General features: G+C 59.7%; 47 protein-coding genes and 3 pseudogenes (1 of these 50 running past the window's edge). 18 read left to right on the forward strand and 32 right to left on the reverse strand.

The window, feature by feature from the left end; genetic code table 11:
- The 9 genes and pseudogenes from NCR98_RS31390 to NCR98_RS31430 all read left to right on the forward strand — a co-directional run.
- A pseudogene (locus NCR98_RS31390) lies at window positions 1–102 on the forward strand (type VI secretion system tube protein Hcp); the annotation flags it as partial.
- A 67-nt stretch (window positions 103–169) separates the two neighbouring features.
- Window positions 170–1744 carry a type VI secretion system Vgr family protein gene (locus tag NCR98_RS31395; RefSeq protein ID WP_250528316.1) on the forward strand — a complete coding sequence of 525 codons (1575 nt, stop codon included), beginning with the start codon at window positions 170–172 and terminating at the stop codon, window positions 1742–1744.
- A 19-nt stretch (window positions 1745–1763) separates the two neighbouring features.
- Entirely contained in the window at window positions 1764–2987 is a 1224-nt protein-coding gene (locus NCR98_RS31400; RefSeq protein WP_250528317.1) for a hypothetical protein, read from the forward strand.
- Window positions 2988–3000: 13 nt separating this feature from the next.
- Entirely contained in the window at window positions 3001–5691 is a 2691-nt protein-coding gene (locus NCR98_RS31405; protein ID WP_250528318.1) for a DUF2169 family type VI secretion system accessory protein, read from the forward strand.
- A gap of 9 nt (window positions 5692–5700) precedes the next feature.
- Window positions 5701–6807, forward strand: coding sequence for a pentapeptide repeat-containing protein (locus NCR98_RS31410; RefSeq protein ID WP_250528319.1), 1107 nt, complete (start codon window positions 5701–5703; stop codon window positions 6805–6807).
- Between the two features lie 32 nt (window positions 6808–6839).
- A complete protein-coding gene (locus tag NCR98_RS31415; RefSeq protein ID WP_250469825.1) occupies window positions 6840–7538 on the forward strand; it encodes a DUF3540 domain-containing protein in 699 nt (232 codons plus the stop codon).
- A 31-nt stretch (window positions 7539–7569) separates the two neighbouring features.
- A complete protein-coding gene (locus tag NCR98_RS31420; RefSeq protein ID WP_250469824.1) occupies window positions 7570–7962 on the forward strand; it encodes a DUF4150 domain-containing protein in 393 nt (130 codons plus the stop codon).
- A gap of 72 nt (window positions 7963–8034) precedes the next feature.
- Window positions 8035–8283: a hypothetical protein gene (locus tag NCR98_RS31425; RefSeq protein WP_250528320.1), complete on the forward strand. Its 249-nt coding sequence runs from the start codon at window positions 8035–8037 to the stop codon at window positions 8281–8283.
- Complete coding sequence (locus tag NCR98_RS31430; protein ID WP_250528505.1) at window positions 8280–9146, forward strand: serine hydrolase domain-containing protein; 867 nt, start codon at window positions 8280–8282, stop codon at window positions 9144–9146. Before NCR98_RS31425 ends, NCR98_RS31430 begins: the two co-directional genes overlap by 4 nt.
- Before the next feature lie 210 nt (window positions 9147–9356).
- Here the strand turns inward: NCR98_RS31430 and NCR98_RS33705 are convergent, their stop codons facing one another.
- The 4 genes from NCR98_RS33705 to NCR98_RS31450 all read right to left on the reverse strand — a co-directional run bounded on the left by NCR98_RS33705 (window position 9357) and on the right by NCR98_RS31450 (window position 14066).
- Window positions 9357–9689 carry a hypothetical protein gene (locus NCR98_RS33705; RefSeq protein WP_502799825.1) on the reverse strand — a complete coding sequence of 111 codons (333 nt, stop codon included), beginning with the start codon at window positions 9687–9689 and terminating at the stop codon, window positions 9357–9359.
- 850 nt (window positions 9690–10539) lie between these two features.
- Entirely contained in the window at window positions 10540–10815 is a 276-nt protein-coding gene (locus NCR98_RS31440) for a hypothetical protein (RefSeq protein WP_250528321.1), read from the reverse strand.
- Between the two features lie 286 nt (window positions 10816–11101).
- Entirely contained in the window at window positions 11102–11296 is a 195-nt protein-coding gene (locus tag NCR98_RS31445; protein WP_250528322.1) for a CsbD family protein, read from the reverse strand.
- A gap of 1207 nt (window positions 11297–12503) precedes the next feature.
- A complete protein-coding gene (locus NCR98_RS31450) occupies window positions 12504–14066 on the reverse strand; it encodes a methyl-accepting chemotaxis protein (RefSeq protein ID WP_250528323.1) in 1563 nt (520 codons plus the stop codon).
- A gap of 322 nt (window positions 14067–14388) precedes the next feature.
- On the opposite strand from NCR98_RS31450, the gene NCR98_RS33425 reads away from it, so the two are divergent.
- The 3 genes and pseudogenes from NCR98_RS33425 to NCR98_RS31470 all read left to right on the forward strand — a co-directional run.
- Complete coding sequence (locus tag NCR98_RS33425) at window positions 14389–15948, forward strand: methyl-accepting chemotaxis protein (protein WP_284504012.1); 1560 nt, start codon at window positions 14389–14391, stop codon at window positions 15946–15948.
- Between the two features lie 273 nt (window positions 15949–16221).
- Window positions 16222–18015, forward strand: coding sequence for a putative bifunctional diguanylate cyclase/phosphodiesterase (locus NCR98_RS31465; protein WP_250528324.1), 1794 nt, complete (start codon window positions 16222–16224; stop codon window positions 18013–18015).
- Between the two features lie 166 nt (window positions 18016–18181).
- Window positions 18182–18421 (forward strand): annotated as a pseudogene (locus tag NCR98_RS31470) (DDE-type integrase/transposase/recombinase); the annotation flags it as partial.
- Between the two features lie 514 nt (window positions 18422–18935).
- On the opposite strand, the gene NCR98_RS31475 reads toward NCR98_RS31470, so the two are convergent.
- The 4 genes from NCR98_RS31475 to NCR98_RS31495 form a co-directional block, all read right to left on the reverse strand.
- Window positions 18936–19895 carry a chemotaxis protein gene (locus NCR98_RS31475; protein WP_250528325.1) on the reverse strand — a complete coding sequence of 320 codons (960 nt, stop codon included), beginning with the start codon at window positions 19893–19895 and terminating at the stop codon, window positions 18936–18938.
- 1379 nt (window positions 19896–21274) lie between these two features.
- Window positions 21275–23749: a putative bifunctional diguanylate cyclase/phosphodiesterase gene (locus NCR98_RS31485; protein WP_250528326.1), complete on the reverse strand. Its 2475-nt coding sequence runs from the start codon at window positions 23747–23749 to the stop codon at window positions 21275–21277.
- Entirely contained in the window at window positions 23722–25626 is a 1905-nt protein-coding gene (locus tag NCR98_RS31490) for an EAL domain-containing protein (RefSeq protein ID WP_250528327.1), read from the reverse strand. The genes NCR98_RS31485 and NCR98_RS31490 overlap by 28 nt, the downstream gene beginning before the upstream one ends.
- Before the next feature lie 34 nt (window positions 25627–25660).
- Window positions 25661–27370 (reverse strand): methyl-accepting chemotaxis protein, encoded by a 1710-nt coding sequence (locus NCR98_RS31495; protein ID WP_250528328.1) that lies wholly within the window; start codon window positions 27368–27370, stop codon window positions 25661–25663.
- A gap of 212 nt (window positions 27371–27582) precedes the next feature.
- Here NCR98_RS31495 and NCR98_RS31500 point away from each other — a divergent pair, with 212 nt between their 5' ends.
- On the forward strand, window positions 27583–28779 hold the full coding sequence (locus NCR98_RS31500; protein WP_250528329.1) for a GAF domain-containing protein: 1197 nt from the start codon (window positions 27583–27585) through the stop codon (window positions 28777–28779).
- A 645-nt stretch (window positions 28780–29424) separates the two neighbouring features.
- Here the strand turns inward: NCR98_RS31500 and NCR98_RS31505 are convergent.
- The 5 genes and pseudogenes from NCR98_RS31505 to NCR98_RS31525 all read right to left on the reverse strand — a co-directional run bounded on the left by NCR98_RS31505 (window position 29425) and on the right by NCR98_RS31525 (window position 34100).
- Window positions 29425–31155: a CocE/NonD family hydrolase gene (locus NCR98_RS31505; RefSeq protein ID WP_250528330.1), complete on the reverse strand. Its 1731-nt coding sequence runs from the start codon at window positions 31153–31155 to the stop codon at window positions 29425–29427.
- 204 nt (window positions 31156–31359) lie between these two features.
- Window positions 31360–31754 (reverse strand): annotated as a pseudogene (locus tag NCR98_RS33575) (oxidoreductase dimerization domain-containing protein).
- Window positions 31726–32424, reverse strand: a complete 699-nt coding sequence (locus NCR98_RS31515) for an FAD-dependent oxidoreductase (protein ID WP_250528332.1) — start codon at window positions 32422–32424, stop codon at window positions 31726–31728. The pseudogene NCR98_RS33575 and the gene NCR98_RS31515 overlap by 29 nt, the downstream one beginning before the upstream one ends.
- Before the next feature lie 753 nt (window positions 32425–33177).
- Complete coding sequence (locus NCR98_RS31520) at window positions 33178–33645, reverse strand: RES family NAD+ phosphorylase (RefSeq protein ID WP_250528333.1); 468 nt, start codon at window positions 33643–33645, stop codon at window positions 33178–33180.
- Window positions 33642–34100, reverse strand: a complete 459-nt coding sequence (locus NCR98_RS31525; RefSeq protein ID WP_250528334.1) for an Xre family toxin-antitoxin system antitoxin — start codon at window positions 34098–34100, stop codon at window positions 33642–33644. The genes NCR98_RS31520 and NCR98_RS31525 overlap by 4 nt, the downstream gene beginning before the upstream one ends.
- Before the next feature lie 374 nt (window positions 34101–34474).
- Here NCR98_RS31525 and NCR98_RS31530 point away from each other — a divergent pair, with 374 nt between their 5' ends.
- A complete protein-coding gene (locus tag NCR98_RS31530) occupies window positions 34475–34780 on the forward strand; it encodes a hypothetical protein (protein ID WP_250528335.1) in 306 nt (101 codons plus the stop codon).
- 109 nt (window positions 34781–34889) lie between these two features.
- Here the strand turns inward: NCR98_RS31530 and NCR98_RS31535 are convergent, their stop codons facing one another.
- From NCR98_RS31535 to NCR98_RS31575, 9 genes are all read right to left on the reverse strand, one after another.
- The gene (locus NCR98_RS31535; RefSeq protein WP_250528336.1) at window positions 34890–35462 is read right to left on the reverse strand and encodes a hypothetical protein; all 573 of its coding nucleotides are present in this window, start codon (window positions 35460–35462) and stop codon (window positions 34890–34892) included.
- A gap of 238 nt (window positions 35463–35700) precedes the next feature.
- Entirely contained in the window at window positions 35701–35886 is a 186-nt protein-coding gene (locus tag NCR98_RS31540; protein WP_250479675.1) for a hypothetical protein, read from the reverse strand.
- Window positions 35887–35979: 93 nt separating this feature from the next.
- Window positions 35980–36366, reverse strand: a complete 387-nt coding sequence (locus NCR98_RS31545) for a hypothetical protein (protein WP_250528337.1) — start codon at window positions 36364–36366, stop codon at window positions 35980–35982.
- A 306-nt stretch (window positions 36367–36672) separates the two neighbouring features.
- Window positions 36673–38994, reverse strand: coding sequence for an SMC family ATPase (locus NCR98_RS31550; RefSeq protein WP_250528338.1), 2322 nt, complete (start codon window positions 38992–38994; stop codon window positions 36673–36675).
- A complete protein-coding gene (locus NCR98_RS31555) occupies window positions 38982–39620 on the reverse strand; it encodes a hypothetical protein (protein WP_250528339.1) in 639 nt (212 codons plus the stop codon). The genes NCR98_RS31550 and NCR98_RS31555 overlap by 13 nt, the downstream gene beginning before the upstream one ends.
- Before the next feature lie 140 nt (window positions 39621–39760).
- On the reverse strand, window positions 39761–41185 hold the full coding sequence (locus NCR98_RS31560; protein ID WP_250528340.1) for a metallophosphoesterase family protein: 1425 nt from the start codon (window positions 41183–41185) through the stop codon (window positions 39761–39763).
- 69 nt (window positions 41186–41254) lie between these two features.
- Window positions 41255–41749, reverse strand: coding sequence for a riboflavin biosynthesis intermediates N-glycosidase (ybiA, locus tag NCR98_RS31565; protein WP_250528341.1), 495 nt, complete (start codon window positions 41747–41749; stop codon window positions 41255–41257).
- 166 nt (window positions 41750–41915) lie between these two features.
- A complete protein-coding gene (locus NCR98_RS31570) occupies window positions 41916–43241 on the reverse strand; it encodes a recombination directionality factor (RefSeq protein WP_250528342.1) in 1326 nt (441 codons plus the stop codon).
- Window positions 43238–43507 carry a DUF7696 family protein gene (locus NCR98_RS31575; protein WP_086966733.1) on the reverse strand — a complete coding sequence of 90 codons (270 nt, stop codon included), beginning with the start codon at window positions 43505–43507 and terminating at the stop codon, window positions 43238–43240. Before NCR98_RS31575 ends, NCR98_RS31570 begins: the two co-directional genes overlap by 4 nt.
- Window positions 43508–44181: 674 nt before the next feature.
- Between NCR98_RS31575 and NCR98_RS31580 the strand changes: the two genes are divergently transcribed.
- The 4 genes from NCR98_RS31580 to NCR98_RS31595 all read left to right on the forward strand — a co-directional run bounded on the left by NCR98_RS31580 (window position 44182) and on the right by NCR98_RS31595 (window position 46428).
- Window positions 44182–44781 carry a DUF1845 domain-containing protein gene (locus tag NCR98_RS31580; RefSeq protein ID WP_250528343.1) on the forward strand — a complete coding sequence of 200 codons (600 nt, stop codon included), beginning with the start codon at window positions 44182–44184 and terminating at the stop codon, window positions 44779–44781.
- Window positions 44782–44864: 83 nt separating this feature from the next.
- The gene (locus NCR98_RS31585; protein WP_250528344.1) at window positions 44865–45695 is read left to right on the forward strand and encodes a hypothetical protein; all 831 of its coding nucleotides are present in this window, start codon (window positions 44865–44867) and stop codon (window positions 45693–45695) included.
- Window positions 45696–45707: 12 nt separating this feature from the next.
- Window positions 45708–46160 carry a bactofilin family protein gene (locus NCR98_RS31590; protein ID WP_250528345.1) on the forward strand — a complete coding sequence of 151 codons (453 nt, stop codon included), beginning with the start codon at window positions 45708–45710 and terminating at the stop codon, window positions 46158–46160.
- Window positions 46161–46218: 58 nt separating this feature from the next.
- Window positions 46219–46428, forward strand: coding sequence for a hypothetical protein (locus tag NCR98_RS31595; RefSeq protein WP_086966738.1), 210 nt, complete (start codon window positions 46219–46221; stop codon window positions 46426–46428).
- Between the two features lie 512 nt (window positions 46429–46940).
- Here NCR98_RS31595 and NCR98_RS31600 read toward each other — a convergent pair.
- From NCR98_RS31600 to NCR98_RS31645, 10 genes are all read right to left on the reverse strand, one after another.
- Window positions 46941–48665 (reverse strand): ATP-dependent helicase, encoded by a 1725-nt coding sequence (locus NCR98_RS31600; protein WP_250528346.1) that lies wholly within the window; start codon window positions 48663–48665, stop codon window positions 46941–46943.
- A 9-nt stretch (window positions 48666–48674) separates the two neighbouring features.
- Complete coding sequence (locus NCR98_RS31605) at window positions 48675–49511, reverse strand: ATPase (RefSeq protein ID WP_250528347.1); 837 nt, start codon at window positions 49509–49511, stop codon at window positions 48675–48677.
- Between the two features lie 279 nt (window positions 49512–49790).
- Window positions 49791–50405, reverse strand: coding sequence for an IncC plasmid conjugative DNA transfer DtrJ family protein (locus NCR98_RS31610; protein ID WP_086966741.1), 615 nt, complete (start codon window positions 50403–50405; stop codon window positions 49791–49793).
- Window positions 50398–50652 carry a hypothetical protein gene (locus NCR98_RS31615; protein WP_250528348.1) on the reverse strand — a complete coding sequence of 85 codons (255 nt, stop codon included), beginning with the start codon at window positions 50650–50652 and terminating at the stop codon, window positions 50398–50400. Before NCR98_RS31615 ends, NCR98_RS31610 begins: the two co-directional genes overlap by 8 nt.
- Entirely contained in the window at window positions 50609–51127 is a 519-nt protein-coding gene (locus NCR98_RS31620; RefSeq protein WP_053572914.1) for a hypothetical protein, read from the reverse strand. The genes NCR98_RS31615 and NCR98_RS31620 overlap by 44 nt, the downstream gene beginning before the upstream one ends.
- Before the next feature lie 10 nt (window positions 51128–51137).
- Window positions 51138–53009: a conjugative transfer system coupling protein TraD gene (gene traD / locus NCR98_RS31625; RefSeq protein ID WP_250528349.1), complete on the reverse strand. Its 1872-nt coding sequence runs from the start codon at window positions 53007–53009 to the stop codon at window positions 51138–51140.
- Window positions 53006–54367, reverse strand: a complete 1362-nt coding sequence (locus tag NCR98_RS31630) for a TraI domain-containing protein (RefSeq protein ID WP_250528350.1) — start codon at window positions 54365–54367, stop codon at window positions 53006–53008. The genes traD and NCR98_RS31630 overlap by 4 nt, the downstream gene beginning before the upstream one ends.
- Complete coding sequence (locus NCR98_RS31635; RefSeq protein WP_250528351.1) at window positions 54364–55383, reverse strand: type IV secretion system protein; 1020 nt, start codon at window positions 55381–55383, stop codon at window positions 54364–54366. The genes NCR98_RS31630 and NCR98_RS31635 overlap by 4 nt, the downstream gene beginning before the upstream one ends.
- Window positions 55383–56138, reverse strand: coding sequence for a TrbJ/VirB5 family protein (locus NCR98_RS31640; RefSeq protein WP_250528352.1), 756 nt, complete (start codon window positions 56136–56138; stop codon window positions 55383–55385). The genes NCR98_RS31635 and NCR98_RS31640 overlap by 1 nt, the downstream gene beginning before the upstream one ends.
- 35 nt (window positions 56139–56173) lie before the next feature.
- On the reverse strand, window positions 56174–57671 hold the 3' portion of the coding sequence (locus tag NCR98_RS31645; RefSeq protein WP_250528353.1) for a VirB4 family type IV secretion system protein. Its footprint extends 965 nt past the window's final position; only the last 1498 of its 2463 coding nucleotides appear in the window; its start codon lies off the right edge, out of view — the gene reads right to left on this strand; it ends in the stop codon at window positions 56174–56176.

The raw sequence follows: 57671 nt of genomic DNA on the forward strand, positions 1-57671 counted from the left end.
GGTCACATGGAAGATCTCGCGTTCACCTACGAAAAGATCACGTGGACCTACGAGCCGGACGGCATCGAAGCCGAAGATTCCTGGCTTGCTCCGAAGGCCTGACCTTGAAGCTTGTGCGCCGTGGATGTCCCACGGCACGCGTTCGTGAACCATCCCGCCAACTGCCGCCATGACTTCGCTTTCCGCACGACTCGCCAATAATCAGCGCTTCAGCTTCGTTTCCGACGCTTACGCTGCCGACACGTTCTCGGTGGTGCGCATGCACGGACGTGAAGCCATCTCGCAGTTGTTCCGCTTCGAAATGACGCTCGTTTCGGACGATGCCGCCATCGACCTCACGAAGATGTTGCAGAACAACGCGACCTTCGAGATAGGCGCGCCCGACGATCCTTCGCGCACGACGCCTTACTCCGGCATGCTCGCCGAGTTCGATCAGTTGCATCACGCGGGCGGCTATACGTTTTATCGGGCGGTGCTGATGCCGCGTGCATGGCGGCTCACGCTCACGCGCACTTGCGAGGTTTATCTGAACGAGCAGACCATCCCGCAGATTCTTGGCGGCGTGCTGCGCGACGCGCAGCTTACGGGCAGCGCCGTCGATCTCAAACTCACGGGCGATTACCGTCCGCGCAGCTATGTCTGTCAGTTCCAGGAGAGCCACTTCGAATTCATGTCGCGCTGGCTGGAGAAGGAAGGCATGTATTACTACTTCGCGCAGAGCGGCGAGGCGGACACGCTCACGATCGTCGATGACCGCGCCATGCACGCTGCCGATGCGCTGCCCGTGAACTATCGTCCCGCCGACGAACTCGATACCGGTGTCGCGCCGGATTCGGTGCAGAGCTTTATGTGCCGCACGAAGCCGCTGCCCGCGAAGGTGGTGCTGCAAGACTACAACTACCGCAAGGCATCGTTGCCGTTGGTGGTCGAGGCGGCCGTATCCGCGCAAGGCTTCGGCGAAGCGATGTTCTACGGCGACAACTTCCGCGACGCCGACGAAGGCGCGCGCTACGCCAATCTGCGCGCAGAGGAAATTCTTTGCGGCGGCGTGCGCTTTCATGGCCAGGGCACGGCCGTGGGAATGCGCAGCGGCTATTTCATGCAGTTGTCGCATCACTATCGCGACGACTTCAACGGCCGCTATCTCGTGACCGAGATCACGCACGAAGGCTCGCAGGCGGGCGCGCTGCTCGCGGGCATTAAGACGCCCTTCAGCGCGAGCAGTGAAGCGCGCGAAGAGATCATCTATCGCAATTCGTTTTCAGCGATCAGCGCCGATGTGCAGTATCGCGCCCCGCGCACGACGGTGCGGCCGCATATCGCGGGCACGCTGACCGGCACCGTCGATGCCGAAGGCAGCGGCGACTACGCCGAACTCGACGCATACGGCCAGTACACCGTGCAGTTGCCCTTCGATCGCACCGACAAGGCGGCGGCGAAAGGCTCGGCGCGCGTGCGCATGGCGACGCCCTATTCCGGCGATGGCCACGGCATGCACTTCCCGTTGTTGAAGGGCGCGGAAGTGCTGCTCGCGTTCATCGACGGCGATCCGGACCAGCCGGTGATCGTCGGGACGGTGCCGAATTCGGTGAATTCGAATGTGGTGAATCAGATCAACCCGGCGCAGAACCGTATCGCCACCAGCGGCGGCAATCAACTGCTGATGAACGACACGCAGGGCAGCCAGTCGATGTGGATGTATTCCCCCGACGGCAGCACGCACATGATTATCGGCAGTATCTGAGACTGACAGGTAGAAGAACATGAGCATCCTGACCTACACGCTCGGCAACAACAACAATCTCACCTTCGGCAGCGCCTCCAAGGTAACCGCTGGTCTGTCGAACAGCGTCACGATCGGCGCGACCAATTCCGTTTCGGTCGGCACCACCACGAGCCTTTTCGCGGGCGGCACGGTGTCCGCATCGGTAAGCGGCAACGTGAGCTGGAACTATTCCGGCGCGCTCAGCATGTCGGGCGGCAAGACCATCTCGCTCACCGAATCGAGCACCACGCAGGCGAAGGACTCGGTGCAGCTCACCGGAGGCTGCGACCCCGCCGCCACGCTCGCATGGGGCGCAGCCGAAGCCGCGCTCACCAACGTCAAGCTCGCGCTCGGCGGACTACTCGCCACCAACGTGGCGATCGGCGCGACCTCGGCGGGCCTTGCCGCCCCGACGGGCGGGGCGGCCGCAACCACGCCGCAGGACTTTGACAACAACAAGATGATGCTGGACTCCGCGCTGGCCACGTCGACCATCGCGTTCGGCGCGAACGTCGGCTTCGGCGTGCTCATCGGCGTGTTGATGAAGCGCGTGGCCGATGCGCTCGACAAGGTCAAGCAGATCAGCACGCTCAAGCTCGACGCCAACGGCTGCAATCTGTCCAGTTCGTTCTCGGACCTGCCTTTGCCCGCCATCAACAAGGCCTCGCTCTCCATGCCGACGGGCTATGCGAGCCTCGGCCGCACCAAGGGTTCGGCACTCAGCGCAGGACTCTCCGCCGTATATCTGCAGGATAGTTCGACCGCGCTGACGTTTCAGTCCGGCGTGGCGAGTCCGGGCATGCTGACGGCGAGTTCGTCCGCCACCGTGAAGGTGGACAAGAACAGCGTCACGCTCGGGACCACCGGCATTCCCGCGGTCATTCAGGACGGCAGCGCGCCGACCCTCGATACGAGCGGGCCATCGTTCGTCATCTCCAACGGCGCGCAGGCGAGCATCGTCGGATCGCTCGGCACGTCCAGTCCCACCGATAGCTTCAAGCTGTCGGAGGCCTCGTTCCTCGTCAGCGTAGGCGCGGCCCCGGCCAAGAGTTCGCTGTCGCTCGCCGCCACCGGCACGGGTTTGTCGTACCAGGGGCCAGCGGGCACGCAAGGTCTCGTCGCGGACGATCGCGGCGTCTACATCACCGGTCCCGCGACGACGCAGTTCTCCGCCAGCGAAACCGGCATCGCCATTGCCGGCCCGCTCATCAAGCTCGGCTGAACCGGAACCCGCCATGAAAATCGTCAAACCGGACAACCTCGCGGTGTTGCATCGAACCCTGCGTTTCGAGCGGCGCGATCTGCTTGCGATTGGACTGCTTGCGATGTTCCCGCTGGATCGGCGCGGCGTCGCTCATCTCGATAGCGAAAGCGCGTTGTGGCAGTCGAGCGCCCTCGCACTGGGCAACGACGCCTTGCTCGATGCAGGCTTTCCCAAGCCGCGCGGCGAATGGCTCGCATATGGTGCGGCTTTCGCGCCCGGCCCACAGCCCGCGACGCTTCTGGCGACTACGGTGCAGATTGGCGGCGCGCAAAAGGAGTTGTATGTCTCGGGTGACCGCTACTTCGAAGCATTGGGCATCTCGAAGCCCGAGCCATTTCTGCGCATGCCGATGGACGCATCGCGCGCTTACGGCGGTCCCGCTTTTGCGGCCAATCCGCTGGGACGCGGCGCGGCGCCAGTGACGTTGCCCTCGGGTGCGACGCGCCAGCCCTTGCCAAACGTGGAAGCACCGGGCCGGCTGATCGCGCAGTCCGGCGATGTCCGCGATCCCGCCGGATACTGGGCGAAAACCGCAAGCGCGCCACGGCGGGCGGCGTTTCTCGGCGCATTCGACGATCAATGGCTCGCCGCCACGTTTCCGCATCTTCCGGCAGGCACGCAGACCGACTACTTCTGCACCGCGCCCGCCGACCAGCGTATCGACGGCTTCTGGATCGGCGACGAGCGCATCGCCGTGCGAAACATGCATCCTTCCGAAGCGCTTCTGGAGGGTCAGTTGCCGGGGCTGCGCGCGCGCTGCTTCGTCAACCGGCTTTCGGCGGACGGCGCGCATTTCGAGGAATGCGCGGCGCGTGCGGAAACCGTGTGGCTCTTTCCGGAGAGTCAGCGGGGCGTGATTCTGTATCGCGCGGTGGCCGCCATCGCCGATGAAGACGCCGACGATGTCACGCACGTAGTGGCCGCATGGGAAGCGATGAGCGATGCGCCCGCGCCGCTCGCCACCTACCACGCGTGGATGCTGGCGGAAAGCGCGCCACAGGACGTTGCCGCGCCACAAGCCGATACCGCGCAGCAAGCGCCGTCGCCCGCGCCCGCAGAAACGCCTGCGAGCGGGCTGGTTGCCGCGCCGGCCGCCGTGCCTGCCGAGATCCCCGGCCTCGCCGAACTTGAAAAGCTCGGTGCGGAACTCGAAGCACAGTCTCAGGCGCTGATGAAACAGCATGGTTTGAGCGCGAAGGATATCGAACCGTACTTGCCGCCCGAACCGGTCGCGGCGCAAGCGAAGTCATCGACGGGAGGTTTTGACAGTCTCATGAAGGAAGTCGAAACCATGACGAGCGATGTCATGAAGCAGCACGGACTGACGGCGCAAGAAGTGGAGCAAGCCGTCGCCGCCGCGCGCAAGACTCCGGAGCCGAGCGTGACCACCGATATCCGCGCACTCGGCGACGAAGTACGTGCAGCGCATGCGCAAATGCAGGCGAAGCTGGCGCAAAGCGGCAAGAGCTTCGAGCAGCTTGCGGCGCAGTCGAACGACGCGCAAACCGCCGCCGCCATCCGCGATGCGGCGAGCCTCGACATCGATGCCTTCGTCACCAGCCTCGATGCGCTCACGGCCGTTTTGCCCTCAGCCGCCACGACGGCGCCGCAAGCGCCTCAAATGCCACAGACGCCGCCGGACGCGCCCGCCATCGCAGCGCGTCTCACGCGTGAAGACGTGCTCGCGCGTGTGGCCGCCGGTGAATCGCTGGCAGGGCTCGATCTGAGCGAGCTCGATCTCTCGAACGCGCCGCTCGAACGCGCCGATTTTCGCGGCGCGCTGCTCGACGGCGCGCGTCTCTACGGCAGCCGTCTGGCGGGCGCGGACTTCAGCAAAGCAACGCTCGCCGAAGCCGATTTCAGCGATGCCGATTTGCGTGGCGCATCGCTCGCCGGTGCGAGTGCGCGCGGCGCGCTCTTCAAGGCGGCGCGTCTCGATGACGCCTCACTCGAAGCCGGCGATTTCTCGGCAGCCGATTTCAGCGCGGCATCGCTTGCAGGTTCGAACTGCGGCCATGCCCAATTCAACGCGGCCAACATGACGGGCTTGCGCGCCGTGGCCTGCGGCGCGCCCAAAGCGACGTTCGAAGGCTGCACGCTGTCCGGCGCCGATTTCACCGATGCCAGCCTCGCCCACGCAAGCCTCGATGGCGCGGCGCTCGACGGCGCATCGTTCGTCAATATCGACGGCGAAGGATTGCGTCTCTATGCGGTCCGCGCGGCGGGCGCGCGCTTCGACCAGGCGAATCTCGCTGGCTCGCGCTCCGGCCTCGCCGCCGATCTGAGCGGCGCAAGTCTGGCGCGAGCGAATCTGGCGGCGGCATCGTGGATCGGCATCGACATGAGCCGCGCGATCTTCGACGGCAGTTTCATGGAGCGCGCCAACTTCAGCGGCGCGAAGGCAGCGGGCGCGCGCTTTGTCGGCGTGCAGGCGAAGTCGGCGCAATTCGCCAAGGCCGATCTCACGCATGCCGATTTGAGCCGCGCGAACCTCATGAACGCGACGCTGCGGCGCGCGCAACTCGAAGGCGCTCAGTGCGTGCGCAGCAATCTCTACGGCGCGCAGTGCTATGGCTCGAACATCGGCCGGGCGAATCTGGAAGGCGCGAACATCGACCGCACGCTGCTCGCGATTCCGGGCCGCGCGGAAGCGGAGCATTGAGAGACGATCATGTCGGATTCCTTTAACTTTGATCCGTACGGCCGCTCGGTTAGCCCGGATGGCTCCGATCAATCCGCTCTCGACGCCGCCAGCCTCACGCCTGGCGCGCGCCTCGCCGATCTGGACCTCGCGGGTAGTGATCTGCGCGGCCGCGATCTGCAAGACGTCATCTTCGAGCGTATCGATCTGCGCGGCGTCGATCTGTCGGGTGCGAATCTCGCGCGCGCCACAGTACGCGGCTGCGATCTGTCGATGGCGAAACTCGACGGCGTCATCCTCGACGGCTCGCAGTGGTCCGGCAGCACGCTTGCCGGCGGGAGCATCTTAGAGGCGCGCGGCCATACCGCGACCTTCATGCAGACGGTGCTCACTGGCGCCAACCTGCAAGGCGCGCAGTTCGAACAAAGCGTGTTCGACCGCTGCGATCTCTCTGCGGCAAGCTTCGCGAGCGCGCGCCTTTTTCGTTGCGATGCCACCGGCTGCGTCTTCGATGCATGCGACTTCAGCCGCGCCGATCTCACGCGCTTCACCGCGCTTGCGGGCAAGCTCGCGCAGGCCGTCTTCGCCGACACCAGCTTGCGGCAGGCGTTTTTCACCAACGCCGATCTCACCGGGCAACGCTTTCCTGGCTGCGATCTCACGCTTTGCCAGTTTGCCGGCGCGCAACTCGTCAAGGCCGACTTCGGGCGTAGCCGTCTCACGCAGACGCGCTTCGACAAAGCCGTGCTCGGCGGCGCGAGCTTCGCGAGCGCGCACGGCGAACAAGTGCGCTTTTCCGGCGCACAGATGGATGGCGCGGACCTCACGGGCGCGCAATTCGTGATCGCCGATTTCAGCGCGGCGCGCATGACCGGCGCACGTTGCGACGGCACGCGCTTCGTGCAGGCCAACCTGAGCGGCGCGAGCCTGCAACGCGCGACGTTGACGGGCGCGCTATTCATCGATTGCGATTGCTCGCACGTCGATCTCAGCGAAGCCGATTGCGCACGCGCCGACTTCGGCAATGCCGATTTCCACGCACTGATCGACGAGCGCACTCACTGGGGCAACGCGGCGCGCGAACGCACGCGGCCGACCGACTTGCTACGCCTGCGCGCCGAAACATGGCAAGGCTGAATACTCATTCGATCGATACACGGACGAACATCATGGACCACGCATCCCTTTCATCGAACACTGTGCAAGCGAACGCGGGCCTCTGCACCGCCATCGTCACTGGCCGCGCTGACAAGTGGCTGTTTCTCGATGGCTTTATCGAACGCGCGTTACGTGCCGAGAGCTGCCTGCTCGAACCCGAAACCGGCGATCTCGTGCTCGTCTGCCCCGCGCTTCCCGCACTCGCTGCGCTGCCGGATGCGGCGGGCAAGGCCGCATCCATGTGCGTGCCGTATGTGCTTGCCGTGCTGACGCGCGCGCCATCGGCCATGGCCACGGCCACGCTGACCTTGCCCGGCGGCGCACGCTTGAATACCGCCGATGGCGAACTGCGCGTGCATGCGGCGCGAATCGCGCTGGATGGTAGCGAATGCGTGAGCGCACGGACGCGCGCACTCAGCTTCGAAAGCGTCACAACCGAACTCGTCACGCAGCAGGCCACGACACGCATCGGCGTGCTGGATGCGGGCATCGGCCGCATGACGATGGCGGCGAAGTCGCTGGTATCGACGATTGGAAGGCTCTTGCAGCGCTCCCAGGAAAGCACGCGCTGGGTCGAAGGCACCGATGAACTGCGCACGGGCAGTGCGCGCTGGCGCGTAGAAGGCCACGCCCACTTCCACACGCGCCATACGACGATGCAGTCCGACGAGATGACGCGCATCGACGGCTCGAAGATCGAGCTGGGCTGAACCGAACACTGGAACACGCGGAGAAAACATCATGTTTGCAGTGACCATAGGCGGCGGGCAGTTGATGGCCGAACCCGATGTCTGTCAGACGCCGACACCGGCTGGCCCGGTGCCCACGCCATACCCAAATATAGCGATGCCCACGATGGGCACCCCGCCTGCCGAGACCGTATTGATAGGCGGCTCGCCCGCGCTCAACTTGAGCGCCGAGATCCCGATGACCAATGGCGATCAGGGCGGCGTGGCGGGCGGCGTCAGTTCCGGAATGATTATGGGACCGGCGAAGTTCACCCAGGGAAGCGAGAAAGTGATGATCGCCGGCAGTCCTGCCGTGCGCCTCACCACGCCCACCTCGCAGAACCAGAACAACGCGATGGGGGCCGTGCTTGCGCCGAGTCAGACCGTCGTGATGATTATGAGTTGAGAGGGCGTCGGCTTCTTATCGTTCTCTTTTATCGACCGCATCGGCATTGTTTTAGCCAACCATAACAAGATCATGTTCAAACGCACTTTCGCCTTGCTTCTCACCGCCTGCGCCACGCTTCCCGCAACCGCGCAACAACCCGCCGACGATAGCGCCGCGATCCGTCAAGTCGTCGATACCTACCCGCAGCCGCTGCTTACTTCGCATCAGGCGGCGGGCGCGATAGTCGGCGTGTCGCTGCGCGGCAAGCGCTACTACTACGCATACGGCACGGCCATGACGACGGCTCGCCGTTTACTGCCGATACCATCGTCGAGATAGGCTCGTGCACGAAGGTCTTCACGACGACCTTGTTCGCGCTCGCCGCCGCTCGGCATCAGATCGAGCCGGATGCGCCGATGCAGCGCTACATGCCCAACGGCGTCACCCTGCAACCCGCCGCGCAGAACGTCACGCCGCTGCAACTCGCCGACTTCAGCTCGGGCATGCCCGACAATCCGCCCGACGCGCCGCGTGATCTGCGTTATCGCGGCATCGACCATTACACGTCGGCGGATTTCTTTCGCTGGGTGTCGTCGTGGTCACCGGACGGACCGCTGCCACGCCCTTATGAATACTCGAATGCGGGCATCGGCGTGCTCGGTGCGATGCTTGCGAATGCGACGGGGCGTGCGTGGAACGAACAGCTATCGGCGGACATTCTGCAGCCGCTCGGGATGACGAGTTCGTTCGTGGGCCCGGTCGATGTACCGGGACGCACGGCCGAGGGCCATTTGCGCAACGGCCAGCGCGCGCCGCAATGGCCGCTCTACGCGTGGTACGCGGCGGGCGCGATGCGCTCCACCGCCGCCGACATGCTGCGCTTCGGTGAAGCGAATCTCGGGCATAGCGAGATCGACGGGCATCCCGTCTCCGCCGAGTTGATCGCCGCCATGCGCGATGCACAGAAGCCGCGATATACCTTGCCCAATGGCGTGGCGCAGCAAGGCATGGCGTGGGTGACGAACAATGGCAACGGATCGCCGGGATTGCATCCGGAGATTTGGAAAAACGGCGGGACGGCCGGGTTCAGTTCAGTGATCGTCGTGAACCCGTTCAAGGACGCGGCGATTTTTATCGCGGTCAATCAGAACGATACGCCGCCCGCGCCGGTGGCTGTGGCGATTGGGCGGCATTTGCGGTGAGGGGTCGAGGGGACCTACCCCCTCACTCCGCCACCCCCAACCGCTCACACGTCGGCAACCCGCCCTTCGGCACCTGTGTACACCTCAACCGATACCCGCCATTCGCCAGGGCATGGTCCGACGCCAGCACGATCTGCCCCATCACCTTCGACGTAGCCTTAGTGGCCTCCGACGGACGCTGCCTGATGACGAGATCAGCCAGTTCCGGATTCACCCGCGCCGCTTCCGCACCGATGATCCGCCGCACATTCGACACGCTCGACCGATACCAGCCGAAGAACGGGCGATAAGCCGGTCCCGCATGTGGCTGTCGATATTCATGTAAGGATCGAGGCTGGTCAGCGCGGCCTGCACATCGTCGTTCTTCGGGATATACGCGAGGTCGCCGCCAAGGCGCGAACCCGGCTCGCCGATTTGCGCCGGATCGTAACGCCAGCCTTCCGGACCATTGCGCAGTTCGGACCACTTCTTGCCCGTCCACGTCACGACATGCGACAAGCCAATGGTCGTGTTCGCCGTCAGGGTCGTACCTTCGTTTGCCATTGGAGCATTCTCGGATGACTCGGAGTGGCGGAAAGTCAAATTCATCGTCGCTCATGGTCTGCGTCCGCAATGTGGGTTGCGGACGCAATCGTCGCTCTTAACGCCCCTCGAAGAAAGGTGTGCTCGTATTAGCGGTTAAAACAATTGGATCGAGGACTACTACAATCGAGAACGCCTGCACACCTCTATCGATTTTGCACTCCAGTCGAGTACGAGGCTAGGTTGATCGCTGCATGATTTGCTTTACGTGGAAACGAGGCAGGGTCATTGCCGACGGTGTTCTTTAAGTTATACATTTTGAAAGCGTAAGAGGCATTCGTTCTTAGACGGCATTCATTTTTGCCGAACATGGACGGTTCGAGGTAGCAATCCCTCGTGCAGTCAAAACGCCGAAAGCGGTGCCAAAAAGAGCCCGCCACCGAGGGCGGGCGAAACCACTGAGAGACAGCAGCCGAGGCGCTGCATCCTCCTATCAACGGCACCAACATTACAAACTTGAGCAGCTCGTTTTACAGTTTCAACGGATCGGCTTCAACCTGAACGAGACGCCACGTTCAGACAGCGAAAGCGCCGACGATTGGCCAACCCGTCGCTGACAATGTCCATTGACCAGCTCTGGTTCGGTCCCGTTGGCACCGGCAGCGGTTTGCGCTACCGCCGAAGTCAATGCACTCGCATACTCGCGGACTAATGTGTCAAAATCGAGCAGAGCTTCATGCGCTCGACAATGCACAGCGCCAACTATAGGGCGGTGGACCACGCTAATAAGCTGAAATGTTATGGTAGAACATCCAGGCGAGAGTAGTTTAGCCGACTGACAAGACATGCTGTCGGAGCAGAAGAGAACCCGCTATTTTGCTAATATTTTTGCCGCCTCCTCCAGTACCTTTGCGGCTCTAGGCGACGAGTGAGCAACGTAATTAGCCCTCATCTTAAGCTGCGCGATTAGCTTTGGACGGTTGTAGGTTTGGCCTCCACTTTTCCACGGGTCTAAGTGCTTTATAGCGTTTTCAGCAAGAATGGCGATTAGCTCGGAGACATCTTCGCCATTCTCGCCTTTTGCGGCGAGCCGTTGAAACTCAGCGATGTAAAACTTCAATGCGCTGTCTTCGCGTTCGCTCGTCATTACTTCTCCAATAATGCAACAGCACAGGCTGACTTTCCAGACGAGAGCGCAATCGCGATGCCTACGCAACTGTTCGGCCGGCAGCTCTACATGTGATGCGACGGCTATGCTATGAACTGAAAAAGCTTCGCGAATGAACTTAAGCTATCCTAAAGATTTTTTCTAGACAAGGACGAACAATCCACGTGGAGATTGCTACTCACGCACTCAGTGATTGTTGAGCGCCGCGATGAATGACGCCCGCGAGATGGAGGCGGGCGTACATCCGTCCTACGTCAGACATCCATTACGGCGTCGACCTATCGTTGGCCGCGTCCTTAAGATCTTCTTTGGCGTCGCCTACATCTTTGCGCACTTCGCCTGCTGCTTGCTGTGCGTCGCCTTTCGCTTCCTGGGCTGGATCATTCGTCATTTTTCCAATGCCCTCATTGATTTTGCCCTTCACCTTCTCCCCCACTCCCTTGACTTGGTCTTCATTCATGGCATCGCTCCTTTTCGCCGGCAACATGCGGGCATCCATTCTTAGCAAGGAAAGTGCCTCCCACTTTTCACTTTCGAGTCTCAACGAGGATTTCCGCGATGTCGTTACCGTCTAAAGTAAGCACATGATACTTCTCCCAGAAGCGGTCCGCCATTCTCCATGACGCGTCCGGCTAAAATCATGCAGTCGACTTTAAAGGCGCTAGCTGCAAAATTCTGGATAGAAGTTAATTAAATTTATATCTGAATCGATAAGTTGAATTGGATGGCGGGCCCGTTCAATGCCGAATATATCAAAAGGCGCCTACGACATGAACGTTACAATTACAGCACATGAATCGGTCAGTGCGGGTGATCCGGAATGCCACGGATTCCGGTTGTCCGCGGACGCGCGTGTTTTGGGCTCAAGTTTGGGAGTTCCACAGGATTGGCGCCATAATGCACGCGATTGTTGCAAACCTTGCCGCCGTGTACGACGACTGTTGAACTTCATTAATTTTTCTAACAAGGTGCGCTATTCTGCTGACGGGTGGATTTGACAAAACCGCTGATTGGACTGCCAAACTCGGACTCATCGGGTGAACCAACCTCAATACACCCGCGTAACATTTCACTGGGTAATGCTCGCTAATTCAGCTAATACCCTTTAGTGGTCCATTAATCTTACTAACGTAAGCTAAAGAGCAATTCGGTTTATCTTGCCCAAGAGCGGTGAGAACCAGCCGCAAAGAGATCCTGTCGCCAGCGCGGTCCAGCCGCGCGAGCGGAGTTCCAAGGCAAAAAATGACCGCTTGAGTATCCGTGCTGAGATCATCGACGAGGTGTTCACAACCTACCTTCCTAACCAAAGCGGATGGGCTAGTTGCTGCGGGACGGAACACGCTCGCCCGGCAGCGTACTGGTACACCTTGAGGCCGACATGTCGCCCCTTGCGAGGTACACCGAACAACACTCGAGCAGTTTTCAGCAGCAATCGCGCGACTATCACGAGACATGGATCGGTTGCTTATCCTGGTGAGCGAATCGGGAAGAACCTCCAAATCGCGCGACCTCCGTGTACTAGCAGAATTAGTGCACCCAGTAGCAGAATAAAGCACTTCAATACGTGTATTCGCGATGTAGGCGCAACTTCGCAGTCAGCGACGCCCTTCGTAACAGCATAGATATCGCCCTTGGCCGGCAGCGCATGTTTTCTGGTATGACGTTCCTTAGTGAAAGAACGATACGGCATCCGTAAGTTTTCGACCCTGCCCATCCAACGACTGCGCAGCAGCGGCTGCTTCTTCGACGAGGGCTGCATTCTGTTGCGTCACGAAATCCATCTGCGTAATGGCAAGATTGACTTGCTCGATACCTTTACTCTGTTCGGACGAAGCACTGGCGATGTCCCCCATGATGTCGGTGACGCGTCTCACGGCGTGCGTGAGTTCGGTCATGGTCACGCCGGCGTCGTTCGCATGGTCTGCGCCATCAGCGATTTGTGCGACAGACGTCGTAATGAGATCCTTGATCTCTTTCGCGGCGGTCGAAGAACGCTGTGCGAGCGTTCTTACCTCACCTGCTACGACTGCAAAGCCGCGGCCTTGCTCACCTGCGCGAGCCGCTTCGACGGCCGCGTTGAGGGCCAAAATGTTGGTTTGAAACGCAATGCCCTCGATGATGCTAGTGATAGCAGAGATTTGCGACGAGCTCGAGCTGATGGCACTCATCGTTTGAACCACTTGGTCAACGGCTTGATTGCCCTTATGCGCTATGTCTGATGCGTGTGCGGCAAGCGAACTGGCCTGCTGCGCATTTTCAGCGTTTTGCTTCACCGTCGTGGTCAGTTCATCCATGCTGGACGCGGTTTGCTGAAGCGCCGATGCTTGCTGTTCAGTGCGGGAGGACAAGTCGATGTTACCCGTGGCGATTTCACTCGAACCGGAGGCGATGTTGTCCGCCGCTGACCTGACCTCACCAATCATTTTGACGAGGCTACCCTGCATGGTATGCATGGAAGACAGCACGCTGCCATCGACTGTTTTATGAGCGCCGTCGATCGCGTGTAAGTTGCCCTTCGCAACCCGTTGCGCGATAGTAGCAAGCACGCCAGGCTCGGCGCCCAGCGCGCGCAGAATACTGAGGGTGATGATCGCACCCGCAAATATTGCGATCGACAAAGTCGCAATGGAGAGTACTACCAGCAGATTACGCTGATGCTCGAATCGAATCTGCGCCTCGTTGACCATCTCTACCGCGCGCGCATGGGTTGCGTCGGTGTAGGCGTTGGTAGCGCGTTTCAAATCTGCCAAGAGCGGACGACATTTGTTGTTGATGGCAGCAATGGCGGCCTCACGTTGACCGTCCATGGCAAGTCGGACAATCTCAAGAGCGACGGGCCGGTAGAGCCCCTCGATGCGAGGAATTTCAGTGGCGAGCTCATGAGCTTGCGCAGGCATGTCTGTAGCGCCAGCAACCATCCGATTGAATTCGGCGAGACGAACCTCGATTGTCTGCTCTGCCTTCAGGACAGCCTGGTGCTCAAGCTCAATGTCCGCAGGTGTCGTGACAAGCGCTAGATTGCGTACTGCCTCTGCGCGGTCATCGACTGCGGCGCGGATGGCCGTGGCCATTTCCGCACGAGCATTGATGCCGTTGATAAATCCCTCGAATCGCGCGTTCGCATCGTTAAGCGAGCTTAGGGCCATACCAGCGATCACAAGAACGATCAGACTCAGAGTTCCGAATGACGCGGCCAGCTTTGCCTTGACCGTCCAAGTTTCTTTTTTCATTTTTTTCCAAAATGCATGAGTGGAGAACAAGGGTCATTCGGCACAAAAGCACCCTGCACTATCTGCTGGCTTAACGGCGATAAACGAAGTTTCTTGAGAGAGGCGTCGCCATCCTGTGACGGCGTCTTTTTATTATTGGAAATGGGACATGCTGTCGGAAAGAAATACTGCCAAGAAAACACTCAACTAACGCAAACTTCGCGTTTTCAGTATCAGCTTCAGAAAGTATCGGTCGTTAAGCATATTCGGGTACAGCCGCGGGCCGTATTGCGAGAAAGTGGCAAATAACCACCTAGATTAAGTATTTTCCCTGAGAGAAAAGATGCTCCACAATCTAAGCGTCAAAAGTAAGCTGGCATACGCGTTCTCGGTTCTGGCTGTCATGGTGGTCTGTATTTCGATCAACTCCATTTACGCGCTCAATCAGTCACGACAAGCATTCGAGTCTTATTTGGAAGGTGTTAATGCGCGCGCAAACGTTGCCGCACAACTACGCGCGGCGGTCGACCGACGCGCCATCGCCGCGCGCAATATTGTGTTAGTCACCACCGCGTCTGATCTTGCACTGGAGAAGACGGATGTCGTCGCGGCCCATTCCGACGTTCAGGCACATCTGACGGAACTCAAGCGGCTGGTTGCGAGACCCGATGCATCGGATCAGGCCCGCGCACTCGTTGGCCGTATTGATGAGATTGAGCAGGCTTATGCCCTTGTCGCTACTGCGATCTTGGAGCTTGAGAATGCAGGTCGTCGGGACGCGGCGATTGCGAAAATGAACGCAGAGTGCCGCCCCTTGCTTGCCAAGCTGACCCATGCCACAGACGAGTATGCGGCGCTCACGCGACAAAAAGAAGCTGATATCGCAGCCGATTATGATCAGCAGTACGTCCTGACCCGCAATATCCAGCTCGGCGTTTGTCTCGCCGCCATTCTGCTGGCGATCGGTGCAGCAGCGGCCATCACCCGCTCGATTGTCGAGCCTCTTAAGCGCGCGGTTCAGACGGCCAACGCGGTCGCGCAAGGCGACTTACGAACGACCTTGCATGTTTCAGGTCGCGACGAGACGGCGTCGCTGTTGCGGGCGCTCCAACAGATGAATGATCGATTGACCGCAACAATCGGCCAAGTACGAGAAAGCAGCACCGCTGTCGAATGCGCTGCAAGGGAGATTGCCACCGGCAACACTGACCTCAGCCAACGCACCGAGGAGCAGGCTGCATCGCTGGAAGAAACCGCTGCCAGCATGGAACAACTAAATTCGGCCGTTAAAAGCAACTCCGAAAGCGCCTCACATGCGGCATCGCTCGCGGGCAACGCTTTCGACATCGCTCGACGAGGGAACGCAGTGGTTGGCCGCGTGGTTGAAACGATGAACGGCATCAGCGACAGCTCGACCGAGATCGCCAACATCACCGCAATCATTGAGGGCATCGCATTCCAGACGAATATCCTGGCGTTGAATGCGGCAGTAGAAGCGGCGCGTGCCGGCGAACAAGGGCGCGGCTTTGCGGTCGTCGCCAGCGAGGTTCGAACACTCGCTCAACGCTCGTCAAGCGCCGCCAAGGACATCAAGACCTTGATCGAGAACTCGGTCCAAAAAGTTCAGGACGGAGCGCTCCTTGCAAGCGATGCGGGGCGGACGATGGCTGAGGTGACCGCTGCTGTGACCAAAGTGACTGACATCATGCAGGAAATTGCTGCGGCGTCAGGCGAACAAAGTCGCGGCATCGAACAAGTGAATCAGGCCATCGCGCAAATGGATCAGGTCACCCAGCAAAACGCCGCTCTGGTTGAGGAGGCGGCGGCCGCCGCTCAGGCGCTTCATGATCAAGGGATACACCTTACCGGCGCGGTTGCTTTCTTTTCCATCAGCGAGGCCTAAACGGTTTCGGCGCGCCGACTTGCACGTAGACCTCTTCGGTTGGCTTTTGCCACTCGTCCGAAGAAGACAGGCTGACGCACGGTTTAACCCTCAAGTTCCATCCCGGCCTGCCGTCATCTTTTAAGGATGTTCAATTTTCGGCCATGACAACACGTCCGGGCCATCTAACCAAACTAAGGAGCATCCGAGGGAGCACCGGCGCTATCACCGATCGAAAGTAAGGCAATTCCGATGTCGGGCGAGAGGGCGATACTCCGTTGGCGTGAATAAGCAATGATCGCACCGCCCTACCCTCTCGATGAAGATGCTCGACTAAGAACACTACATTCCGCGTGTGTGCTAGATACACCGCCCGATTCGTTTTTTGACGACATAACTCGCCTTGCCTCCGACATTTTCGACGTGCCGATCTCGCTGGTGACTTTGGTGGACGCGGACCGCCAGTGGTTCAAATCGCGTGTCGGCATGCCAGTGGCCGAGACATCAAGGGAGACATCATTTTGTGCCCATGCGATCTTGTCCCGGGAACCGATGGTGGTGCTCGACACCCATCATGACGATCGTTTTCATGACAATCCGCTAGTAGCCGGCGCGCCGTTCATTCGGTTCTACGCGGGTGCGCCGCTCACAACAAACAACGGCCACGCTGTTGGAACGTTGTGCATCATTGGTACACGGCCCCGGGCGTCTTTCAGTGTTCGGGAGAGGTCCCACCTTTCAGCGTTGGCCAACTTAATCGCGCAGCGCATAGACGCATTGCGCTCGACGGCTTGCCGAGACAAGGTGACCGGACTTCCAAATCTGACACGATTCTTAGATGATCTAGCACTTTTCGATGAGCAGTGCGAAGCCGATGTAGAGACAACTACGCGGGCAGTGCTCATTGATGTATGCACGCTGGACTATATCAACCGCATGGTCATTGCTATCGGGCTGGAGTCCATTAATGCCGTGGCGGTCGATACCACAAAAAGGCTCACGGCCGCGCTCGGCCCAGGCATGACGCTCTATCGAATCGGCTATGCGCGATATGGTCTCGTTACGAAGGCGTCCTGCAAAGAGATTGAAAAACTTCTTGACCGCGTCACCCGCGCGTTCGAACGACCTTTGACCGTTGCTGCGGATCTGCCCATCGATGTCACGCCTTCGATTGGGGTCGTTCGACTTGTTGAAGCCGCTAACCCCTCCGACTTGATCGCTGCGTTGATTTTCGCTGTAGAGCGTGCGCGTGATGAGCAAAAGCAAGCGGTGTACTACGACTCGGAAATGGGCCGTCATCGCAACCGTGCGTTTCTCCTGATTAACTCGTTTAAGGATGCGCTTTCGAAAAATCAGCTGCGCCTCGTCTATCAGCCCCGCATGCGGTTGAGCGATGGAGTCTGCCTGGGCGCAGAAGCATTGGTTCGTTGGCGGCATCCCCAACTTGGCGACATTTCTCCGGGCGAATTTATTTCACTCGTCGAGAACACAGCGCTCGTCAACACACTGACTGATTGGGTGCTCGCAACTGCCGTAAGACAGCTTGCGATGTGGCAATCGAGCCATCCAACAATTCGATTATCGCTCAATGCTGTGGGATCGGACCTGACGCGTGACGGATTCGTTCCGTTGGTCGAATCCACGCTTAAAAGCTTTCGGGTGAACCCTCATCTATTGGAGATCGAAGTAACGGAAGGCTCGCTCATGCGACATTCCGATCGCAGCGCCTTGGCGGTAAGTCAGCTTCGAGAGCTCGGCGTGACGCTTGCGATCGACGATTTCGGGTCCGGATTCAGCAACCTTGCGCAACTCAGCCATCTCGACGTGGCTACCGTGAAGATAGACCAGGCGCTTGTCAGAGCGGTCTCCGATAGCCCACGTGACGCGACCATTGTTCGCACGGTGATCCGTCTCGTTCATGAGTTAGGCTTCACGGCTGTCGCCGAAGGGGTAGAAACCGCCGAAATACTTGGAAAGGTCCGAGAGTGGGGATGCGACGAAGTTCAAGGGTACTTTACTGGTCGGCCAATGGAGGCGGACATGTTTTCGGTGTGGCTTGAGATCGAACAAACTGCCTTTCACCTGTAACATCTTTTGACGTCTGACTCAAACTAAACTTATCCAGCGTGTCGGCGCGACCTTCAGGTTGTCGCGTACGTGGTGGCCGAGAAACGGCTTGTCGCAATAAGCGTCACGTCGGCTATCATGTGACCCCAGCACTACGAACGATTGGACGCTTGATGACGGCTCGGAATCCGGCCTTGGTACGAGACCGATCAAGATTCGCCAGAAGAAGTATCTGAACAATGTTATCGAGCAAGATCATCGGGCAGTCAAGCGACGCACGCGGCCTATGCTTGGCTTCAAGAAGTTCCGTTGTGCCTGGATACTGCTGAGCGGCATTGAGCTCATGCACATGATCGCCAAAGGTCAAATGCAAGCACGGGGCGTCGGATGCTCTCATGCCCAGCAGTTTTACTCACTGGCAACATAAGCAATCCTACTGATACTGTAGTCAATTCGCGATCTCGCTCTGTCCGCGACAAAGCCGTCCACGGTCGTGCACAGGGCGTTGCAAAGGTAACGAGGATGCTTAAGCGAGTGCTCAGATGCATTGCATAGTTTAAGGCTGCATACTTCGCCGGAGAGCGCTGATTCGCCACCTCCGAACAGGTCTATCAGTTTGGATCATCGAGGTGAATAGTTGAATTGCGACGGTTCGCTGCAACCAGTCAGCCGAGCAACGAATGCAGTTCGTACCGCATTAGATCGTGAGCCGACGGCGCAAGCGTTTTGTACGCTGCTTTGAGGTCAACGAATTCTTTGCCCTCTTCAGCATTCGCGAACGCATGCAGCTGCCCGATCGAAACGACGGACAAGAGAATCACTTAATCAACTTGATCAACGACCGACAACATGAATTTTCGGCCGTCGGCCACCTTGCCATTTGCCGCCTGCATCTTTAGCGATCGAGAGTGTTGGCGTCGAAGCGATGTCGAGCGAGTGGTTCACGCGGCTGTCCGTAACATTGCCTGACGCATTACGTCAGCAAGTTCGGCCGCAACAAACTTTGATACATAAGCGTTTGCACCTACCTTTCGCACGTGCTGTTCATTCGCGGATCCCGACAATGAAGAGTGAATGACCACGGGGATCATCTGCAACGCAGCGGCGGCTTTAATTTTGCGGGTAAGCGTGAAGCCGTCCATTTCCGGCATTTCAAGGTCGGTAAGCACTAATGCAATGTCATCCGTGACCTTCCTACCCTCCTTCGCCGCTATTGCGCCTGCCTTCTCCAGCAGTTCCCACGCTTCTTGGCCCGTCTTGGCCATAATCAACGGTACCCCCATTGACTTCAGGCTCTCTTCGATAAGGGCGCGTGCAACGCCGGAGTCGTCTGCGGCAAGTACTCGTGCGCCCGGCGGCAGCGTCAAGCGTCCAGTGTTCTGCTCATTGATCTCCGGTTCGCTTGCAGGCAGCGCGTCGCGAAGAATTTGCTCGACATCGAGGACCTGCGCAAGCCGACCGCCCGCGTGGGCATCCAGGCGCGCGATGCTCGTCACTGCTTTACCGCTGGAGTGACCCTCTGCCGAAAGCACTCGATTCCACTCGAGGCGCACGATATCGTCAACCTCTTCGACGGCGAAGCCCTGCGTCGTGCGAGCGAACTCCGTCACCAAGAGAATACGGCTTCCCTCGCGTGGGGTACATCCCGTGACGCGTGCGAGGTCGATGACCGGGATGATTTCGCCGCGTACGTCCGCCACGCCGAGAATTTTGTTGGACGAGCCCGCCAGTTCCGTGAGCGTCGGCATTGTCACGATCTCCCGAACCTTAAAAACGTTGATGCCATAGAGCTCGCGAGCGCCGGTACCAGGCGTTGCGCCGAGTCGAAAAAGCAGCAACTCGAACATGTTGCTGCCCGCTAAACGGACTCTTTGTTCAATATCATGCTGATCATTGTTCATCTGTTTCCACCATCGACGGTTACCATACATGGCTAACGGCTTCGTCACGATGTTTCTGTAGAAAGCAGTAGTCGCGTTGTCGGTTTGGACAGGTTGAGAGGTAATGTTTACGGTCTGGTGCTCGTCTACAACCGCTACTGTGATCTCCTGGCCTTGCGCCGCGCGCGCGGACCTGGAATAGCTGCGCAAGTCGACGCATGATGCAGCGAGCATGGATTTACACCGAGCATCACGCAACGGGCCGATGACGTGCAATCTGTCCTGGCATCGGTCGCGGCAGGAGTCGGCGTTGCATTCGTTTCTTCGGAGCTCAACATCTGCTCCGTAATGCCGCCGTCCAGCCGCCTCAAAACCGGTTACGTCTCAGTTTGCCAGTTCGTGCGGACTGCGCTGTAAGTCATTTAATCTTTTCTCGATTGTCAACGCTTGTTCCTTGGCGGCAACCTTGATGCCCCGTGGCCGGCCGCTTCTCGCCGCTTGCCGACGTTCGTACCCAAACATCGATCGAGCGCTTCTCTGTGCACGCCCTTTCGTAACCTTTCTGAGCCGCCGCTTCGCGCCGAGGGGATTGTTCGCACAGCTCTCCTGCGCGAGCAGCTTGACTAGTCTGCAGTAGCTGTTGACGTCCAATTCTGCTACTCATGTTCGTTGATAACGCTAATGGGAAAAAAGAAGTCCGGAGGGTACGCACGGTCGTCTGGTGGCTTCGAACCTTATGTGCGGTTGCGCGGCTCGCCGGGAACCGTAGATTGAGCTCCTGCACTGACTGCTGCCTGTGCAACACCTGCCATGGCGGCTGTGAACGGGCGCCGATTGGCTAAAGAGCAACTGATTGCTGAGCGGCGCAGTTAATAGCGCGGTTGAACTTCGTCCAGTGGATTCGTCAATCGACTGTCGCAAGCATCATCTACCATGCTCAACCCTCGCTCGAAAGCCGAGCGATATACCCGATCGATACCCGGTTCGGTAACGAGAGAGAGCGTGGGCAAGTGTTACCCGTCAGCGCTGATTATCCGAAGAAGCACAGGGCAGCGGTTGCCGTCAGCAGCTGGTTGTTCAGTGATGAGTAGTCGATGAAGCCGGTAGCGGATTTCCATTATCGTTCTCGGTTGCAGAAGTAATGCGGCATGGCATCAAACTAGCACGCCGCACGACCGGCCGTCGCGAACAATCCGCTCTACGCATCAAGCTAGAGGCGGAGTGGACAGACCGTCGCGCCGGGTCGACCGGATGATACGTGCAGCGCAGACTTCCGGATGCCACTCCCCGCGAAGTAGTGGAATCTCACGACGCGTCGTCCGCGTGGTACCGTCCTCACAAAGTGTTTCTCCATGTTTCGCGACTATTTACATATAGCTTGCAGGGACTGCTGCATAGGTCTACCAATTCAAAACAGACCTTAGGTCGCTATGATGCAGCACTATGCTCTTTTCAGCGATCTTTCTGCCCGTCGATGGATTCGGCGGTGCCTGATTATTCCAGGCAATCAAAAACGCGGCGAACGCCTCCGCCCGCATTGGCCGACTGATGTAATAGCCTTGAATACTCGTACAACCTTCTGAGACCGCAAAGGCATACTGTTCAGCGGTTTCGACACCTTCCACAGTCACCAGCAAACCAAGACACGTGCTCATCGTAATGATGGCTCGAGCGATCGCGACGCTCTCCGCATCGGACGGAATGCCGCGTACGAACGATCGGTCGATCTTCAATCGATCGAAAGGAAATCTGCGCAAATAGCTGAGGGACGAGTAACCGGTTCCGAAGTCATCCATTGAAACGCGAACACCCATGCTGCGCAGGCGGTTGAGCGTTTCGAGCGTCGCGCCCGTATCGGCAAGCAGCACGCCTTCCGTCACCTCCACTTCGAGTCGCTGCGGAAGAAGATGTGCATCCTCGATAGCCGATGCCACGATCGACGCAATCGACTTGTCGTGAAATTGCGCAGGCGACAGATTGACCGCCAAGCCAATCTCAGGCGGCCAGGTTGCAGCCTCGGCACACGCAGTCTTTAACACAAAAGTCCCGAGCGGCACGATCAGCCCCGTCTCCTCCGCAAGACTAATAAAGGTGGCGGGGGCGATAAGTCCAAGCGATGGATGCCGCCAGCGCACCAAGGCTTCGGCTGACGTAATACGGCCTGATGCCGCATCGACGAGCGGTTGATAATGAACTTCGAGTTGACCACTCGACAATGCTATGCGAAGACCCGCTTCAAGGCTCTGCCGTTCTTGAAGCCGCTCATGCAGGATCTTCTCAAAACGCCGAACCGTCCCCTTGCCTTCGCTCTTCGCGAGATACATTGCGAGATCGGCATTGCGCAGCAGCGACGAGGGGTCGCCGCCGTCTTCGGGGAACAACGCAAGCCCGACGCTTGCACCGATATGAATTGTTCTACCATCGATATCAAACGGCCGCGCACCAAGTTGCTCGACGACCTTGCTCGCAATATCAAACGCGGATACATCGCTGACGTCGCCGGTAAGCATCACGACGAATTCATCGCCCCCGAGCCGCGCGACGATACCTCTGTCTTTGACGAGCGTCGAAAGTCGAATGGAGACGTCTTGCAGCACGGCGTCCCCTACCGCATGACCGAGGGTATCGTTCACTATCTTGAAGCTATCTAGGTCGATGAGCAGTATTGCGAGGCCCTGGTCGGTGCGTCGTTCGGTGCACGTATGCCGCTCCAGCAACTCGGTGAACTTTGTGCGGTTGGGCAAGCCCGTCAGCGGATCGGCAAACGCGAGTCGGCGCATCTTTTCTTCGGTGCGCAGCCTTTCGCGCTGATCGCGCACTGCGATGACCGTCTGTACACTGTGCCCAAGTGGAACCGTGGAGCGCAGCACGCGCACTGGAACGATGATCCCGTCTATGCCAATGAGATTCGCTTCGCGCTCTTCATTCTCTAAAAGCGTGGTGAGTTCGAGCGCCGGCAGAAGCCGGCTGACTTCGCTTCCCGTCAGATCGTCCTGCTTCAAACCTGACAGGCGCTCTATGCTCCGGTTTGCCGCGATGATTATGTTGTTCTGCGTAATTAACAGCCCTTCAAGCGCAACATCCGCGAGATCACGCAACCTCTTCCTGTCTTGACGGATTCTGGCTGTAGCTGCAAGATCGAAGCGCCAGCCCAGAAAAGCAAGCGCGATCAACGCCAAAGAAATCCCTGCAACGATTGGTGTGATCGTCTGCGGCGCAACGGCATCCGACGGAAACTCGATGCTGGGGTCTTGTTGCAAGGTCATCGCCGCCATGCCGCAAAAGTGCAATATGGCGATGCCCAAAAGCATCAACGGCGCGGCACATGTTTGCCATGTCCTATTGCGGCTTGCGATCGCCATCATCGAGAACCCGAAGATCGGCAGGCTCACAATGATCGATGGAATGACCAGAGTAAGATCCCATCTGATCGTTCCTTGCACCAGATACGCGCTTTGTCCTACATAATGCAACGCCGCGACGCCCACGCCAATAATGACTCCTGCTGCGAATTGCCTTGGACCGCGACGGCTGCTGAGAGACACGACTACGCCCCCGCCGATACCTACGACCGCGCATGTCAGCGAGATCGCCGTGAGAACAGGTTCGAACGCCACCCGCATATTAGGCTGATAGGCAAGCAAGACGATAAAGTGCGTCGCCCACGCTGTGCAGCCGCTCGACAGCACGCTCGTCGAACCCCACCGGATGCGCACCGCGCCGCTCGATCGCGCGGCGTGACGTGCAATCGCGATCGACGCATAAATGCCGACGGCGCACACGAGGGCGGCGAGAAGCATCGTGTGGCGATCGTGCGCATCGACGATGCAGTCGAGGATTTGTGCGACTAGGGAGTGTCGCAAATGGTTATGCATCCATTATCCTTATTACTGGTATCGTGAGGCAGAAGGCGCTGTCGCAACCGTGCGTCCATCGCATCGGCCGTCAGGGGTTTGTCAAACAGGAACCCCTGTCCGATCACACAACCACTCTCCGTTAGAAAGTCGCGCTGTTCGACGGTCTCGACCCCTTCTGCAACGATCTGAAACCCAAGTGCGTCCGCCAGTGTGATCACCGCCTTGATGATCGCCTCGCCGCGCGGCGCCACACCGATTGCCTGAACAAACTTCTGATCGATCTTGATTCGGTCGATGTCGAAGCGCTGCAACGAAGCGAGACTCGAATACCCCGTCCCGAAGTCGTCGATCGCGATCGATACCCCGACTTCGTTTAGCCTTTCGAGCGTCTGCTCGACTGTATCGATATCGCGTATCAACGCGCCTTCAGTCAGTTCGAGTTCCAGCCATTGTGGCGGGAACCTGTGCAAGGTCAGTGAGCGCTGAACTCGTTCTAGAAAGCGCGGCTCTTCGAGCTGAACAGGAGAGACATTCACGCCGATGCGCATGGGCGGCAATCCCGCATCGAGCCATCTTCGTCCCTGTTCAAGCGCTTCGGCCAGCACCCATTCGCCGATCGCATGAATCTGCCCGTCGGACTCAGCGATAGGGATGAAAGTCGTCGGGGAAATGCTGCCGAGCAACGGATCGTTCCACCGTATCAAAGCCTCTGCGCCGATGATATGCCCCGAACCCATATCGACTTGCGGTTGATACAGCAACTCGAACGCGTTGATCGATCGGGCCGCCTGCAGGCGTGCGGTGAGATTGAGGCGTCGGGCAGCGGCAAGATGCAACTGCTCGTTAAATTGTACGATGCGATTGCGCCCGCCCGCCTTTGCGGCGTACATGGCGACATCAGCGCGACTCAGCAGCGCCTGAGGATCATTGCCGTGATCCGGGAACGTGCTGATGCCGATGCTCGCACGCACTTGTATCACCTGCCCCGCGAGGGTGACCGGCTGATTGATCACCTCGATGACCTTGCCCGCCAGACCCCTGACGGCTTCCACAGGCGAGCGGATGGACACGATAACGAACTCGTCGCCGCCATACCGGGCGATGTCTTCGGTGGCATCGTCCGTTGCGTCCCGCAGTCTCGACGCAACAATCGTCAAAAGCTGATCGCCGACGCGATGCCCGAGCGAGTCGTTGACGATTTTGAAATCGTCGAGATCGATAAAGAGCACGTTGAGCAATTGACGCTTGCCGCGTTGGGAATCGAGCAGAAGACCCAGTTGGGAACTTAACGTGCCCCGGTTCAGCAAACCGGTCAGGGGATCATGCTCGCTCAGGCTTCTCAATGCTTTCGATCGCTCCGCGAGCTTCAATGCGGTGCGATAACTCGCCAACCCGAGCGCCAAGGGATACACCACGAGCATGGGCAAACAGGCCAACAACGTCGGTGCATCGGGAATCCACTCTGGCTCCATCCGCCCGCCAAAAGCGGCTGCTCCGATCAACGTCCCCAAGGCGCACGACAGGAACCCCTTGGCCAACTGGCGCCAACCCCCTGCTGCTACATTGTTCATCATGAACATGAGCAGGACAAGGGTGCTGGGAAGCCACGTGAAACTCATTGCTGCAACGGACGTTCCGCTCACGAAATCGTCCACATACATGTTGATTCTTTCCGCATTTGCCGGCGTGCGCGACCGGCGCGCCAACAGGTATGCGATGTGTGGCCAGACGACGCAATACACCGCAATATAGGCCTTCACCGCATACGGCGAATGCTCGCGCCAAAGGATCATCTGGACGAAAACCAGCCCAAGGGTGAGTCCTACAGTCCGCAACACATAAGCGCGTCTTGCAAAGCCGCGCCCACGTGCATAATCCGATCTACGAGCATTCATGTGCGACGTCCGTCAGGAGACGAATTTCTGTCGATTAAAAGGTCTGCCATTCGCCCGACGCAGGTCCCGTCACACGAGCCGGTGTTGCGGTAGCGCGAGGCGCGGCGTTCGCGCGTTCCGTACGTTGCGTTCGTTTTGGCTCCAGCTTTCGATTTGTCTCGACTCGAATGCCCACGTCCCTTTGCGGACTGCCACTCAGACGGAACACGGAAACCAGATCGCGAAGCGCACCGGATTGTTGCGCCATCGACTGCGCCGCGGCGCTCGCCTGTTCGACCAGCGCGGCATTCTGTTGCGTCACTTCATCCATCTGCGATACAGCGACATTTACCTGCTCGATGCCCGTATGCTGTTCGGATGACGCGGCCGAAATCTCGCCCATCAGATCGGCGACGCGCTTCACCGACTGCACGACTTCGCTCATCGTCCGTCCCGCTTCTTCGACAAGTTCCGCTCCCACGCTGACCTTGGCGACCGATTCGCCAATCAGGTCCTTAATCTCCTTCGCGGCCGCAGCGCTTCGCTGCGCGAGCGTGCGCACTTCGCCGGCGACGACGGCAAAGCCGCGCCCTTCCTCACCCGCTCGCGCCGCTTCCACGGCAGCATTCAGCGCAAGAATATTGGTCTGAAACGCGATTCCCTCAATTACCGCGATGATCTGCGCCACCCTCGCGGAGCTCGTGCTGATGTCCTTCATCGTATCGACGACACGGCTCACGACCGCACCGCCGCGCGCCGCTACCTCGGACGCGTTCGCTGCAAGTGTGTTGCCTTGCTGCGCGTTTTCCGTGTTCTGCTTCACGGTCGATGTTAGTTGCTCCATACTCGCAGCCGTTTGCTGAAGCGATGCCGCTTGCTCTTCCGTGCGCTGACTCAAATCGGTGTTGCCCGACGCGATCTCGGCGGAAGCCGTCGCAATGTTCTCGCTCCCGTTCCGGACACGGCCGACGATATCGACGAGCCGCTCGTTCATGTTGCGCAGTGCCTGAAGCAGTTGACCCGTTTCATCCTTGCTGTCATCGACGATATGCGACGTCAAATCACCTTGAGCGACCGTCTCGGCGACTTCGAGCGAACGGCGGATTGGCACCAAGATCGAACGCGTGATCGAGAACCCGATCGCGATGCTGAGCGCAATGGCAAACGAGGCAAGGACTGAAGTGACGATCAGCGTGCGGTGATAGTCGGCTGCAGCCGTTTCGGCCGATTCGCGCGCCCCCTTGGTATTGAGCGCGATATCACGATCGATCAATGTCGATACCGCCACAAACAAAGGTGCCGATTCATTCGCGGCAGCTTCACGCGCGGCAGTGAAGTGGTCATCGCCGGCATCGTTCAACGCATTGATCTTGTTGTCCGCGACGAGGTATGCAGCCCAAGCCGTGTTGAAGTCGTCGAAGAGTTGCTTCTCTTCTGCGTTGGAGATCAAGGGCTGATAGGCCGTCATCGCGCGATCGAGCGTCGCCAGACCTTCACGACGCTTCTGCACTTGCGCTGCCTTTTCCTGTGCATTGGTCGCCAGCAGCGCGCCCATCGAGCCGCGTCTTACCGCATTCGTTCCGGAGCGGATATCCCCAAGCGTGAGCACGCTCGGCAGCCAGTCGTTTGCGAGTTCCGCCGTTCCCTTGTAGACCTGCGAGACCTGAAAAAGGGCCAGTCCACTAATCAAGCAAAGCGCCAACAGCGTCAATCCGAAGCCGATGCCCAGCTTCGCCCCAATTCTTATATTTCGTAAAGCTCTCATGTCGTGGTCCGTTTCGTCGTTGTCGTTGTCGCGTTGAAGACTCGGCCCATGCCGGACGATCCTAATACGCGCCATGACTCCCCTTACGGCAGCACTCCGGCGAACTTAAGTTTTTTCCAAATTTTTAACGTTTGCCGGTAAAGTCACCGCTGGAAGCGTACGGTCGATCACTCACGTCGGCTTAAACTACCTCCTAAACTACGCATGCGAACATGCAAACGGTCGACGCGCATGGCACCGAGCGATGTTTCATTTTTGCCAGAATTTCCCTTCGAGCATACGGTTGCATGTTTGCAGAGCTTTCGTTATCTTCGGCGGCAAGAGCTTTGAGTAACGTCATAGACATGGAAAGCGATCCGATCCTAACTACGCGCGAGGCAGCCGAAATACTCGGCGTATCGATTCGCACGGTTCAAACCTGGGTGGAAGAAGGTGCGATCGACTCGTGGAAAACGCCGGGCGGGCACCGCCGCGTCCGGCGAAGCGCCGTATTCGCGCTTCGCGAGCGGCGGCTGGTCTCGCCGGTTCAAACCGCCTATACCGTCCTGATCATCGCCAGCGAAGGCGCAGGCAGGCGATGCAGCGAAAGCTTGGCCAGCGTGCCCGCCGTTCAGGTCAGCGTAGCCAATGACGCGCTGCTGGGTTTGATCGAGGCGGGGCATCAAATGCCGGCATCGGTCGTGATGGAGATCGATCGGCTCGATTGGGAGCGGATCGCCTTGCTCAAGCGGCTCCTTGCATCGCCGAGACTTGCGCATTCGAACATCGTCGTACTGTCCGATTTAAATGCGGAAGAGTTGCGCTTCGATCTCGGCGATACGCGCATGCGTCTCGTGAGCAAGCGCGCTGCACCGGAAGAATTGCGCGCTGCAATCGCGCCGTATCTAGAAGCCGTCGCCGATGTTGCGGCCGCACAGGAGTTGGCGCGCTTGCAGGCGGTTGCCCGCACAAATCTGGTCAACAGTCCGCAGCAGGAAGAATTCGACGAGATCGTTGCGTTGGCGGCAAACGTCGCGAAAACGCCGATTGCATTGATTACGTTGCTCACCGCCAAGGAACAATGGTTCAAGGCCCGCTACGGCTTGGCGACTCAGGAGACACCCAGAGACTACGCGTTTTGTAATTACACCATCGCGCAACCGGACGGATTGATTGTTGAGGATGCGGCCGAAGATGTACGGTTCCGCGCCAATCCACTTGTCACCGGCGATATGGGCATAAGGTTTTACGCCGGAGCGTCGATCATCGACTATGAGGGGTACGCGCTTGGCGCGCTGTGCGTAATTGATCGCGCGCCACGGGCATTTAAAGCACTGCAAATGGCGATGCTGCGCACACTTGCTGCGCTTGTATCGGACAAGATCAATCTGCAGACACGCAATCGGCAGCTTAGAAAAGCGAAGGGCTGAGCTGTGCGGCGTAGGGCTACGCATCGAATTCTCGGTCGTCGCGCTCGAAAGTTGCCCCTGCCGCTGCGGGTAAGTAAATCGATTCGTCAGCTTCTACAAAATGGTAATTAGCGATTTTCCGTTAGTTATCCGCACGAAGCGCGTCGTTCAGCGTCTCACCGCGCGAGCCAGCCGGGTTGTCTGAGCATGGGTGAAACGGTCGTTACTACATCCGTGCTGCCACTCGACAGCGGCGAGGCTTCGCCGATCATCGCCGAAGCGGTTCAGGCGGTCGTAGGCATCTTTTCACATAGCCGCGGACACTCGCTGTCAAGATAGCTTTGGGCGCGGTAAATCAATTGCCCTCTGCTCGCCGCGGGTAACTGCAGTCGTGGTCGAGGGTATCAGTGAAAACTTTTAGTTGAGTCTATCCGACGAATGTCCAGCTTGGAAACCTGGCGTGCCAACTTGCCTTGGGCCTAATGCCGGCTGCCCAGTCCATCATGAGGGACAATCACCGCCCTCCACCACCGCACTCCTTTCTCGCGACGTCACCCGGCAACAGTTCCCGCGTTTCCCAATGGGTGAAAGCGACCCTCAACGGCCCTTCGGGTTGCGGCAGCAACATGCGCGGCGAACGGACGGACTGATCGTTATCCAGGAGATTCAACCGCGCAAACGAGCGGCATCGCACTTCGCCGTCGTCGCGCTGACGAGCCTCGTTCCGATCAGCAGTCGAGCGTCGAATGCCCCGCCCGCGTGAAGGACGCATACCGCCTTCGGGCTGGGTTCGTAGAAAGAAGGAAACTGGCCACGAAGCGGATCGCGCGGAAAATGCCATTTGCCTCGTATGTCGAGGCGAAGCACATCGCCTTTCAGAAAGCGCGTCGCATGCGGCTGCAACGCGACCTCGACTGGAATGATCTCGCCTGCACGCAGCGGCTCGGCGAAACGATGCGTATGAACCGGTTGTACAGAGGTGGAAAGCCGTTCATCGAGTTCACGATGCGCGGCGCGTTGCCATCCTTTGGAGACCATGTCGCCTGAAAAGCCGAATGAGCCTTCGAACTGGATCTGCACGCCATTGCGAAACTTGCGCACGCCCGCAAAAACGAAAACGTCGTCGGCGCCCAGCACTTCAAGATGCAAACGCAGCGCCATAGGTCCGATCACGTCGATATCGTCTGGCACTGTCCAGACGAACTGCGCTGCCCCTCGTCGCGTGTCGAACGATACGGATGTCGCCTGAGCCCGCGGCGCTTCTTCGATCAGCGTTCCGCAGCCGGGATCGAGTGAAAGCGTACGCCACTGGAGATCGCCGGGCGGCCAGTTATGCTCACCGACAACGGCGACCGGTTCCGGCCCGTTATCGTGGATCGCCAGACGAACTGCGGGCTCGCTGTCCCACCCGTTGTCGATGCCCTTGAGCGTGTGATCGAAGAAACGCAGCCGCGCCGCGGAAGCCTCCTTGCCATAGAAAGCGCACCACTTGCCGTCACGATGCGTGTAGAGCGATTTGAGAGCCGAGCCGCCGCGCCGGAAAACCTCGAACGAGCCTTGCGTGTGCAGCGAGTGGTCCGAGAAGCTGCCGCATACCAGGATCGGAACCTCGATGCGCTCAAGGTCAGGAACCGTGGATTCGTACCATTCGTCCCGTTCTGGACGATTGACGATCTCTTCCCGAAATCGGGTGCTAGTCGCGACTCCGCCCCGTTTGAGCCCCTTGTCCCAGACGATCGTGAAGCCGTCCTCGCGAATGCCGCCGGGACGTGCAAAGTCGCGATACAGATCGCTAAACCCCTCCCACGGACAAATGGCCGCAAGATGCGGCGGGCGCAGCGCTGCCACTTTGTATTCGCTGATCGCGAGGTAAGACACGCCGTTGAGCGCCACGCGCCCGGAACACCACGCTTGCGTGCCGGCCCACTCAATCACGTCGTAATAGTCGCGGGCTTCCTGATCGGAGAACAGTTCGCCGATACCTTCGGCGGTGCCTCCGCCGCGCAGGTCGACGTTCACCACCGCGTATCCTTGCGGCACCCAGAAGCCGGGATCTGGCGCTTCCCAGCTCGTCCACTCGGAGATCGCAATAGAATGGGGCTGCGGAAAGAGTCGATATTGCAGGTCGACGGCCCGGCCGCTTCGACTATGCGCGGCAATCATGTCCTTGCCGTACGGATGAGCCGACATGATCACCGGCGCAGGATCGCCGCTCGACGGGCGAAACACATTGACGCGCAGCGTCGTTCCGTCACGAACCTTTACCGGAACATCCCAATCCGCGTGAATACCGCTGGGTATCGCGTATAAGTGAACCTGAGGGCGAAAAGCGTTCCTTATCCGACGAAACGCCAAGGTCAGCGGTCCAATACTCTGTCGTGCCGTATGCGCAGTCATCTTGCTCGCCGTTGCTTTGGTGTTAGAGCATTGTAATAGTCGAAAACGATCGAAAATCGAGAACTAACGCCGAACATGAATGGCGGCCTCGTACTGCCCGCACGAAATGCCGCGCTTGTCGCTGCCATGCTCGCAGTCCACCGGCAAGCGCTGCGGCACGAGCAGTGGCTCACCGCTCAGAGTCCGCCTACGCGGCCACAAGCCTCACTTCACCACACGCTCGGGAAGCTTCTCCAGCAGCGGCCCCAGACCCTCCGCCACGGTCAGATGGGAAATCACGGGATCCCGGAGTTGCGGATACGGGATGCCTGCGACCATCGCCGTTTGCATCGCCGCCAGTACTTCGCCCGCTTCCGAGCCGATCATCGTGAAGCCGAGTAGGCGGTCATCATCCGCGCCGACGAGCACCTTCATGAAATCCTGCGTTTCGTCGGCGCTTCCGTGCGCAAGACGTTGCGCATCGGTGGCATTACAACCCGCACGGCGATCCCCGCGCGCAGTGCATCCGTTTCGTTGAGGCCAACGCGCGCGAGTGGCGGATCGGTGAACAACGTGTACGCAATCAGCCGATCACCCGTGCTGCGATGTCCGCCCGCCATGTTGTTGCGCACGATGCGGAAATCGTCGACGGAGACATGCCTGAACTGCGGGCTCCCTGCGACCTCGCCGATTGCCCAGACATTGTCCGCCGATGTCGGCAGGCGATCTTTCACGGGATAATACCGCGCTCGTCGAGTTGCACGCCGTCCCGTTCAAAACCGATATCGGCCGTGTTGGAGAACGTCCCGCGGCAACCGGAATGTCGCTGCCCGCAACGATCTGCTCGCCCGAAGGTGTCCGCACGACGACGCGCATCTGCGTTCCCGAGCGACCTTCGACGCGGATCGTCTGCGCGTCGAGTACGACGTCGATATCTACCGCCCGAAGGATGCGCAGCATCTCGTCGCCGACGTCCGCGTCCTCGCGCGCCATCAATCGCGCACCGCGCTCGACGGTAGTCACGCGGCTCCCGAAACGCCGGTACGCCCGCGCCATCTCCACGCCGATATAGCCGCCGCCGAGCACGATCAGATGCTCCGGCGCGCGGTCGAGATCCAGCGCGCCGATGTGCGTCATCGGCTGGGAGGCCCGCAAACCCGGCACGGCCGGAATCGCGGCATGCGTGCCGACGTTCACCACCACCTGTTTGCCCGCGAGCGTGCTCGTGCCGCGGCGTTGAGTCGAACTTCGACGGTCTTCGGCCCGACAAGCGCCCGACGCCCATGGCATGACCGCTTCGTTCCGGCGTATTTGCCTAGGCGGGTTGTAGTCCGCACATCGACGTTGACGGGCGGCGTGCAGGGCGAGGCGCTGAATCATTTGAATGGTCTCGTCGCGCTGATGCGAGCGGAGTCGATCGCTGACGGAATATCTCGAGACCGCCCGCGCAACCGGCGAATGTCAGCCGCCGCCAGGGAAGCTACCTTGGCCGTTGTAGGCAGATAATGCATTTTCCGATAGAAGCTGCCTTGCGGGGCCGCGCATCGTCGCCACCAGACACCTCTTTGATCGGTTCATATACGACTGATCTCTGGACAGAGCCGACGCCTGGATGTCCCAGCAAGGAAGCGAGCGAATGACTCTTCGTGGCCGGTAACAGCGTTCGATGTCCGCACAGACGATGAGCCCGGGTCTAGGCGCAGCAATACGACGGCACGCGCGCGCTCGGGTAGCTGATACTGATCACTTCCTATCGCTTCGGGGGGACGCTTCGCCGTCACGTCGACATTTCCAGCAAAGCCGGCCTGCAAGATCCGGTACGCCCACTCTAATTGCTCTTCGTGACTCTTGGGCGGAAAGATGGTCGGCCCGTAGATCATGGCGAGCGCGTTTGCTGCCGCGCCCAACGCTTTGATCGCGGCGAACCGTGACGCCTCTGGGTGGTTTCGCCCGATGGTCAACTAAGAGCGGCCCTAGCTTCTCGACAGGACGGGCATAGGCTAGGCGTCGCGGTTGTCCATGGCGTCATGTTTCACAGTGCGTTCAGCAAAACAGTCGCGGATCGAGCCCGAACGCCTCTTGACGAATGACCTTGAGTTCGCGGTAGTCGCTGTGAAGTGGATTGAGGATGAGGTTCCAGTCAGCCGGACACACTACAGATGGCACTTTCATCGCGACCGACGTTCCTTGCATAAGCCAATGGCGGCCGACGTCTACGGTCGATGCAGGTATTGGCAACGCGGTCCAGTTTGCAGGCAGACCTGGTTCATAGCCCTCGTCAACCAGCTGATCGGGGATTTCTAGTTCCACGAGAAAGAGGTTTCCCGCAGGAGGAATGCCCGACGCATGCACACGGACCTCAAGGACCGCCGTTGCCGCATTTAGACTCGTGTACAGGGCGGGCATTCCGACCGGATTCCAGCGTCCGCCAGCTATTGCAGCGCCATTGCCGCTCAGATCGTCAGCGCGATATTTTCCGGGCTTCTCCTTGGCCAAACGAAAAAGCCTCATACGCCGACGCCGAACTCAATCCGCTGGAGGATTCTCTGCACTTCATCGTACCCGGCCTGCGTGTCTAGCATGGAGATGGGACTTTCGCCGCCCAATTCCGCGTGGGGAGTCTGCATCCATTTTGCAGCAAGCTCGCCGCTTTCAAATACGTCAGCGGCGTGTGCGTGGATCAGGATGACCCTCGACACGCGATCAGACTCTCCGCTACTCAGGCGGTCGCCAGCGGCAAGCTTCCGCGTCACAGTGCTCGACGGAATACGCAGGCTTGCAAGCAACGATTGGACGCTAGTGTTCAAGACCTCGGAAGCGACAAGACCGATGATGTTCGGCTCCAAGCCCAGCCGGATCTCGCGGCTTTGCGCTATGGGGTCGAGTTGAGTAAAGGCGGCCAGTCGCGAAGCGCGTGCGCCGCTTGGCGTGGCCTTGTTGGCCGAGGATCGAGTTGCAGGCATCATAGTCTCCAATTGGGTATGACCATACACCCATTATGGCAACTTGCCCATTTGGTGTCAAGATTACTATCAAATGAGCAAAACGTTACGTCTCCGGCCCTCACCAGTTTGCGATGAAAGGCGCGCGAGAAAAACCTCCGCTTCAGCTGCGCAACAATCCGCTTTCTGTTCACCATGCCTCTGCTGTTCCGGGCAGGCGTGCGCGCCTCGCATTGGGCCGCAACGCGCCGGTTCCGTGCGCTATTCCGTTGCCTTGACAAGACGCTTCTCGGCCAACACTGGTTTCGTCAACGACCCGCTCGTCTATGACGGGTCGGTGAATCGAAGGAACGATCAAAACGCCCGCTCAGGCGTCCACGAACTTAACGAGGTCTGGTTTGAAACAGTCGTTTTCTGCATTGCCGTCCATCCGCCTTTCCGCTCTGACAGCCTTGACCGTCGCCGTGCTCGCCGCATGCAGCGGCGGCTCCGGTTCCTCCGATTCCAACAGCACAGGTGGCTCGAACAACACAGGGAGCCAGAGTGGCACGCCTGCCGCGTCGCAGAAAGCGAGCTTCCTGCCACCCGCAACCACGGCGCAGAGCGTTGCGGCAATGGGAGACCCCATCGCCGACAGCGTCGCGTACCTCAACGCCATACGGCATAACGTCGGCTATGCCCAAGTTCGATGTATCGCTGCATGACGCTGATCGCAGCTTCCATCTTCGAGAAAACTTCCTGTTCCATCTTGTCGCTCCGCAAAAATAGGAGCGACCCTTACGGGATGCGCTCCCGCAAGGGTTAATGGTTGAATCAAATCAAAAGGTCAGCCGTCGCACATTGCGCCTCTTCAAGGCCGTCGTGCGCTGCTGCGAACATGTCGCCTTGACGCGTTGCGCGATCCAGGCGCGGAAGCGACTTCGCATACCGGCTCACGCTGGTACCGTCGAAACTGTCCGCACCGGCGGCCGCACAAATGCGAATGCGCCGAGCCGAGTTCACGCGACCGACGTGCAAGTAGCAGTGACGCCGTCGCGCGAGGGACCCCCACACGTGCGCCGTCTGCTCTTTCCACTCCGTTGATCCGCCGATGAAGATGCCAACCGCAGGGGACAAAAGCGACGCAAGGTCATCGACCTGCATACCGTTCTGAACTGCGATCAGCATCCGGCACGGCATCCCGCGAAGTCGTTCGGGCCACTTCAGCGAGTAGTCGAGCGAGGCCATGCCACCCATGACGATGTCCGGAAGGACAAGCCAATCGGCCCGCTCGCCAAGCCGTTCGACAGCAACCGAAAACACGTGCTCATCGAAGGGCAGGCCCTGCTGGTATGCGGTCCAAGCGCCGTTATCCAATGCGTAGCGATCGAAGCCCTCGGTACGCAACTCGCCCTTGGCCTAGACCAACAAGCGCCAGTCGGCCCCCTTGAGTGCGGCCAGGTTGCGGCGTGTGCCTGTGCGACTGGCGTAACCCACGAGCGGCTGCCGATGCAAGGCGATCCGCTCCTCGATTTCCGGGTCATCGTCAGCAGATCCATCGACTCCGTAGTACTCGGCGACGCCATGAAGGCTTGCGCGTAGCCGGTCTTCTGGCCGCTGGCGTATTGCTCCAGCCAGGGCGGCGTCATTGGCGCACCCCGTTTTGAGGCTGCACTCTGCCGCCGATGATCAGGAAGACCTTGGTATCAACGTTGCGGACCCACGGGCGAACTTCACCCGCGTGCGTCGCTGTGCCGGCGATATAGCCAATCGCCGCTTCGAGGTTGGGAAACCGCTCGGGCGATGCGCCCAGCTTGGCTGCTTCAAACATGAAAACACTCCACACAATGAAAGGCGGGAGCGACCCGAGCGGGCCGCTTCCCCGCAAGGGTTGAGAAAAAAATTGGACAGCGATTTGTGCCACTTACTCGATCAGCTTGACGCGCTGCCACCAGCGACCGCCCGAGGGCAGCTCTCTGACAAACGAGAGTGCCTCCGCCTCATCGCGCGTAAGCTCGATCACCCCGCCCTTCAAAATGGCCATCTGGAGATAGACCACATTCGCGAGGGCAAGCGCGCCGTGCTGCTCGGCGATGGCGGTCAGCGTTTCGACGGCATCCAGCAGTTCGGCATGAAACTGCTTCGCGTCAGCGGCCAGACGAAGCGAAACGTCGGCATCGCCGATCGCGCCCAACACCGCATCGCACTGGGCTTGCGGGTCGTCAGGCCCGTACTGCTCGGGCTTGATCCAGTTGCGGATCACCATGTCATTGAGTACGTCGTCAACGAAATCGGTACAGGAATAGGCCATGGAAGGCTCCAGTCAAGAAGTGAAAGCAAATAAGACGCTGTCAGATGCGACGCAGACGGCCGGTATCGAACGCAGCCGCGCGACGCAAGGACGGCGGGCGCGGCGACTGCGACTGGGCACTAGCCGGTGCAGCTTGCTCCGCAGGCGGCTGGTGAGGCACCGCATTCGAATGAGACGGACTGCCGGCTGCCGCGAGCAGCAGCATCAAAAGGTTTGCCATAGGGTCTGTGCGCCGAGCGGCGCGAGAAAGGAGAGAAACAGGGAACGCCCTTGTGGGGCGACTCCCCACAAGGGTTGATGAAAAAATTAGGCGGCAAGCGCCTGCACGTCGATGACTGCGTCGGCCTCTGCGACTAGGTCGGGCGTCTGCGAGATGAAAAACTCCCGCTGATACCCACCTTGGCGCAACACCTCGCGCTTCATGCGCATGAACTGCACTTTGCGTTCAGGATCCAGCGGGCCGTCTGACTCGTCGCTGAACAAGGTCTGATACGGCTGACCGGTGTTCTGCGCGAGATAGAGCGCGATGCCACGCGTGAGGCACTCGTTGATCCAGACCTTCTGACCACCGGACATGACGGAGACCGACTTGCTGCTGTCGGACTCGGCATCGTGAACGAGGATCTCGAAGCCCTCACGTAGTTCACCGCTCGCGAGCGTGCGCTGCGTGCGGATCTCAACGGTGAAGCGCATCCCGTAGCACGCGAGCAGTAGCTCGTTGACGGTATGCGTCAGCGCCGGGCCCGCGTCATCGATGGTCAACGCGATTACGCCGTCGTTGCCCAGACCCTTAGCCAGCAGCTTCCAATGAGCAATTTCATCGGAGAGGCCTTCGGCACGCGACTGCGTGGCCGAGAACTTCTCCAACTCTACAGCCAGAGCTTCCGCTTCGGCCTGCAACACGCTTTGTGATCGGATGGATTGCTCGATCCGACCATCCAGTGCAGCGACGGTCTCGCGGTTCCCTGCGATGTCGCGATCCAGCTTCGCAATCGCGGCTGTCACATCGACGGCGGCCAGTCGCCCGACCTCCTCGGTAATGCGCGCAAGCTCGGCTTCCATACGGGTCTTCTCAGACTGGTACTTGGCAGTACGTGCGGCACTTTCCTCGGTGATCGAACGCAACTCAGCTTGCGCGGTTTCAAGGCCCGATACGGCTGCATCCAGCAAGGGCTTAGTGGCGGCAAGCTCTGCCGCCGCCTGCAAGGCACGGCGAAGCTGCGCGGCCGCATCGGTGATGGCGAGCATCTCAACGCGCTTCGCCGCCAACTCAGCCGGCACGAGCGCCAAGGCCTCAGCTTGGGCTTTCTTCTCGCGATACTCCGCGCGAAAATTCGCCACCGATACACGCTGCACTTCCGCTTGCTCTCTCGCCTGGAACGCTTGCGCGAGCAGCGGACATTGCGCATGCATCGAATGACCGACGCACGGCACTTGCTCCGCAACAGCCGCCTGCTTGCTCAGCGTTTCAAAGTGCGCGGCTTTCGTCGTGCCCTGGCTCATCAAGCTGGTAAGCGTTGCATCGAGCGTCGTCAACGTAGCGCGTTTGACCTCCAAGTCGGCAATGTCGCGCTGCAAAGGAGCAAACCTCGCTTCCTCCCGCGCAATCGCCAACTCGGCTTCCTCGCGCTTCGCCGCCGCACCGAGAATCGCCTCACGGCGAGCCAGCGTTGCTTGGTGCGTGGTCACTGTTCGACTCAGCACGGAAACGCGCTGCTGGCAACGAACCGCTGCTGCCTGCTCGTCGTCTGCCGCGCTTTTCAAAGCGCGCCCCAACTCGTTGCGGCGCACCCCCAGCTCTCGCAAGCGCGCCTCGGTCGTGGCCGATTCGCTCTGCTTGGCCGCAAGGGTCGCCCGTTCTTGAGTCAGCTTGCTCGCCTGCTCCAGCGCGGCGTCGCGTTGCTCCCGAGCGGCACGCAAGGTGTTGCCGTGCGCGACGATCGACTGCTCAGCGTCTGCTTTACGTTGCCGCTTTCCGGCGAGCGCACCAAGCTCAGACTGGACGCCTTCGAGCGACTTGCCGAGCACCTTCGCGACCTCACCGGCTTTCGCCGACAATGCTTTCAGGTGGTCGATGCCAAGAAGTTCAGCCAGCAGCGTCTTGATCTCGCCCGCACCGTACGACGCGAGCGGCCGTCGGTTCTGAGCAGAGAACACGCTCGTGAAGAACGTCTCCAACGAACCGTTGATCGCCTCGACACAGCGGTTATACGACTCTGCCTTGCCGTCCGACACGGTCCCGTCGGGCAAAGACACCGGCCGCCACGTACCGTCGACGCCGTGATAGGCAAGGTAGTACTCCGCCTTGCCTGTCTTGCCGGGCTTGCGGAACGTGAAGGACGAGCGATAGCGGATGCCGTCGTGCTCCCATTCAAGTTCCTTCAATGCACTGGTGCCACAGATGTGATCCCAGTACGAGAAGGCGTCGACCGACAGCTTTGACGCGCGCGACGGCATGATCGGATACGGGTGCAGGTTGTCCATAAGCGTGGTCTTGCCCGCCCCGTTAGGGCCGGTCAAGGCGATCAGGCCATCAGGCAACGCCTCCAGGTCAAGCGTGACGCTTTCGCGTTTCATGCCATCGCGCACGCCAACGAAGCCTTCCAGTGTCAGTTTTAGAGGCCGCATGACACGTCCTCCGACACGCTCATCGACGCAGACATCGCTGCCATCTGGGAATAGAACGCGTCGTCGTCCTCGTTGGGAAACGGCTCGTTCAGGTCAGCAGAAGCGATGGCACGGGACGGTGCCTGAAGCGTGCCATCGAGCGCGGCTGCTACGTGATCGCAGACTCTGCTGAACTCGCGACGCGCGTTCGTCAAAAGCTCTGACCAGCCGCTGTACCCGGTGAGGCTTCGGATTTCCGCAGCCGACCACTGACTTGCATACCCTTCCTGATACGCCCAGAGAAGGTGCTGCATTTCAACGGTCGGCGTAACGGCGATCTCGCAAGCGCCGGGCGTCGTGGCGACCAGCAACAGCGTCTGACCGGACTGCGCCAGTACCGCGCCTCGGTGTTGACCGAACGGCTGATGCTGAATCGCAGCGGTAAAGCCGGCCAAATCGACCAACGACTTTTGAAGATCACGCGACGAGCAGTCGCCCAAGGCAAAGCTGCGAACCCAGTTCGGGCCTGCGGGATAAAGACCAAACATGATGCACTCCGTTATGGTGGGCGGAATGCGGCCCCGGTAGGGGATCGCTCCCCGCCAGGGTGAAAGAAAAGATGAACTGCTGGAGAAAGGTCCTGCCACTACTAGTCGATGCGTCAAAGACGCGGTGAAACCTCTGTTTCGATAGCGACGATCAAATCGGCTATCGGAACACGGCTCGCGTGTCCAAGCAGAGGAGCCATGCTGGCCTCCTCTGCATGCGCGGCTACTTCATTTGCTAATTAAGCCGCGAACAAATCATCGTTGAGCCACGAAAGCTGACTTGCCGAAGCCGACTCGACGATTTCCAGTGTCGCATCGGGCATCGGTAGAGCGTCGCCGACATCGTCACTCCGAGCTTCTTGGACAGTCACCGGCGAAGGCTCCGGTATGCTCGACAATGCGGGCAGCCCGTCATTTGCCAACGAATGCGTCGGCTCCGCATCGCTCAGTCGAGCCAGCACGCCAGCAGAAATTGCGTCCGCGTCCCCCGTTTCCAGTAACTGCAACCGGTCAAGCAAGGGCGCCGGATCGACATCAGCGTGTTGGCACCAGCGCTCGAGCTTCCGATCAATCGACGTTTCGAGGCTGATGCCTTGCGCGCGTGATCGCACGACCGGAAGAATGCGAGCTTCGACTTTCAGCTCGGCCGCATGGCCAAACAGCGCCGCGATCGCGTCACGGTCCACTGACTGCTTGTGCTCCTCGTCAACCTGCCAACGAACTCGCACGAACTTGTCGGTCGCATCGAGCGCGATTGCAGCGAGGCGCTCCATGTCGGGCGGTCCGTCGAAGTCGACGCAGATCGTCTGCCGCGAAGGCGTAACGACCAGATCGGCGTGCGCGCTTCCGACCTCGACATTCCACATGAGAAAGCCTTTGTCGCCTTCCTCACCGTAGTGGAGCCGCCCGATGGAACCGGGATAGGCCACGACGCGCCCCGCTCGCTCCCACTGCTGCGCTTTGTGGATGTGTCCAAGCATGAAGGCGTCGCACTCGGCTTCGAACAGGCTGCCCAGCGAGAACTCATGATCGAAGCTCGCCATCGTGACGCCGTGCTCGGTCGTGCAACCGTTGACCGTGCCGTGCGACACGCCGACAGTGCGTATCCCCGCCGCTCTGAGCTGCTGGTTGATGCGGCCTGCGGCGACCAAATAGTTGCCGAGCACAGCTTCGAGGCCCATACCGGCTTCCTTGGCACCCACCGCAGCCGCCAGTTGACCCTTGTTGACGGTGGGCAAGCACGTGAACACGACGTCAGCGCCAATCGCGAGGACTTCGCGAAGCTCGTCGTCCGAGAACACCGGGCCGTCTGAGGGGTAGAACCGCCCCTCGTGAAGGCTTACCTGCTGCACGCGTTCCGCAACATAGATCTGATGCGTCGTGGCCATCAGTTCGAAATTGCGTAAGGTGCCCGGCGGTTCATGTGAGAACGTGCCCTGCAGCATGAGAACTGGCATGCTGCCGCTCAGCCCATTGATGCGCCGCGCAAGGCGGTTCAACGACGGCGCGTGTGCATCAAGCCGATGGTCCGTCGCGTCGCCCGAGATCACCGCAACATCGGCGTGTGCGAGAACCGCGTGCTCGGCGGCAAAGCCAAAGCATCGGTCCGACTCTTCGAGATTTCCCGGCGCGTAGTGCAGGTCAGAAAAATGTGCGATCTTCAAATCGCCTCCTATAAATGAAAAAGGCCACCCGAAGGTAGCCAGTATTTGCCGATGCGCCGTTGGGGCGCGCTAAGAAAGGGATCGCGTTGACAGCGTGTCGCGGACTTTCATCAGTGCCTTGCCCAGAAGGTTCTGGCCACGCCACTTCGACTTGTCCGTGATGTCTGGATGATGCTCACCAAGACCCACGCCCCATATCGTGTCGTAAGGACTTGCTTCGACCAGTTCGGTTGGAGCAGTCGCAAGCAACAGCGTTCGCAGACCCGGATGCTGCGCGAACTTCTCACGGCATCCGACGTACACGATCGACTCGCGCTTGGCCTTCCATGTTTCGAGATCGAAACCTTTAACCTCGCGCCCGAGGGCTTTTTGTTCCTTGGGCAGATGCGTGGCGAGCACAGCCTGAGCGATGTCTTCGTTGCCGAACAGCTTGGCTTTCGAAAACATCATGAACTGTTCAACACTGACGAAATCGACGTCGTGATACGAAAAGCGGCACGGATGCCAGTTGCTAAATGCGTCCTCCGCGCCGAAGAACAGCGTGAAGTTGCCGACTCTACGCATTGGAATCTCCTTCGCGCGAACAAGTAGATGGGCCGCCGAAGCGGACGAATTCGATGCGCACGTGTGAGCGCGGTCGAAAGCATTTGAGCAAGCGGTTCTTGCTGAAATGCTCTCATGCGCGAGCGTAGAAGAAAGGATGCCAGCCCCCGAAGGGGACTGGCCAAGGTTAGACGTAGGCAGCTTGTGCAATCGTGTCCTGAATTTCGACGTCGAGCGAGGCGGGATCGTCGAGCGCGTTCTTGAGACGCGCATTCATCGCATCGACATCAGCGATGCGTTCGATCCAACCGCGACCGTACGTCTGGTGCGCGTACTTGCGGAAGCCGTTCTGTCGCTCCGGCTGACTTAGGCCCAGGCGATGCAGCAGGTCCGACATGCGGAGACGCTTATCTTCCAGCGTCTCGTCGGGATCCGGCGAGTCGTCGTCATGACCATCGGCGCCGTCGATGCCCGATGATGCGCCATCGCCTGTCAGTGCGTCCTCGGCCTGCTGCTCTGGCTGAAGGAGCGGATCACCGGTCGACTGTACTGTTCCGTCCGACTCCAGCAGCGCCACTGCACGACTGGCAGCATCGAGCGCCGGTTGAGCCTCCTCGGCGCCATCCAGCAGGGCGCCTAGGTCGATGTCGGCATCGAGCACCGTCAACATCTGCTTCTGACGCACGGCCTGGCCGTTATCGTCAATCCGCGTAATGTCGAACTCTTTCTTCGAGAGCCAGAAGCGCGTGCCGGTGAGCCTGCCGCGCGCCAATGCCACGGTCTGCATCGCCGAATACGCCTTCTGCAGCACGTAGATCGAGTTGGTCGGCAGCTCGATCAGCCCAAGCCCCTTCACGTCGGGAACCGCAAACAAGAAGTTTGCGCTTAGGTTGCACTTCCGGTCCTGATACTGCGGACAGACGTGAGGATCACAGACGCCATCGGGAATGTCGTCGTCTTGTCGGTGAACGACCAGCCGCCCACCGAAGGATCGACGGGCCCGCTGTGCACGTGCGTTACGCTCGACCGGCGCGTACGTCTTGCAATAGCGCTTGCCGTCGCGGTCGTACTCCGAGAAGTACTGTCGCCCGGTTGTCGTGTACGCGGCCATCTGATTGGGCACATTGCGCAGCCAGTCGTCGAACGCAAACATGATCGGGAAGCGGTATAGCCGCAACCCAAGACCGCGATCTTCGCCATACAGCCGCAGGATCTCGTCAGCCGTGTCCGGATTCGAGAAATCCGAGCGTCTGCAGACGAAGTAGTCGACGTTGCGCGGAATGAGCGCGTTGCGCAGCTTCAGCGACGTTTCGAGCACCTTGCCGATGGCTTCGAACGACTCACCCGCGGCCACCATCTCGCTATAGAGCTTGACCGCTTTTTCGTTGGCTCGATGCGCCCGCGTAAGCACTTTGATACCGGGTCGAATCTTGCCGATCGTGGGCGGGCGGATAGCTCGTTCTTCAACGAGGCTGCGCGGCGCGTGATCGAACATCTGAACTACTGCATTCATGATGGTTTCCTTGCGAGAAAGAAGATGGCGTTGGTCCGCAGCGTTTCAGCCTGAGATTGCATCTCTCGGGCTGCCGCACTGCCGCGACGTTCGGTGACATGGGAAATGAAGACAGAGCGCTCCGCGTCGCTGAACATCGCGACTCGAGCGACTTCGCACCGCTCACGCCAAACGGGGGACGCGGTGTCCGCCTGCTCGCGCTCGGTATTGATTTGATGCGTGATGGCCTCGGCGATACGCTGATTGAGGCGGTCGGGCAAAAGCATGGAACAGCACCTCCGTTGAGAAAATATCCGGCCGCAGGAAGCGCCAGACGAAAAAAAAGCCCGCTCCGGTCAGGGAGCGAGCTTCTTGAAATCGATAGAGAGACCTACGCGCCACGTCCCTTCCGGGGACGTGGCGTGCAGGGAGCGGCCGGACAAAGCCGGTGTCGCTCGGTCAGAGAACGTAAAGTCGTTCTCGCACAGCATGGTCACGCCGCGCAACAGCCCTTTTCGGAATTACTTCCGCCGCAGGAATCACGGATCAGCCAACTTCGATCGTTCTACCCAGATCAGGCTCTGGAGAGAGAACACCCGAAAACCCGGGTTCGAACGATGTACCGGCGCAAATGAATGCAGCACAGGGTACGAGTATCACGGCTGAAATTGGGGAGTGTGTAGCGAGCACACTCAGCACAAGGAGATTTCCACACCGGTAGCTATCCGGTCGGCGCATGCCAACGCACGAGGCGGGCACGACTTGCAGAGAAAAGATGGACTCCGGGCTTGGAGTCGAGGTCGATGCGTCGGTGACGCGGGGAATGGAGTTGAGTATCCGGGTTAATGACGTGCGCGTGCGCTCGAAAGCTCACGAAATTCATATAGCTTTCGCCCGTTCGACTCTCGCCTAATCAATGAAAATTAGATGTGAGAGAGAACACAGACATACCGAAAATCTTATGGCCGTGACCGACCTAGAAGCGCCTGACGACGACCCGAAGCAAACTGCTGCGCTTCGCAACGAGACCGCTGCGCAGAGCGGTCTTCGTCCGTTAAACCGACTGACGAACGACAGTCGTCTCGCACGCATCAACGGCGACACGCTGGCAAAAACGGAGCTGCCCTATTACTCGTTGTTCGCGCGTGAATTCCTCCGAGCCGACTTCAACTTCGCGGCCGCAAAGATGACCGTTGCGCGCGGAGGCAAGCTCATCGCGATCGAGTCGGAGTTTCGCACGGCCGAGGCGTTCATGAAGAAGGCGCTCGCATGGGCAGGTAAGTTTCCGGGTCGACGCGCACCGACGCCGCCCGAGATGGTCACGCTTGAGATTAAGCACGCCATGTCCGGTCGCCTTGTGCGGCTCCTCTCGATGTATGACCAGCTTTTCCTCAAGACGATGGAAGCGCTGATGCTGAGAACCATGACGGCTCAAGTACGCCAATCCGCGCTCGAGGCTGCCGAGGCACGCATCAATCAAATCCCTTTCTTGTGCATGCCGGACAACGACCGCTTTGCACCAGAAGGTGTGCTGCTTCCGGACTCGGATCGTACTCACTGACATCGGAATGAAACGTCCCTGCGCCTCGGGTTTGCGCCGCAGCGCTGGACTTGCTCGACCTAACAACGACGGGAGGACCCCGCATGGACTTACGCGAAATTCAACGACTGCATGCGCAGTTCGCACCTGACTCGATGATCATCGATCTGCCGCGGCAAATCGCTGCGCTCCCGGCGCCGGCCGACCTGACGGCAGACGCCAAGAAAAAAACGCTCAAATTGCGGCTTCCGAAGGCCGTGCCTGTCGCGCGCCGAAGCCTTGTGGCTGTCGCCATCGCCACTGTCGTGGCTATGGCGGGTATGGGAGCAGCATCGTTGTACAAGTCGGTGGGCGCGTCCTCCGCGCACGACGTAAAGAAGACCGCCGCTCAGCCGCAATCCAACGGAAGCGAACGGCCAGCAACGGAAGGACCGGCAGTCGCCGCGGCGACGCGCCCGATCGATGCGGAGCCACCTCACCCGGTAGCGCTCGCGCCGATGCTGACCGGAAAAGACGTTGCTGCGGCTTCCCCAATCGGTCTGACGGCTGACCAGTTCAAGAATTCGCTGGGTACAACGAGCGGCCCGGCAGCGAGCGCAGCAAGCACGGCCGCCAGCAAGGCCGTTCCTCCTGTCTCGAACGATGTGCAACGCGCGGCTGCCTCGCCTATTCATCAAACGCGTCGCGAGGCAGAGGTGGCTAGCCAGGCTCCCACTCAGCCCGTGGCGTCAGTGCCGCCCGCGCAAGCTGCGGCGCAGCCTGCCGCCGAGGAACAAGCGTCGCAACAACACGCGACACCGGCCCGTACGCACAGCAACCGTCATCGCTCGCATTCGCGGGATGAGCAGGTAAGCGATGGCGACACCGCGTCGGCTGCAAGCAAGAAGTCAGCGCCTGCGAACCGCGGCGGGACGAACGAAGTGCAAATGTTTTAAGGAATCGACACCATGAAAACCGAACTGAATATCACGCTTATTGCGCGCGGCTGCGCGATCACCGGCGACATGGTCGTGGATCACGGCATTTCGTTCTTCGGCTTGCTCGATGGCGGCATCATCTCGACGCAGGGTCTGCTGCACATCGGCGAAGGCGGACTCGTAAAAGGCTCCGCGCAGGGCGAGCACGTTCGCATTGACGGGCGCGTCGACGGGGATGTGCACGCTCGGGGCTCGCTGGAAATCAATGGCCAAGTCTCGGGCGACATCTTCTACTCCAGCACCATCCGCCTTGGTCCGCGTGCGTCTTTGAACGGCACGCTGAAGCGCGTCGCCAGAATGCTGACGATCGAGGCCGATTCCACACCAGACGAAGGGCCTATCGCCGGTCCGCGCCTGGACGACGTGAAAGGCCACGAACGCGCGGAGTCAAATGTGACAGAGCTCTCCCGCGCAATGGCCTGAGCCTCTATAAGCCCCATGATTTGCCGATAGCGGGTCAAAGTCTCTAAGAACCCCGACCATGAAACCGATTGACCCGATCTTCGATTTCCTCACCGTGACGTGGGACGCGGCGGCCCAAGAGGCTGCTTTCGAAGGCCACTGCTTCTGCATGCTCGATACCGGACGACTCGTAAATAGCCAGTCGATGCCCGTCGACACGCCTCATTGGAATCGACCCGCTTACCAGTCCGTCGCAAGGTATAAACGCGCTCTGCAACGCAAGCGCTAGCAATGTCGACTCCGTCTGCGCCGCCGCTGTGAACTAATGTCGCGCCTCGATCGGATCCAAATCATGGGCTTTTGTCATTGACGGCATGCTGAAAGCGGAAGCGCGCGAGAACGACGCCAACAAGAAGGCCGCTGATGCGAAGGTAGACGCGGCGGAGAAGTAAGAGATTTCAGGTTAGGCACGTCTGCGGCCTTGCCTCTGAATCTTTGTTGCAAGAAAGCCCCAAGGCCCGCCTTGAGCGGGCTTTTTTGCTTTCATGCTGCCGGTCGACCTCGCGCAATAGGAACTGGGAGACGCTCTCCGGAGAGTGTCCCGTTTGATTTGAGCATCCGGCTAGTGCCTTAATTTTGAAGCACAAATGGCGTGTTACAAAGCGTGCCGAATATGCACATCCCCCTTATTCGGCACGTTTTTCTTGATGTGAAAGCCGGCCGAGGCTCGCTTTGTGCGCATCGAGATCCAACCACCCATCGTTCAAATGCGTCCAGCAAACGGGGCTCTGCAGTGTGGAGTTAGGCCGCGATTGCGCTCTGATTGAGCTGCGCCTCAACGACAAACCGGGACTCCAAGTTCTTCGCCGTCCCTGAGATCATGAGCGACTCTCTCGCACGCGTCATTGCAACGTAGAACAAGCGCCGCTCCTCCGGTTCAGTGGACTTCGGGTCCGGCACGATCGACTCCTCGCTGCGCGCCATCCAGACATGGTCCCATTCCAGCCCTTTTGAACTGTGCATCGTCGTCAGGATAAGCGCGCCCGGGGTCGGCTCATTGTTGTCCTGGCGCAGGAACAGCAGCCGCTCAGCGAAGCTGCCTGACAGGCGCGACAAGACGTCGTTCGTCGCTTGAATTGCGCGGAGTGCGGAATCCTTCTTCGCGTACTTCAACATCCACTCGGCGACGCCCGAGAGCGTCAGCGAATAGAACTTGCGATCGCACAGGCTTTGCCATTCAGCGAGCCGCTTCATGAACTCGCGATAGTTCGTCGCCACGTCCTCGGGCAGCCCGAGATCAACCAACTCCGCCCGCCCCTTCTGCGTCAGTTCCGCACCCATGTCCGCGTGGAGGGCGCGTAGCTGTTGGGCGGTAAGCCCGAGGTGCGCCAAGACCGCATCGAGGCCGGTGTCTTTGATTCGCTCAACGATTTCAAGCAGGTTGCACATCAGCGCGCCCTCCGGGCGGCTAAGGACGGACGCGCCCGATGCCCGGTAGTACTTGATGCCATGCGAGCGGCAAACGGACTCGAGCGGATCCAGTATGCGGTTGGTGCGCGCCAGGATCGCGCACGACTGCCCTTTCGCGAGCAACGGCCCGAGCACCTCGACCGCCGCGGTTGCCTCCTCATACTCATCTGGATGGCGAGACGTTTGCACAGTACCGCCGGAGCCCTTTTCCGCACGCAGCACTTTTGCGATGCGGTCGGCGTTATTCCGAATCACCCGGTCCGCTGCGCCCAGAATCTCTGCGCGGCACCGGTAGTTGCTGCCCAAGACGACGGGCTTTGCCGCGAACGACTGGATGAACGACTCCATGCCCCGATAGCCCAGCGCCTCACGAAACGCGTAGATGCTCTGGTCATCGTCGCCGACGACCGTCACGACCGAACCCGCCTTCGCATGAAGCTCGATCCACCGGTACTGCAGCGGGTCGGTATCCTGAAACTCGTCAACGAGCAGATAGGTGAACGCGTATGGGGCAATCGTGCCCTGCTCCATCCCCTCCACAGCGAGGCGCAGCATGTCCTGGAAATCGATCTTGCCGTTACGAGCAAGCGCGTCCTGATAGGCGTGATATAGCTCGCCGTCGGCAGTATCCGGGTCGCACCGACCAAAATTGGTTTTGATCTTCTCGATCGTTGGAATGACGTCTTCTGCCTTTCCGTCGCGGCCGAGTTCCTGCATCACGCGGATCAGCAGGCCAAGCCGGTCGCCATCGGAGGCGATATCAAGTGGCCGCGCGCCAGGGCGTTTCAGTTGCTTGAAAGCGAGCGAATGAAAGGTACCGGCGATCAGCCGCTTCTTCGCCGACTCGCCGGCGGCAGCCAGGATTCGCTCACGCAGTTCGAGCGCGGCGTCCTTGGAGAAAGTGACGGCGCCTACCGTCGCGGCGCTGTCTTGTAGCAGCAGGGCTGCTTTCGTGGCGATCGTTTTCGTCTTGCCCGCGCCGGGGCAGGCGATCGCCACGCAATGCTGGCGCAACTGGGCGACTTCCCGTTGCTGGGGATTGAGTTCGTCCAGCATCGCGCCTCCTTAGTTGCCGCGGACCGTCGTCATCAGCTTCAGGTGCGTCATGTACCCGCGAATGCCAAGCGGGTTGAAGCGCTTGAGGAAGTTGACGGCTTCATCGTCGACGTCCGACTGATCCCGGATGCCGTTCCAGACCATGAAATCGAAGTGATCCATCGCGCGGTCGAACTTCATGATGACGCCCAGCACGCGCATCGCAAAGCGCGAATATGCCTCGACTTCGATGTCCATCGCGGGCATCGGGATCGTCGGCTCGAACACAAATTCCTTGTTGGCCCGAAGCTCCGCTTCCTTTTGCTGGCGGAAGCCTTCGGCTACGCGCAGTTGCTCTTCCACGTAGCTCTCGATGCCCGCGAGCAGCTTTTCGAGCGCGCTGTTGACGACTTCCTTGTCGTTCTCGCCGAACGTCGAGCGGCCAAAACGCTGCATGTTGATGCTCATGCGGTTGATGTACGGCCACCATTGTTCGAATAGCGGCTTCAGGCGCGTATGGTTCAGACGCACGCGGGCGGTCACGACTGCCGCACCGGAAAGCTGGCGGTCCAGCAACTGACGACCGATTTCACGGCGGCGCTTGATGATCGAGATACGCTCAGCGGCAGGCAGATCGCGGAAGAGCTTGCGCGTCTTGGCGACTTCCGCACGCTTCATGTCGGCGTCGTCGTTTGAGATAACGCCTTCCTTCTGAAGGCGGTCTGCGTCGGCCTCCATCTGAGTCAACTCGCGCTCGAGCTCGCCGTCGTCCGCGCCGTCGGTCGTGAGCGGCGCGTCGGCCGTACCTTGTTCAAGTGCGCTAAGCGCGACCTTCTCTTCACTACCGGGTTCGACAACCGTGCTCATTCGCCGTTTCTCCTGGACCGCATCGGTCCCGTTTCATCGTTGGGGATCAGGCAAGCAAAGCGCGTTGCCCATATTCAACATTGTTGCGGCGGTGGCAGCGTGCGAAAGCGCGAAACGGTGGCTATTTAGAGCGCCTTTCACCGAATTATTGGCGCGCTCTAGGCTGGAAGCGAAGACGAAGGCGGAAAAAACAAAGGCAACGCTATCCGGGTAGCGTTGCCTAGAGGGAGATGAAGCAATTTGTTTGTCGAACTGCTAACGAGTCGTGCGACGTTTTCCCTATCTCGACGACTGGAAGGACTCGGCCGCTTTCCACAGGAGAGCTCCGAGGAGCGCAGCAACGGCGACCCAATACCCGACCAAGACAGGCAACGGAACTACCAGCACCGCGAACAGCGTGCCGGTCACGAGCAGCAACCCGTGGCCTGCCAGATGGAAAGACAAGGGACTCACGAAGCCCGCTGCCGACGCTTTGATCTTCCTCCGCGCCGCACCGTCGATGAACATGCCGATCGCAAAAAGCAGCGTCCCGATGATCCACATCTTCATAACCATCGCGCGGAACAGCATCCGGTAAACCAGCAGCCAGAAGTTTTCGGTCCACGTATGTGCGAACGATGAGAACCCGCCGTCGTCCAAGCCGCCTACCTTTCCCGAGGCATTCAGCGTGCGGTGCAGCAGCCCGCTATCGACAAAAGCACGGCGGAACTCGTCGTTGGCGCTACGCATCGCGCGGTCGACCCGGTCCTGCCCGACTGACTCAACGAGAGAATGTGTTTCCGCTTCTGGCACTTCGAATAGCTTGCGCTCCGGGATCGCCGGCATGACGGCGATGGCAAGCACCGGCACGAGCAGAAACCACACCTTGATGTGCGAACCGAATCGACTAGCCATGTAGCACCTTGACTAGCAAGAGGGCGGGCACCGCGACGAGTGCCATCAGTCCGCCCCAGAACAGCGCAGGGCGGAATTCGGCGATTGTCGCCAACGCATAGCACCGGGCGCCCGCGCCGTAAGTGAATTCCTCGGGCACCGCTGCATTGACGTCGCCGTCAAAGGCGGCGGCAGTGTCGCGCGCCCGCTGAGCCGTGCGCGGCTCAACTCCCGACAGCTTCGCTATGATCGTAACGGTGAGCGACATCGTATTCCTCGAAGTAACGGCGGAAGGCTTCTCCTTGAAGCACGCGTGCGGCGAGCTGAAACGCGGCGGTGCGCTCAGTGATCTCGTCCGGACAACGCTCATCGACCATCTCGAACTGGTACTCGAAATGGCGCGCTTCGAACGCGGGAATCGCCTCGACCATCGGGCACCACACCGATACCTTGTCGCCAAACCGCGCGACAAGCCGGCGGGCGTACAGCGCTTTCGACGGTTCGAACAAGCCCTGCATGAACGCGATGTGCTGGTCACCCGTGCGCTTCGCGCGCCGGAAACCATCTAGCGCCGACTCGATCATCTCCGCAGCCAGCGGCCCTTTGTCTCCCATAAACCGCTCCCCGATGAAGTCGGCCACACGCGAGCACGCGAGCTCCAGCTCCGGTGCGACATTGAAGACCGCAACCAACCTGTGCGAGAGCTTGTGATCGCGAATGATGTTTTTATATGCAGCGGACATAACTTGTGTTTTAGCCTTCGATGATAGGAATTCGACCCTGATACACGGCACCGCCAGAGATGCGCATGAAGTACTGCAGATTCGGCAAACTGTGAAGCAGCTTCACCGGAATGAGTGGCACCTTCTCCAACTGAATGGACCGGGACTGAGAGCCACTGAATTCGAGCGCATGCGCCTCAGTCGTGGTATTGGTGCTGTTGGACACGTTCACCACCCGGATAGCAGTCTCTCCGACCTTGTCCGAGAACCACTTAGCTGTATCTGAGTCCTCTAGTCTAAGCACCACCTGGTTATTGAGGTTGCCCAAAACCTGCAGCATTTTCGCTGCGTTTCCGAGTTTCGCTTCGAGGTCCGCACGCGCCTGGAACGCGACGAACGCCTTGAACCCTGCCCCGCGTCCCTTGTTCAGGATTTGAATAACCTGCTCGTTGATGGCCTCGGCGATCTCGTCGATAATGAGCACGACGTCAGGCTTCTCTGCATAGAAGTTGTAGATGGCGCCGCAGACGGCCGCGACGTCCGACAATGCCATGGACGCGATTGCCTTCTGGACGATGTTGTTCGACAGCGAGTCGAGCCCCATGTACAAGACCGCCTTCTGCTTGATGATCTTGTCGATGTCCCATATTTCGCGGTCGTCCTCGAAGTCATCCGCCTTAGGCGCGAGCATCAGGCCGGTTTCGCCTGTCGCGAGCATTTGAAGCAGCGGCAACGCCGACGCGATGATTTTCATGTAGTGCTCGCGGTCGTGGGTGTGCGTGGCGATCAACCCATCGATCGTCTCGTGCCCTCGGTCGTGAGCGGCAAAGCGGTCGAGATACAACTTCACCATCCCGTCAATCATCGAAACGTCGTTGCGACGCTGCGCGTCTTTTACCGTCGCCGTTACGGTCAGTTCTTCCCAATCGGTCAGGCCGTTTTCGATAAAGAATCGTCGGAGCCCACGGTCGAGCAAATTGCCGATGCCTGACTGTGCGTATTTGAGAATCGAGTGCAAATTGGGCTTGTCGCCGACATACAGCTCCCCTTTCACGGCGCGGTCGATAAAGAGAAACGCGAAGTCACGGAACTGGCCTTCTTCCATCAACTGCGCGATGCGCGACGGAATTTCCGACGGCTGCGACCAGTTCTCAAGGGGATTCAGGCGCATCGACTCATGGGGCTTAGCCTGATTGAAGTACAGGAACTTGCGGCCGGTGCGCGCGCATTCCTTTTCCACGCGCTTCTTCCACTCGTCATCGTTCTTCGGGTCAACGATGATCAGGACGTCCTTTGCGTTGTGGATCACCTGCGTGGAGATGACTTCGTAGGTGCGGGTCTTTCCCGCGCCAGTCGTGCCCGCCACCAGCGTGTGACCGCCCATCGCCTTATAGTGAAACGGCACCTCGACCTTCTGCTGTTCCATACCGTGGATCCAGGACGATCCCTGCGGCATGCGGTCGGGAATGCTGTCCCGCGGGCCGAATAGCCGCTCAATGCGCGCCTCCACGGTCCTGCCGGTCTCGGTCTTGGACAGCCACTTCGGCAACGACGGAATATCGGTTACCGGCATCCGGAGGATTTCGTGGGCAATCTGGGTATGCTTCTGCGTCCACTCGTATCCGATGCCCAGATACATCGAGTCAGCTTTTTTCCGCATCGCGTTCTGCGTGGCAAGGAGCTTTTCGATTCGAATCTTGCTCAGCCATTTCGTTGAGATGGCCATACGAAAGCTCAGCGCCTTCCATATCTGAAGCGCGCGGATGGACAGTAGCACCGCGCCGGCTAGCGCAAACGCCCAGCCGTAGGGCATCCCTGAGACTAAGATGCCAACGATGACGATGGGCCAAACGAGAAACGGTCGAAACTCATAGATCGGACGGAAGTGATTGACGTAATTCATGCCGCGGGTCGCTCCACGATGAGACGTCCGGCGCGCTCGACAATGCAGATGTCATTGCCGTGTGCGCGCATGAGGAGGCTGCGCTTCTTGAGTTGTTCGACAAGGGTATCGCTCGTGATGCCGTATCCGCCGACGAGCCGCTTCTTGACGGCCAACCCCTTTTCTTCCCACGTCACTTCCGCCTTTCCGGTCGCCACGTCGCCAGCAAGGGCTTTGAAAAACTCTTTCAGCATGGCAGCGCCGGGTCCCAGGAGTTCCGTCAATTCTTCGTCAGACGGCCCAACCCTGTTTGCATTGGACCTTGCTGGACGCGCTGCGGCAGGGTCGATCGGCGCCGGGCGCGACGCAGGCGTGCTCGGGCCGGTCGAGGGCTCAGCCGCAGCCGCACCAGCGGCCTGTGCTTCGCTGCGCTCCAACGCATCGAGCAACGACTGAGAGAACTTCGGCGCAGAGGCGCTTGCCTGCTGCTCCGACGCGGCCGTTGCTCCAACAACGGCAGACTGCGGCTCTGAGGTAGTCGCCGGCGGTACGGGCGCGACCGTCGCGGCCGTCTGTCCCTGCTCGACGGACGAATCGATACTGGCCGGGGCGGGCGTCGCGACGAACTGCGGCTCAAGCGCGAGCGCGACGTGCACGGCTGAGGGAACGTCATACTTCACCGGCGCGAACACGGCGCGTTGAGCCTTGCGCTCGAAGTCGACCGCAACGTCCATGGCCTGCCGCACTACCTTGTGGACGAGGGGTTCGAACCCTTGCGGGCTGCGCTCGGGATTTATCGCATTGAAGAGGTCGTCCAACACCGCGGTGTCGAACCCTGAGAGCAGCTCTGGCGTGATGACGGTCTGGGCAAACATGGCCGTGCGCATGCGCTCATTCTTCAGTGGCGTCACGCGCCGCTCAACGGCGAACTGACCGGTTCCGATCCACGTGCCGAACGACCCGTGCGCCGCCGGATTCCACTTGGTGCGGTCCGAAAGCCGCACCATCTCGAAGTGGCGAAACGGCTCGTCAAGCAGCGAGCATGCGGCGGCCAGGAACACGGCGTAGTTATATTGCGGCTCGAGCCGGCGACGCTTGTCGGACGTGAGATCGGCCGCAAACTTCTGCCCACCGGCAAGCCGCATGGCATAGAACGTCGATTCAATCGTCGCGCGGAATGCACCGCCGGGCTCGCAATGCAACTCGGGCGTCAGTGGCATAGACGAAAACCAATTCGCGCAGCGGCGTAACACTGCAAGCCACTTACGCGCGAATTCCGTTTCAGTGCTCTCGTTTGCGCATTGACGAACAAGCTCAATGCGCTTCAGGTGCGTAGCGAATAGGTCCTCGGCGAGGATTGCTTGGTGAGCGGCGATCATGGAATGAAACCCTTCGCCAACTTCAGCGCCGCAGTGCCAGTTGCGCTTGCGCCGCCGCCAAAGATCGCCGCAAGCTTCGGAATCTCGAGCGACAACAAAAGGATAAATATCGCCAGATTAAAAACGTACATCGCGTTCACCGTTGTTGCACCACCAACGCCAGACGCCTTCGACACCGCGTCGCCGATTGAGGATCCGACAAGTTTCATCAAGATCGCAACGACGACGACATACATTCCGGCGCTGATCATCCAGTCCAGCCACTTGACAAAGTAGTTGCGGGTGTAGGACGAAAAAGCGAGAGCGATCGCGATTGGCCCCAGCACGATCCCAATAGCCGATTGAATCTGCCCTACTGCCGAGTAGTAGATGAAGACGATCGCCGCCAAGCACATGAAGAACGCGGCGAGCAACATGACCGCCGCATCAGACAGGACCGCTGGAATATTCAAAATCCTAATTGACTTCAGCTTTTCCTTTAGCCCGTCAAAGATGACGCCTGCCAAGTGCGCCATCTGGCCACCCGTCGAGGAATCGGACGCGCCACTGATATGTGCTGCCAGATCCTTGAACCATGTCCAGAACCCGCTCGCACTCGACGTGTAGCCGAGGTAGAGCGCGACGAAGATGCCAAGTACAGCGACCTCCTCGAATAAATTGACCCAGGCAGAGATCGGATGATGGGTGCCGGCGAATCGAACGCCGACGAGGACCAGCGAGATGACGCCCAAACCCCAAGCGAACTTGTTCGCCTCGTCCATCACGCCAGAACTCGCAGTTATCGCGTTGGGTATCAAATTGCCTACTAGCGAATCGATTTGCGTGACGGCCGTCTGTGCGCCCTTGCCGAAGTCGCCGTCCGGACTGGCAAGCGCCGCTGTTCCAGCGTCCGTCGCAGAACTTGGCGAAGCGTTAGCCGCTTGCGCGAACGCGCCAGTCTGGAAGATCACCATGGCGACGATCGTTGCCAGGAGCAGGACAACCGTCCTCAGCGTACCCATTAATGATTGTGCCATCACTGCCCCAGTACTTTTGACGACCCGATTTGAGCGTCGAAGGCAGCGCGCTGCTGGTCCTGCTTAGCTTTGAGAGACGCTTGCGCCGCATTGTTCGCCTGCTGATCTACGATCGTCGCCGAATCCTTCACGGCATCGCTTCGCTGCTTGGCTGCCATCATCGTCAGAAGGTCGCTGTTCTGACTGGAGATGATGTCCAGCATGTGCGTGGTCAACTGTGCGGTGGCTTCCATCGTCGGCGACATGCTCAGCTGGTCCTGAATTTCTTGCCGGCGCTTGGCGAGCGTGCTGACGTGCGATATGACGTCGTTGCCCTGCTGGAAGAGTTGCTTGGCCGTCTTGTCGTTGTTCTGAAGCAGCGTGTTCTGGTCCGTGAACCACTGCTCCGGCGTCTTGCCCGACTGCGTGATAAGAGCCTGGACCTTGCTCGCGTACTCCGCGTTGCTTTGCAGGCCACCGTACAAATCCTTCAAAGCGTCGGTGTACTTGCTGAGGCTCGAAATATCGCTCGTGATGCTTCTGAACTGTGCCAGCATCGCGGACGGATCGAGGTTGGTCGCCTGCTTGAGCTGGTTGAGCATCATCTGGTACTGATAGACGAGGTTCGAATCCTGATAAACCTCACCCTTCACGGCGGCCGCGGCTGTCATCGTGTTCTGAATGAAGTTGGACGCATCGAACACCGGCATGTTCGCGTTGGCGTGTTGCACAAACCCGAGCGTGAGCACGCCGGTGGCTGCGATGCAGCGGAGCATTTTTTTCATCATGGCGGTACCTTGCGGATAAAGCGTTAAGCGTTGACGAGTACGTCGCGCACGTACTCCTCCTGCCACTGTGGGCTGCCGGACTTGACGTGCTTGTCGAGGAGCGCCTGCGCGCGACCATCCGAGCGCAGGTAGGCGAGCGCCTCCTTAGGAAACTGGGCCTGCAGCATTCGGCTTTGTTTCGCCGTCACCCACAGGTAGTCGCGGTTTGGCACCGCGTCGGAAATCATCTTGATCTGGTGCTGCGTCAGACCAAACACTTCGCTGTACAAGCCTTGGTTGTTGATCGCGTCGCTGTTTGGCAGATAGATGATGTTCGGAATGTTCTCTTTCAGAATCTCGAAGTTCGGGACGCGTGCCAACTGCCCAAGCGACTGCGTGGCCATCACCAGCGCCGCGTTGAGCTTTCGGATCGTCACCGCCCAGATTTCGAGGCGCGCATAGAACTTCGGATAGGTGAAGAAGAAGCCCGCCTCCTCGATCTCGATCACCGTGTAGCGCTTGCCGTCGAGAATCTGCGCGATCCGGTAGAACGCGTAGTCCATGAACAACGCGGCGGCCACCGGGAAGTTCTGGAACAGGTCGCCCATCTCGATCGACAGGTCGTCGGATATGGCGAAGCCGTCTTCGGCGTGGTCGAAAAACTTGCCGTTCTTATTGCCTTCCGTCCACACCTGCAACCGCTCGCGCAGATCCGCGGGCAGCAGCGTGATCAAGCTCGACAAGCGCCACTTCTCAGCCGGGAAGCCGAGCGCCAACGTCTTGATCCGGTCGTAGATTTCGGTCTGCTGCTGCGGCGTGCAGGTATAGTCCTCGCCCTCGATGGCAAGCTGCACCCAATCGGCAACGTACGACCAGTGCTTCTGCTCACCGATCAGCGAAAGCGGATTGACCGAGGTTGCGGCCTCGAAGCGCCCCGTGGCATCGATGAACCGGCCGCCGCCGAGCAGTGTCGGGATACGGGTTGATCGGTCCTTGTCGAAGCGGATACGGCGCGCGCCGTGGCGGCCCGTCTGCGTCATCAGGTAATTCAAAAACACCGACTTGCCCGCGCCGATCGGACCAACGACGAGTGTGTGCGCCTTACCCCCCGGATGGTGCAAGTCGAAATACTGCAGGGTGCGATGGCGGGTCGGCAGGCACGTAAGCGGGCCGGTTTTCGTGCCGGACTGCTGCGTCAGCCATTCGTTGACCTTCGAACCCTCGCCCACACTGCAAAGCGGGGCGATGTCGGAGACGGCGGGCGTCTCAACGAACTGCAGGCGCTTTTGCTGATCCCAGCGACCCGGAAGCGTCGCGCTCCACGAGGCGAACAGGTTCGTCTTCTCGAGAATCACGCCAAACCCCGCGTTGCCGATGACGCCGACCACCTGACGCGTCGCGTCCTCACACTCTTCCGGCGTGCTCCCATAAACGACCACCGAAATATTGGCGAAGCCGTACTGCTGGCCTTCGGCGTCTAGCTTTGCGAGCGCGTCACCCGCCTCCTTCGCCAAGATCTCACGGCCTTCGTCGTTTTTCTGC

The sequence above is a fragment of the Caballeronia sp. GAWG2-1 genome, assembly GCF_023631405.1.
In the GTDB taxonomy this organism is placed as follows: domain Bacteria; phylum Pseudomonadota; class Gammaproteobacteria; order Burkholderiales; family Burkholderiaceae; genus Caballeronia.

Coding starts and splice junctions, on each gene's coding strand:
- ybiA (WP_250528341.1), bottom strand. CDS start 41,749: ATGCGTAGAGTCGGCAACTTCACGCTGTTCTTCGGCGCGGAGGACGCA.
- NCR98_RS31505 (WP_250528330.1), bottom strand. CDS start 31,155: ATGACTGCGCATACGGCACGACAGAGTATTGGACCGCTGACCTTGGCG.
- NCR98_RS31595 (WP_086966738.1), top strand. CDS start 46,219: ATGAAACCGATTGACCCGATCTTCGATTTCCTCACCGTGACGTGGGAC.
- NCR98_RS31395 (WP_250528316.1), top strand. CDS start 170: ATGACTTCGCTTTCCGCACGACTCGCCAATAATCAGCGCTTCAGCTTC.
- NCR98_RS31550 (WP_250528338.1), bottom strand. CDS start 38,994: ATGCGGCCTCTAAAACTGACACTGGAAGGCTTCGTTGGCGTGCGCGAT.
- NCR98_RS31545 (WP_250528337.1), bottom strand. CDS start 36,366: ATGGCCTATTCCTGTACCGATTTCGTTGACGACGTACTCAATGACATG.
- NCR98_RS31520 (WP_250528333.1), bottom strand. CDS start 33,645: ATGAGGCTTTTTCGTTTGGCCAAGGAGAAGCCCGGAAAATATCGCGCT.
- NCR98_RS31475 (WP_250528325.1), bottom strand. CDS start 19,895: ATGAACAATGATCAGCATGATATTGAACAAAGAGTCCGTTTAGCGGGC.
- NCR98_RS31405 (WP_250528318.1), top strand. CDS start 3,001: ATGAAAATCGTCAAACCGGACAACCTCGCGGTGTTGCATCGAACCCTG.
- NCR98_RS31490 (WP_250528327.1), bottom strand. CDS start 25,626: ATGAATGCTCGTAGATCGGATTATGCACGTGGGCGCGGCTTTGCAAGA.
- NCR98_RS31410 (WP_250528319.1), top strand. CDS start 5,701: ATGTCGGATTCCTTTAACTTTGATCCGTACGGCCGCTCGGTTAGCCCG.
- NCR98_RS31605 (WP_250528347.1), bottom strand. CDS start 49,511: ATGAGCACGGTTGTCGAACCCGGTAGTGAAGAGAAGGTCGCGCTTAGC.
- NCR98_RS31585 (WP_250528344.1), top strand. CDS start 44,865: ATGGACTTACGCGAAATTCAACGACTGCATGCGCAGTTCGCACCTGAC.
- NCR98_RS31500 (WP_250528329.1), top strand. CDS start 27,583: ATGCAAACGGTCGACGCGCATGGCACCGAGCGATGTTTCATTTTTGCC.
- NCR98_RS31590 (WP_250528345.1), top strand. CDS start 45,708: ATGAAAACCGAACTGAATATCACGCTTATTGCGCGCGGCTGCGCGATC.
- NCR98_RS31515 (WP_250528332.1), bottom strand. CDS start 32,424: ATGCCATGGGCGTCGGGCGCTTGTCGGGCCGAAGACCGTCGAAGTTCG.
- NCR98_RS31575 (WP_086966733.1), bottom strand. CDS start 43,507: ATGCTTTTGCCCGACCGCCTCAATCAGCGTATCGCCGAGGCCATCACG.
- traD (WP_250528349.1), bottom strand. CDS start 53,009: ATGAATTACGTCAATCACTTCCGTCCGATCTATGAGTTTCGACCGTTT.
- NCR98_RS31465 (WP_250528324.1), top strand. CDS start 16,222: ATGATCGCACCGCCCTACCCTCTCGATGAAGATGCTCGACTAAGAACA.
- NCR98_RS31600 (WP_250528346.1), bottom strand. CDS start 48,665: ATGCTGGACGAACTCAATCCCCAGCAACGGGAAGTCGCCCAGTTGCGC.
- NCR98_RS31580 (WP_250528343.1), top strand. CDS start 44,182: ATGGCCGTGACCGACCTAGAAGCGCCTGACGACGACCCGAAGCAAACT.
- NCR98_RS31400 (WP_250528317.1), top strand. CDS start 1,764: ATGAGCATCCTGACCTACACGCTCGGCAACAACAACAATCTCACCTTC.
- NCR98_RS31525 (WP_250528334.1), bottom strand. CDS start 34,100: ATGATGCCTGCAACTCGATCCTCGGCCAACAAGGCCACGCCAAGCGGC.
- NCR98_RS31640 (WP_250528352.1), bottom strand. CDS start 56,138: ATGCTCCGCTGCATCGCAGCCACCGGCGTGCTCACGCTCGGGTTTGTG.
- NCR98_RS31610 (WP_086966741.1), bottom strand. CDS start 50,405: ATGGCTAGTCGATTCGGTTCGCACATCAAGGTGTGGTTTCTGCTCGTG.
- NCR98_RS33705 (WP_502799825.1), bottom strand. CDS start 9,689: ATGGCAAACGAAGGTACGACCCTGACGGCGAACACGACCATTGGCTTG.
- NCR98_RS31620 (WP_053572914.1), bottom strand. CDS start 51,127: ATGTCCGCTGCATATAAAAACATCATTCGCGATCACAAGCTCTCGCAC.
- NCR98_RS31630 (WP_250528350.1), bottom strand. CDS start 54,367: ATGATCGCCGCTCACCAAGCAATCCTCGCCGAGGACCTATTCGCTACG.
- NCR98_RS31440 (WP_250528321.1), bottom strand. CDS start 10,815: ATGACGAGCGAACGCGAAGACAGCGCATTGAAGTTTTACATCGCTGAG.
- NCR98_RS31570 (WP_250528342.1), bottom strand. CDS start 43,241: ATGAATGCAGTAGTTCAGATGTTCGATCACGCGCCGCGCAGCCTCGTT.
- NCR98_RS33425 (WP_284504012.1), top strand. CDS start 14,389: ATGCTCCACAATCTAAGCGTCAAAAGTAAGCTGGCATACGCGTTCTCG.
- NCR98_RS31540 (WP_250479675.1), bottom strand. CDS start 35,886: ATGTTTGAAGCAGCCAAGCTGGGCGCATCGCCCGAGCGGTTTCCCAAC.
- NCR98_RS31485 (WP_250528326.1), bottom strand. CDS start 23,749: ATGCATAACCATTTGCGACACTCCCTAGTCGCACAAATCCTCGACTGC.
- NCR98_RS31420 (WP_250469824.1), top strand. CDS start 7,570: ATGTTTGCAGTGACCATAGGCGGCGGGCAGTTGATGGCCGAACCCGAT.
- NCR98_RS31615 (WP_250528348.1), bottom strand. CDS start 50,652: ATGTCGCTCACCGTTACGATCATAGCGAAGCTGTCGGGAGTTGAGCCG.
- NCR98_RS31445 (WP_250528322.1), bottom strand. CDS start 11,296: ATGAATGAAGACCAAGTCAAGGGAGTGGGGGAGAAGGTGAAGGGCAAA.
- NCR98_RS31495 (WP_250528328.1), bottom strand. CDS start 27,370: ATGAGAGCTTTACGAAATATAAGAATTGGGGCGAAGCTGGGCATCGGC.
- NCR98_RS31450 (WP_250528323.1), bottom strand. CDS start 14,066: ATGAAAAAAGAAACTTGGACGGTCAAGGCAAAGCTGGCCGCGTCATTC.
- NCR98_RS31635 (WP_250528351.1), bottom strand. CDS start 55,383: ATGGCACAATCATTAATGGGTACGCTGAGGACGGTTGTCCTGCTCCTG.
- NCR98_RS31415 (WP_250469825.1), top strand. CDS start 6,840: ATGGACCACGCATCCCTTTCATCGAACACTGTGCAAGCGAACGCGGGC.
- NCR98_RS31425 (WP_250528320.1), top strand. CDS start 8,035: ATGTTCAAACGCACTTTCGCCTTGCTTCTCACCGCCTGCGCCACGCTT.